Genomic DNA, 57,671 nt, shown 5'->3' with positions numbered 1-57,671 from the left:
GGATCCCCGTACTGTCCCAGCGCTGCTGGTCGGTGAAGACGACGATGACGTTCGGTCGTGTGGCCCGGTTGCGGGACATGCCTCTCCTCTACTTGTCCTCTTACTTGAGTCCGCTCAACGTGATGCCCCGCACGAAGTATCGCTGCGTCAACAGGAACAGCACCGCCGTCGGCAGGAACAGCAACACCGAGCCGGCCGCCGTCAGGTGCCACAGCGTGAAGTACTCCTGGTTGAACAGCGTCAGCCCCACCGGGATGGTCCGCATGTCTTCGGTCGTCGTGGCGACCAGCGGCCAGAGGAACTCGTTCCACTGGAAGACGAACGTGAACAGCCCCAGAACCGCCAGCGCGGGTTTCACCTGCGGCAGGATGACTTTCCAGTAGATCCGCAGCTCGGAGGCGCCGTCGATGCGAGCCGCCTGGATGAGGTCGTCCGGGATCGGTTGGATGAACTGCCGCATGAGGAAGATGCCGAACGCATCCATCAGGAACGGTGCGATCAAGCCCTGGTGCGTATTGATCCAGCCCAGGTTCGACATCATCGTGTACAGCGGGATCATCCGCACGAACAGCGGCACCATCAGCGTCGCCAGCAACAGCAGGAACAGCGTGTTCCGCAGCGGGAACTGGAACTTCGCGAACACGTAGCCGACGAGCGGATCGAAGACCAGGTGCGCCACCGTGATCCCGCCCGCGACGATCAAGCTGTTCAGGATGAAGCTGCCGAACGGCGCCCGTTCGAACAACTCCTGGAAGTTGCCGAACTGCATGGACTCCGGCCACAGCACAGGATCGGCGGACAACGTCTCGGCCTCGGTCTGCAACGCCAGCGAGAGCATGTACAGCAGCGGAAGCACCGTGACGGCGCCGACGACGGTGAGCAACAGGTAGCTGACGACGCGGTTCGCCGGGGACATCCGGTTGAGCATCAGTACTGCACCTCCCCGCGGCGCCCGATCCGCAGCTGCACCACGGTGAACGCGATGATCACGAGGAGCAGCAGGAAGGACAGTGCGGACGCATAGCCGAAGTCGCGTGCGGTGAACGCGACGTTGAAGACGTGGAAGATATACAGGTCGGTCCTGTCCGCCGGTCCGCCACCGGTGATGATGTAGGCCTGTGCGAACGCCTGGAAACCGCTGATCACCATCATCACCGACACGAACAGCGTGGTGGGCGCCAGCAGCGGCAGCGTGATCCGCCAGAACCGCTGCCACGCGTTCGCGCCGTCGATGGTGGCGGCCTCGCGGTAGGTCTCCGGGATGCCCTGCAGCCCGGCCAGGAACAACACCATCGTGTAGCCGACGTTCATCCACAGCGTGACGCCGATGATGGTGGCCAGCGGATTCGTGTTGAGCCACGCCTGGGTCGGCAGGCCGGCGCTGTCCAGCACCCGGTTCAGGATGCCGAGCTGCGGGTCGAGGATGTTGCGCCAGAGCAGCCCGACGATCGCGATCGACGTCAGATACGGCACCAGCAGCGCCGCCCGGAAGACGACGCGCCCGCGCAGCGGCTTGTCCACCAGCAACGCCAGCGCCAACCCGATGACGATGGCCCCGATCGTCGTGCCGGCCCCGAAGATCAGCGTGACCACGAACGAGTTGTGCACCGCCTGATCGGAGACGACGCGGGTGAAGTTGTCGAACCCGGTGAATGTGTCAGCGCGCGGCCCGGTGCGGAAGGAGTTGGTGATGATGTTGACGATCGGCGTGTAGTACATCACGCCGAAGAAGGCGAACGCGGGCAGCAGGAACAGATACGCCGTCAGCGCGTACCTTTTCGACATCGACATCCGCCGACGACGAGCGGCGCCCGGCGACGCTCCCTGGCCGGAGCCGTTCGGCGCCGCGACTCCGAGTCCACCGCCGGCGGCACCGCCGCGAGTTGTGAGTCGGCCCATCGCTCAGCCCGCCAGCACCCTTTCGCCTTCGGAGATGAACGACTCCATCGCCTTCTCCGCCGGGGTGTTGTTCATGACCACGTCTTGGTAGAGGGTCGTGAACAGCTCACCGATCTCGCCGCTCTTGCCGGTCAGGCGCAACTGCTCGACGTAGTCGACCGCATACGGGAAGGCATCCGCGAACACCGCGAAATGTTCGTTCTCCTGCACCGAGGGAAGCTCCGCCCACGACTGCCGCGGCATGAGCATGCCGGCCTCCTCGGTGGCCTTCTGCTCGACCTCCAGCGCGGTGAGCCGCTTGATGAGGTCCCACGCCAGATCCGGATGCGCAGAGGCGGCGGGGATGAACATGCTGGTGCCCGCCTGTACGGACGCCTGTTCGCGGTTGCGCAGCGCGGGTGCGATCCCCAGCTGGAGGTCCGGGCTGGTCTCCTGGATCGGCAGCAGGTCCCACGGACCGCTCAGGATCATGGCCGCCCGCTCGGCCGACAGCAGCTTCTGCGGTCCGGAGTAGTCGGTACCGGGCGTCGGCACCGGGGCGACCTTGTGTTTGTGCACCAGGTCGGCCTGAAACTGCAGCGCCTCGATCGCCGCGTCGCGCGGCGTCATGAGCTCCTCGGTCTCCGGGTCGTAGTACTGTACGCCGTTCTGCAGCAGCCATGACCATGCGTAGCTCGCGTCCTGGTTCAGCGCGATGCCGTGCACGCCGTCGCCGGTCAGTTCCTGCGCCGCCGCCAGCAGGTCGTCCCAGGTCTCCGGCGGCCGCAACCCGGCCGCATCGAACATGGCCTTGTTGTAGAACGGCAGGACACAGGTCAGATGGAGTTGGATGCCGTAGGTCTCTCCCTGGTAGGAGACCCGGTCCAGGGTGGTCGGCTGCCAGTCGTCCGGATACCCCATCTCGGCGCCGTCGGAATCGATGTAGCTCTGCAGCGACATCGCCTCGCCGCTGATCGCGAACTCCTGCGCCCAGCCGGCGTCCTCGACCAGGTCCGGCGCGTTCCCGGAGGCGAAGTCCGACAGCAGCCGGGTGCGCAGGTCGTCCCACTGGTACTTCTGAAAGTTCACGGTGACGCCGTGGGCCTGCTCGAACTCGGCGAGAACGTCCTCATAGGCCTGGTAGGCATGGCCGGCGTTCCAGTAGACCGTGAACGTGTCGGTCGATCCGTCACCGCCGGCGTCCGATTCACCGCCGGATCCGGACGTCTCGTCTTCAGGTGCGCCGGCACCGCATCCAGCGGCGAACGAGCCGCTCAGGCCGGCGATGGCGCCGGCACCGGTCCAACGGAGAAGCTGGCGGCGACTGGGTCGTCGGGTGGCCATGGTGGTTCTCCTCTCGCGACGTTGCGACGTCGCGCGGATCAGGCCGATCCGCGCGGAACAAACACCCACGGGTTGGTGATCTCGCGCTCCGGCGGGCGCTCGTCCGCCAGGACGCGTTGGAAGAGCAGCTCGGCGACATCGGTGAAGTCTTCGGTCGTGGGCGGACCGACCGTGCTCAACGTCGGGCTGGTGATCTCGGCCTCGGGGAGGTTGCCGCAGCCCACCACCGCGACGTCGTCGGGGACGGTGAGCCCGGCGTCTCGCACCGCCCAGATGGCGGAGATCGCCGACCGTCCGGACGCCGCGAAGATGGCATCCGGACGATCCGGACGCTGGAGCAGGCGAGCGACAGCCTGGTAACCGGCGACGCGGTCATCGGCACCGTCGACGATGAGCTCGTCGTCGACGGCGACGCCGTGCTGGTCGAGCGCGGCCGTGTAGGCGCCCAGCCGCTCCGAACCCGCACGGGCCTCGGCGTCCGTGACCTCCTCATGGTGCCCGAGGAAGGCGACCCGGCTGCGGCCGGAGGCGAGGAGGTGGCTCATCGCGTCGACGCAGGCGTCCCGCTCGGGAGCCCGCACGACGTCGAACCCGATCGGGCGCACGGTGTTGCTCATCGCGACCATCGGCAGACCCCCACGGGCCAGCTCCACCAGGGTCTCTTCACGGAATCGGGGCACCGTCGCCGGTGCGATGACCGCCGCGTCCGCGACCCGCTGGTGCAGCAGAGCGGCCGTCTTCGCCGCACGTTCGGCGGAGCCGGCCACCATGGTGATCAGGCCGTATCCGACCTTCTCGGCTTTGGCGTACAGATCACGTGCGAGCTGGTCGACCGTGGGCACGCCGATCGAGTCGACCACGAGGCAGATCTGTTCCGTCTTCTGCCGGCGCAGGCTCTGCGCCGAACGGTTGGGCGAGTAGTCCAGTTGACGCGCGGCGGACAGGACCTTCTCCCGCGTGGCGGCCGGTATCCGGTCGCTCATGCGGCCGTTCATCACGTAGGAGACCGTCGCCACCGACACACCGGCGAGGGCGGCCACATCCCGTGAGGTCCAACGACGACCAGACATGCTTAAACGTTTATACAGATGGATTCCCTTGTCAAGAGATGCCAGGAAGTTCGCAGGCTAGAACGTCAAACGCTCGTATCTACAGATTGCTTAAACGACGACGATCCTTTGACCCGCCCGCCGGGTGGGGGAACGCAACCAGGAGGTCTCACGCAGCCAGGCCGGCGTGCCGGCGTCAGCCCTCGCTGGAACGCGTCCGCCGACTGTTCACAGCCGCGTTCACTGCACTTCACCCGCACGATGAGGGACGAATACAAGATCAAACAACGCTCGCATCAAGGCGATGCGCACCATGGTGATTCCCCGGAGAGGGTCCCCGGCAGATGTGCGATGAAGATATGGTGACCAACCCGCGCTACACGGCGCTGGCGGCCTTGCTTGAACTCGCGGAGGAGAAGCGCGACAGCATTGCCGAAGCACTGGACGAGGTGCATCGGCTGATGTCTGACCGGGGAGTGTGGACCGGCCCCACCACCGCGACCCAATTCGGCGAGGATGTCGAGTACCGCAAGAACGACCTGCCCGGCCTGGCCGACAACCTCATCGAGGAGATCCGGGACGCGCTCTCCTCGACGCCCGAGGAGGTCCGCCGTGACGAGCTGGGTCACACGGGGCCGCTATGAGCGGCGACTACTCCTCCATCAGTGTCGACGGATTGAACGACCTGATCGCCGCCATGATGAGCGGGAACCGCAAGCTCAGCTCCGGGCTTGCCACACTGCGGTCCCGCATGCAAGACGAGAGCGTGTCGACACAGGTGTTCACCGGCATCGACACGATCGCCGAGTGGATCGACCTACAGATACCGGGCCTGGAGCGACGCCGGAACATGGTCATCGCGCTACTCGGCGACGAGCCTACGTCTACCCAGATACGTATCGACGAGCCGATCCCCTTCGACAGCCCCGAGGAGGCCGAGCAGCACGGGCGGGACATGGCAGCCCCGTTCCTCGAGAGCGGCGTGTTCGACGAGGAGTACTTCGACTCGCTGATGGCGGATTTCGAGCCGTACATGAACGACCCTGACGTCATGGCAGGTTTCTACCTCGCGCTCGGCCCCGAGCTCGCGGAGAGGCTCCCGGACATGTTGTACCAGAGCGGCACCGACGACGGCGCTCGCTACGTGGAACAATTCAGCGTCGGGCTGGCGGCGGCGATGAACGCGGACAACGTGCTCGGCCACTCCTCCGACTACAGGGACGAATTCAAGGGCTTCCGCGAACATTTCATGGAACCGACCGAGCATCCATCCATGGCATGGGGACGCCTCGCGCTGCTTCAATTCGGGGATTTCGACGGCTGGTGGGTCGCACACGTCGCCCGCAACAACGTCCTGGAGACCTTCGAAGGCGAGGAGGGGGAGTTCACCGATTTCCGGCACAGCATCATTCCCGAGATGCTCGGGCTGCCTACCGACACGGCCGCGCTGGCGTTCAATGTGCTGGGCAACAACCCGCAGGCGGCCCGGTTCGCCCTCGACAGCTGGTCCGACCTGTCGCTGGAGGAGTACGCCGACAGGGTGTACGGGATGCAGCAGTCGCTCGGCACCGGCGATGACATCGCGGAGGGGTTCGGCCAGGCCCTGGTGGCCGGCTCCGGAGCGTCGGAGGACCCGCCGGACAAGGGAATGTTCGCCTCCGAGTTCGCATTCACCACGATCCTCGCCCTGGGCCGGTTCGACGACACCCCGTGGCCGATGCGGGAACCGATGAGCCAGATCGCCACCGCCTACGCGGAGGAGCTGCTGGTCGGCTCATTCACTCTGGACGCACGGGCACGCGAATCGTCGATGGACGCGCCGGACAATTTCGACCTCCCGCCCGGCCTGGATCCGGCGTTCTACCTCAGTCCGGAAGCCACCTACCGGTTCCTCCACGGCTTCGCCCACGAGGACCGGTACTTCGAGGGTTTCGACGCAGCGGTCGAAGAGCTATACGAGTCTGTCACCAGCGATGCGCTGGCAGCGGACCTCCAGGCCACCGAGAACGACGAGCGCGACCCGGGATACTTCGAACGCGCGATGAACATGTTCGGCACGCTCGCCGGGCTGCAGTACCAGGCCGCTCACGACGTCCGTGGGAATATGGACGCCCAGGAGGAACAGAGGCGAGCCTTTCTCCAGCGAACCCTCAGCGAACTGCTCACCCTGTCCCCGACTCCCCCGATCCCGGGAAAGAAGGTACTCGTCGACTACGGCTGGAAGCTCACCAAGATCACCGTCGGCCGGTTGACGAAATCCTGGGCGAACGAATCGGGCGGCCGCGTCGACGAGCTGGAGATGGAGATGTACCAGGGACGCCTGCTTTATGACTACATGATCGCCGACACGTTGCTCCAGAACGGCTATCCGCACACCGAGCCGATACCGCCGAACCTGGTCAACGACTCCGGCGACGGCCTGCGCGACCCCGCCGAGATCGCCGACGATCCGGACCTGTGGACCGAGTTCTACGAGTGGGTGGACAGCAACCAGGAGGGTTGGGACGAGCGTCCCCATCGGCCGCCGTTCGACGAGAAGTTCGAAGACGCAATGGCGCACCTCGACTCCGGGGACGGAAACAGGGCGGACGGGATCGCCGGCGAGACGGACTGGGACAGTTCTGTCCGATGAGCGGCGACCCGGGAAGGCTCCGTGGCCCCGCGGCGCTCGCGCTGTCGTGGCACGTGCCACCGAAATCGTTGACAGCCCTGTGTGCGTCAGCCGTGCTCGTCGCCGTCCTGGCCTCCTGCGCTGCCGAGGATGACGAGGCCACAGCCGATCTCGACCGCTCGGCGGCCCGGCTCGTCGACGACGGCGCCGCCGTCGTCGAAATCCTCAGTGACTCCAGCGTGGACGAGGTGAGCGACGTCCGGACCGTGTACGACGGCTCGGTCGACGAGGCATGCGGCGACGGAGGCGCTCGCCGGGTGTGGCGGACCGACCTGAAGCTCGTCGCGCTCGCCGGCGATCCGGAGGATCCCGCAGCTGTCAACCGGGAGTTCGACGATCTCTACACGCACATCGACGCGGAGCTGGCGCGCCGGGGCTACGAGAATCCGGTCTGGGCGGACAGCGACACGGACGCGCCGGGATGGGCCGTGTTCGCGGCGCAGCCGGCCGACGACGGCGAGACGTCCCGGGAGATCCGGGCGACCTTCCAGCTGGCGCCGGAACAGCCAGACGATGCGATGGCCATCGACATCGACCTCATCGGCTCGACGCCCTGCGTGGAAACGTCAGCGTGACACTCGCGCCCACGCCCGGCCGGCCGTCGATCTCCATCGCTCCCTCGTGCGCCTGGACGACCTCCTCGACCAGGGCGAGTCCCAGGCCGAGCCGATGCCCGTCCGGCGACGAGTCCGGGCCGCGGCCGAACCGTCGCCGGAGCTCCGCCGCCAGCTGCGGATCGAAACCCTCTCCGTCGTCCTGCACACTGAGCCGGACCGCGTCCGCGGTCCCGTTCAACCGGATTGTGACGGTTCCGTCCTGGTCGGCATGGCGCAGCGAGTTGTCCACCAGCGCGGAGACCGCACGCCGCAACGCACTCGGCGCACCGGTGACGATGTGTTCGGCCGCCATATCCACGTCCAGGACGAGGTCGACACCCGCCTCATCGGCGGTGTCCCCGAACGAACCCTTGATCTCCGCCGCGACCTGTGCCAGGTCGACCGGCTGCCCGGCGTCCGGACGGTGCTGCATCTCGGCCGAGAGCAACAGGTCGTTGACGATGTCGCTGAGCACCCTCGCGTCGTCGACCAGCTGGTCCAGCTCGCGTCGCTGGTCGTCGTCGGTGGCCGGTCCGCGTTGCAGCAGCTGCGCCCGAGTGTGCAGGATCGCCAGCGGAGTACGCAGCTCGTGGCTGGCGTCGGCGACGAAGCGCCGCTGCGAGGACAGCGCCCGCCCCAGCGGACGCACCGCTTTACGCCCGACGAGCCAGCCGAGCGCAGCGGCGCCGAGTACGCCGATCCCGCCGGCCAGCATCGACAGCCGGGCCAGCCGTTCGGTCTCCTCCCGCTGTTCGACGAGGCTGAAAGCGGCGACCGAGCGCAGCCCGTCGGCCTCGGCCACGTAGGCGAGGAACGGCTGGTCGCACAGCTCGATCTCAGACGAGCCGGCCGGTAGATCGTCGGCCCAGCTCTCCGTCCCGCCGTCGGACGCCCGCTGCGGGCAGTCGTCGTCCGCCGCAAGGCCGTTGACGTCGGTGTACGACGTTCCCATGCTCGTGCGGTTGTCCGGATCGCGCATCTTGCCCAGCAGCTCCGCCGCCTCGCGCTCCGCCTTGTGCTCGACGGACTCGCGGCGCTCCTGCTGGCTGATGGAGTACACGAGCACGATCACGACGGCCACCACCAACGCCGCGGCCACGCCCGTCTGCACCGCAACGACGGCCGACGCACGACGCAGCAACCGTCGATCGGCGCGGGTCGGTTCCGGCTCGCCCAGCGAGGCGCCGTTTCCGCTCACGCGTGTCCCATCCGGTAGCCCAGCCCGTGCACGGTACGTATCACGTCACGGCCAAGCTTACGGCGCAGGTAATAGACGTAGGTCTCCACCACACCCGTGCTGTCGGCGGCATCGAAGATCCGTCCGCGCAGCTCGTCGCGGGTGAACACGCGGCCGGGGTTCGCCGCCAGAATGGCCAGCAGCTCGCACTCCCGGCCGGACAGCTCGATCGGTGGCTCGGCCACGCTGAACACGCGCCGATTCGCGACGTCGAGCTGCCGATCCCCGAGGTCGAGCCGCTCGGAGTGGTCGGTGTGCCGGCGTCGCAGGGCACGCAGCCGGGCCAGGAACTCGTCGATCTCGAACGGCTTGACGACGTAGTCCTCCGCACCCGCGTCCAGCCCTTCCACCCGATCGGCGGTGGTACCGCGGGCGGTCAACACCAGGATGGGCGTGGTCCGGCCCTGGGCACGCAACCGGCGCACCAGGTCCACACCTTCCACCGCCGGCAGCCCGCGGTCGATCACCATCACCTCGTACTCGCTGGTCAGCGCCCGGTGCAGACCCGTATGGCCGTCTCGTGCCAGGTCGACGCGGTATCCCTCGGTTCCGAGCAGCCGGACCAACAGCTCGGACAGCTTGGCGTCGTCCTCCACGAGCAGCAGCGGAACCTCCGCCGTCCCCGCCGCCGTCCCATCGGATCTGGTCATGCACTGATACTCGCACGCGCGCTCTGAGCTTCCTCTGAGTTTCCACGCGAACGATGGCTGCATCAGCCGGTGCCGCACACGCACCGGACGCGCAGCAGACGCAAGGAGAACCACGGATGGATCGTGAATCCCCGATCGAGGTGGCGCATGCACACGAGGACGAGCTGCACAGGACCGCGTTCCTGCACGTGACCGAACTCCCCCACGGCCTGTTTCCGCGTCTCGGAACGGGCTTCGTGCGCCGGTGGCACCGCGCCCACCTGCGTTCGGCGCACGGCACGGTGCTCGTCGCGCGTCAGGAGGGCAGCGTGGTCGGGTTCCTGGTCGGCACCACCGATCGCCGGGCGAACGTCGCCTGGATCATCCGGCAGCATCGGAGCGAGCTCGTCTCCGCTGGCCTGCGCGCTCTGGCCATCCGGCCGTTAGTGGCGTTGTCGTTCCTGCGCACGCGGGGGTTCCGGTACGCACGCCGGCTGCTGGGGCCCGGCTCGACGTCGCACCGCCACGCGGATGTCGACGAGCGGAGCGGCCCCGCACAGCCATCCGGCAGCCGGACCGTCGAGGCGTCCGCCCCGGTGGCCGTGCTGGAAGCCGTCGTCGTCGACTTCCCGTACCGTGGCCAGGGCATCGGTTCGGCCCTGGCCGACCGGTTTCTCAGCGAGGCCGCCCGCTCCGATGCCGACCGCGTCGAGTTGGTGACGAAAGCGGACGCCAGGGGTGCCGCCGGCTTCTACGAACGTGCTGGGTGGACCTTGGTGGACAACCATGTCGACCGCGACGGTGATCGGGTGTACACCTTCCGGATCGATCCGCATGTCGTCCACGTCCGGTGACAGGCGCGCGGCATCCTCTCCGCCCTGGGCATCCCATCGGACGTCGAGCGTTTCTGGCCGCGGCCGGCGCGCTGCTGGTCGGCGCGTGCAGCGGTGACCACGATCCTGGTACGGCCCGCGGTGCAGACACCGGTTCGGCCGCCCCGTCGGCGCCGTCCCGGCCGGGCGAGCCCGCCGCCGGTGATGGCGTGGACGCGGGCGTGGTCGATGTCACCGTCCATCCGCCGCGGTCTGCGGTCTTGCCCGCGGTCCGGACGTGGCAGCCGACGACGAACGAGGTCGAACCGGCGGCCAAACGCACAGCCGCCCGGGTGATCGAGGCACTGGGGACGGACATGACAGGCACGGACCCGGCGCAGCGGCTGCGCGAGGCCGGCGCCGACGCCGCGCTGGCCGGACATGCGGGCGCGCTCATCCCGCCCGGCTCCCCCGCCGTCGTCGAACTCGTCTATCCGCAGTACGGAGGACTCACAGCCGACCGTGCCAGCGTGATGGCCGTGGCCCGGCAGATCTGGGCCGACGGGGCCGGTTCGCACAGGCGCACCGTCACCGCCGACGTCCGGATGCGCCGGTCCGGCGCCGGCACCTGGTCGGTGACCGAGCTACGCGTGCCGGATCGCCTGGGCACGGGCGGTCGCACACTGCGCGGTGCTGCGCGCGAACTGGCGGATCGGCCGGGGGTCGACCTGCCGGACGCGGCCCGGGCCGATCTGGCCCGCGACGTCGTCGACGCGGTGGTGGTGCATACGTTGAACGAACTCGCGCGCGACTTCGGGTTCTCGGTGTCGGTGTTCCGTGCCGGGCATCCGGATGAGGTCTTCGGCACCGACCGCATCAGCAACCACACTCGCGGACGTGCGGTGGATATCTGGGCGATCGACGGCCGACCCGTCGTCGAGATGGCCCGGGACGACTCGCTGCTGCTGAGCTTTCTGGCCGCCGCCCGAGAGCGGGGCAGCGACGAGATCGGAGCGCCGATCGACCCGGATGGTGCCGGCGGCGTGCACTTCACCGACGATCTGCATCGCGACCACGTGCACATCGGGTTCGAACCGTGATCGCGGCCTCGTGCCGCTGCCGACACCGCTGCCGGCGCCGCTGCCGGCACCGTTACCGGCGCTCCGCTTCCGGCGAGTCCGCGGCCGGGGGTGCGCCTCGTTCGGCCATCATGCCGTGCGGGCTGAGCCGGCGGTGGATGCTGCGGCCGATGTCGCGCAACTGCCGCACCTGGTCCTCACTGAGTCCGTCGAAGACGAGGCGCCGCACGGCGTCGACATGTCCGGGAGCGCTTGCCCGGACCGTGTCCATGCCGGCGTCGGTGAGGATGGCGTCGGTGTAGCGGCCGTCCTCGGGACGCGACTCACGGCGAACCCAGCCGCGGCGCTCCAACCGCTTGACCACGTGCGAGAGCCGGGACAGCGAACCGTTCGCCAACTCCGCCAGCTCACTCATACACCGTCGTCGGCCGGGTGTCTCAGACAGCGCGGCCATGACGGCGTACTCGAAATGGCTGAGGCCGGCGTCCCGCTGCAGCTGCGCATCGAGGGCGGCCGGAAGCAAGATCACCACGCCCACGAGCGCTCGCCACGCGTCCTGCTCGTCTGCGGTGAGCCATCGTGGTTCCGCACGGTCGTCGTCCGAGGACGTGGCCCCGGCGGAGCCGACCGCCGACGGCATGCTGTGGTCGCCGCTCATCATCGGTCGATTCTAATGAGCTTGAAACGTCAAGCCCGCCAGGGAACCGTTCTGGTACACATGATTACGCACGGTAGACTGCGCCACGGCGAACTCGCCGCTCGTCGTGGAAGATCTGGCGGGCGCGGGATCTCGCCGCGGGATCGGCGCGCATCACGGCCACGAACACGCCCGGTGCCGGGCCCGCGAGCTCGCGGAGTGCGGGGGACTCCGCGAGCAAACCGCTGAGCAGCTGCGGTTGCGGGCGGACCGGCAGCGGCGAGCCGGACGGATCGACCAGGTGTCCGTGCCGGGTCGCATAGACCTCGAACGGGCAGGTCACGGCCGCTCCGACCTCGGCGGCCACCGGCTCGCATGCCGCGGTCGGGAGCGGGACGCGATCATAATTCGGCTCCGTCGCATCCATCACCGGCAGCTGCTGCGCGTCCAGCCAGATCGCCGGGAACGTCGACCGTCGCCCCGGTGCCACCACCGGCGTCGCCGGCAGATAACCAGGGCGGCTGACATGGGCCGATACGCCGGCGACCACACCGACCACCTCGACGAGCGTGATCGGCAGCACAAGCCGGCCGCCGGCCTTTCCCCGCAGCTTCCGCCAGAGCTGCCCGGGCGACGCGTTCGACCCGACCGCGATCACGGGACGCCGCTCGCCCAGCCCGGCCACACGGAACCGGCGCAACGCCGGCTCCAGTTCCGCCGGTTCGACCTCGGTGAAACGCCCGTCGACCAGGAGTCCGTCGGCGCGCGCCGGCGTCCCCGGATACGCCAGCGGCTCGGCATACAGATCCGGCTCGACGCAGAGGTCACGCCCACCGTCTGATACATGCATGGACGCCATCGTAGGCACCGGATTCTTCGGCTACCGCGCCTCCGCCGCGGCATCGGCCGCAGCATCATCCACGGTATCGGCCGCGACCAGTTCGTCCGCCACCGTCCGCAGGTCGGCGACCACCCGAGTGGCGTCGACGTGCGTGAGAGCACCGCCACGTTTGACCACTCGACCGGCCACCAGCACCGTGTCCACCGCGGAGGTGTCCGCGCAGTGCACCACCGCCGCGATCGGATCGTGCGCCGCCGCCATCGCCGGCCGGTCCGTCCGCAGCAGGACGATATCGGCCTGCTTACCCGGCCGGAGCGACCCGACGGTATCCCCGAGCCCGGAAGCAACCGCGCCGTCGAGGGTCGCCATCCGGAGGATGTCCGCCGTGGAGACGCGGCCCGATCCGGCCACCCGCGCGAACGCGTACGCCGTGCGCATCAGGCTGAACATGTCTCCCGGGCCGTTCGTCACCGCGTCCGCGCCCAAGCCGGTCGGCGCGCCGGCCGTGAGCGCCCGCTCGGTCACCGGGAAACCCTGCGCCATTCCGCCTTCGATGGTGGGGCAGACGGATACCGCACCTCCGGTCTCGGCGATCCGCGTGAATCCGTCGTCCGGCAGCCCGATCGCGTGCACGTACAGCGTGCCCGGCGCGAGCAGTCCCAGCCGCTCGAAGCCCTCGAGCGACGAACCCAGGTGAACCATGACGCGCAGCCCCAGCTCCCTCGCGACGTCCCAGTCCCGGCGGGCTCGCTCGTCGCCGCCATGATCCGGCGCGAGACTGGCCAGAGCGATGGTGAGCAGGTCCGACTCGTACGCGTCGCGGATCTCGCGCAACCGTTCCGCCTGCTCGTGGTCGCCCCTGCCGTCGACGCCGAAGACGGCTCTGATACCGGCTAGGCGCAGCCCGTCCACAGCGGCGTGGGCGCGTTCGGACGTCAGGCCCGGCTGAGAGAAGTCGACCACGGTCGTGATGCCGGAGTCGAGGCATTCGAACGCTCCGGCGAGCTCCGCGGTGCGCATGTGCCGCGAGGTGTAACGAGGGCCAAGCTCACCCAGCACGCGGGCGAAGTACTCGCCCATGAAGCCGTCGGCCAGCACCACCCGCAGCGCGGACTGCCAGACGTGCCGGTGTGTGTCGACGAAGCCCGGAAGGACGATCCGGTTGACGGCGTCGATGACGTCCGCGTGAGCAGGGGCGTCCAGCGCGGGTCCGACGGCGGCGATGGTGCCGTCGTCGGCGATGAGGATATCGGTGTCCGGGCGGGCATGCGGTTCGGGTTCGGTGTCGATGACGTGACCGTTGCGAATGAGAAGCATGCGGATAGCTTAGTTAAAAGCTTTTCAAAAAGCTATAGGTTGAGCGATATACACTTCCGGCATGCAGGAAGACGAGGTCGACAGGCTCATCGCGACCATTCCCGACGACCTCACCGACACCGAGCTCCTGACGGTCGAACTCGCCAAACGGATCGGCCTCATCGGACGGCTCTTCCAGGATGCGGTGCAAGGCATACTCGACGAGCTGAACCTGACCCATGCCGAATTCGAGGTCTTGGCGGCACTGCGCCGAGCCGGCGAACCGTACCGCCGCAAGCCCCGCGATCTCGCCCGCGACCTCGTGCTGACCAGCGGCGGTATCAGCAACGTCCTGCTGCGCCTGGAGACAGCAGGACTCATCCGTCGCACGCCCGACCCGGACGATGCCCGCGGCAGACACGTCGAACTGACCGCCGCCGGCCTGGAGAAGGCACGCGATGCGGTACGAGGCGCCACCCAGGCCCAGGTCGACGCGATGACGACGGTCCCGCCGGCGACGGCCCGCGCCGCGGCTGACGCTCTGCGCGACGTCTCACTGTCGCTGCGCGCGCCTCGCCGCCTCTGACGCCCGCTGTCATGTACCGGTTTTGGCCCTCATCGGGGCTAAAACCGGTACATGATCAAGCGTGCCGCGTGTTCCGCGCGACGCCCGCGAGGTACGCCGCCTCGATTTCAGCGAGCACTCGGTCCGGCTCCCTGCGGATCCTCGACGGCGCAACCGGGAACACGGTCCAGCCCAACTCCGCATAGCGAGCCCGTCGCCGTTCGGTACGCGCCGGCGCATCACCGAAACCATGGAACGCCCGCGAATCCACCTCGACGACGAGGCGCGCCTCCGGCCAGCAGGCGTCGGGATAGATGCCACGGGCACCGGGAAGCACCCGGTTCCAGCGTGGCTGCGGGAGGATCGCGCTGGTCGCGACCAGATCCCGGAGCTCGCATTCGGGAGCGGACCGGCACCCAGCGGCCAGATCGCCCAGCACCGAACGCACGATGGCTGTGTCAATGCGTCGGGTCGTGCTCAGTTCCGCAGCTAACTCGTCGACGGTGCACTTGTTACGCTGCACCGCTTCGCACATCAGCGCGCGCGTGTTCCGCACTGCGCTGGCCCGATGCGTTACACCGCGCCAACACTGCGGGCAACCTTCGTCGTGCCTGCAATCCATCTGCCAATCGACCGGCAGCCAGCGCACCTTGGTCAGCGTGTCTATCACCGCACGGGCGACCGGCACCATGCGGATGACACCAGGGCGCGCCGCACCCGCCAGAGCGTCGGAAGGCTCGTACGACATGCCGATCAGACGCCCGACGTCGCGGGCCATGGCCGGGTCGACCCACTCGTCGTACTGGGTGGCGTCGTAGCTCCGATGCGTCAACTCGACGAAGCCGGTCGGCCGAGCCCGCGACGTGCGCGGAATCTGGAGGACGATGACGTCGGCTCGCTGCGGCCCGTAACTCAACCCGGCCATCCAGCAGGCCCACGCGTGCGTGACGCGCGAGTCAGCACCCGCATGCAACGTTGCGGCGCGTAATCGATGCAGGTCACCGAGCGGTCCGGTGAACGTCGCATAGACGCCGCGAAGCACCACCTGCCACGGGCCGCCGTCGCGCAACGCGTACCGGATCGCTTTGGCGGACATACCGACAGCAAGTGCCTGCTTCCGGGTAATGAGACCGTCCTGCAGCCACAGGATGCGAGCGAGTTGATCATGATCGACCATGACCCCGCATCTTCGCCGTACCCGTCGCCCGGTTCAGGCGACTTCACCATGGGCGAACCCGGCACGCTCGGGCTCACCGCGCCGACCGGTGCAGAGCGAGCACCGTCGCGGCCGGTCATGTACCGCTTTTGGCCCCCAGTAGGACTAAAAGCGGCACATGATCACGCACGCCGCGCGGTGCGGGCGACCACAGCGAGACACGCCGCCTCGATTTCAGCGAGTACCCGGCCCGGCTCCCTGCGGATCCTCGACGGCGCGACCGGAAAGACCTTCCAGCCCAGCTCCGCGTGACGAGCGCGTCACCGTTCGGTACGCGCCGGAGCGCCCGGAGAAATCAAGGAAAGCACGCGAGTCCACTTGGACGACGAGGCAGACGTTGCGCAGCGCAACGAGCGGATCTATTATTTAGTTGAAGCTTCAAGTGAAGCCTTCCACCGACGGCCGTCGGCGCCAGACCGCAGCACCAGGGCGTCGGTGCCGGACGCCGGCCCTGGACGCTCGACGCCGGCCCTGGACGTCGGCAGGGGCAGAGCGAGCAGAGAAGGAGACGGGCCATGGAGTCGCCGCTCACCCCCACGATCCCCGGCGGGGCGTTCGACGAGTTCGTCGTCGACGCCGCGCCCGTCAGTCGCGCACAGCGCGGGTGGACGCCGGACGACGGCGCGCTCCCCGCGCTGTACATCAGTCACGGCGCACCACCGCTGTTCGACGACGCCCCGTGGATCAAGGAGCTGTTCGCCTGGTCGCAGACGCTGCCGAAGCCGCGCGGCATTCTGATCGTGAGCGCACACTGGGAGTCCGCACCGCTGTCGCTCTCCGCCGCCGCGGCCCGCACACCGCTGGTCTACGACTTCGGTGGCTTCCACCAGCGCTATTACGAGATGACCTATCCCACGCCCGACGCCACCGCACTGGCTCGGCGGGTGGCCGCACTCATGCCGGACAAGGAGCCGGTTCACGAACACGGCAGCCGCGGGCTCGATCACGGCGCCTGGGTGCCGCTGAAGGTCATGTACCCGCTGGCGGACGTGCCGGTGCTGCAGCTGAGCATGCCGACGCACGAGCCCGACACTCTGATGGATCTCGGTCGGAGGCTGCGGCCGCTGCGCGAGGAAGGCGTGCTGGTCATCGGCTCCGGCTTCATGACGCACGGCCTGCCGTTCATCACCCGCGAGATGGCGCTGTACAACACCGCACCGGCGTGGTCCGCGGACTTCGACGCATGGGCCGCGGACGCGCTCGCCCGCGGCGACGTCGAGACACTCGCCTCGTACCGGCACCGGGCACCCGGCATGCCGCACGCGCATCCCACGGTCGACCACTACGTGCCGCTGTTCATCACGCTCGGCGCCGCCACCGAACCGGAGCGGCCGGTACAGACCACCATCGAGGGATACATGATGGGCCTGTCGAAGCGCTCATTCCAGGTGACTTGACGTCCTTTTAGTACCAACTAACCTCCAGTTTCGCCGGCCGGAACCGATCTGGAGGAGAGACGTGACCCCCGCATCCCCGCATACGCCACTGATGTTCGGCATCTTCCCGTCGGGCGCGTCCGCCACCGACCCGGTCTCCCCGGATGATCCGGATCGGACGGAGCACGCGCTGACGATGCTGACCAGCGGCACTCGATGCCCGTTCCGCATCCGGGTCTACGCCGAGTACCACGGCGCGCCGTGCGATCAGACCGCCGATCACCTCACGCCGCCCGCCTTCGCCCGTCACGTGCACGGCCGGCGACGCCTCGATCTCGTCGTCCAGTTCCAGTCCGAGCAGGGCGACGTCGACGGATTCGCCGAGCACATCCGCCGGCTGGTGAACAGTCACGGGCACCTGTTGGACACCCTGCAGGTGACGGAGGAGGCCAACGTGACCGGCGGGTACGGGCTGGACGGGGACTTCCCGCGGGTCCGGGAGGCGCTGGTGGCCGGGGTGCTCGCCGCCCACGACGCGGCAGAGGGCCTCAGCGATGCCGAGATACGCGTCGGGTTCAACGTCACCCCGCCGGCGCACGGCGACGATTTCTTCGCCCGCGTCGGCGAGCTGGGCGGCCGGAGGTGGACGGCCGCGGTCGACTTCGTGGGGCTGGACTGCTTTCCGGACGTCTGGGACCACCCGGTCGCCGACGACGGTAGCCCCGGTGACGCCGGAGACGCGATGGTCGAGGCGGTCCGCTGGCTCCGCGATGTCGAGATGCCGGCCGCCGGGCTCGGCGCCGGCGTGCCGATCATCGTCACCGAGCACGGCTGGCCGACCGGCCCTGGACGCTCGCCGCGACGTCAGGCCTCCGTGCTGGAGCGCGTCGTCCGGGCCCTGCATGCGCATCGCGTCGAGTTGAACGTCACCGGATACACACACTTCGCACTGCGGGATGCGGACAGCGCCGGCGACGATCTCTTCGACCAGTTCGGACTCATGTGGGACGACTACACGCCGAAGCCGGCTTTCGAGACCTACCGGCGGCTCATCGCCGAGCTGGGGGACCCGGAATCACACCACCGCTAGGCGGCGGCGACCGCCGGCGCGCCGCGCGCGTGCCCGCTCCGGATCCGACGACGGCTGCGGCTGCGGCACCGTCGCCGTCGTCGCCGTCGTCGGCATCGGCCTCGGCGCAGCCGTATTCAGCAGGTCCATGATCTCCAGCGCGGCGGCGCGCCCGGCTCGGTTGGCCCCGACGGTGCTGGCGGACGGACCGTAGCCGACCAGGTGGACCCTCGGCTCGGCGACGACGCGGGTGCCGTCCATCCGGATGCCGCCGCCCGGCTCGCGCAGCTGCAGTGGGGCGAGATGGTCCAGCGCGGCACGGAAACCGGTCGCCCAGACGATCACGTCAAGGGTCGCGGCGGAGCCGTCGTCCCAGACCACGCCGTCACGTGTGATCCTGCTGAACATCGGGGATCGCTCGAGCGCGCCCTTGGCCAGTGCTGCCTCGACCACCGGCGTGCGTCCCAGCCCGGTGATGCTGACCACGCTCTTCGGTGGCAGCCCGGCGCGCACCCGCTGGTCCACCATGGACACCACCTGTCGCCCGTAGTCCTCGGTGAACTCGACGGGTTGGAAATCGGGCGGGCGCCTGGTCACCCACGTCGTCGAGGCCGCGACGTCGGCGATCTCGGACAGGATGTGAGTGGCCGAATGCCCGCCACCGACCACCGCCACCCGCAGTCCGGCGAACTCCTCCGGGCCCCGATAGTCGGCCGAGTGCAGCTGTCGGCCGGAGAACTCGCCGACGCCGGGATAGTACGGCCAATGCGGACGCGTCCACGTCCCGGTCGCGTTGACGACGGCGCGCGCCGCCCAGCTTCCGGCGTCGCTGTCGACCACCAGCCGACGGTCCGCGCCCGTCCGCACGGCACGGACCTGGACCGGGCGGATCACCTGCAGGCCGAACCGGCGCTCGTACTCCGCGTAATAGTCGGCCACGACGTCCGCCACCGGGCGGTGCACGTCGGCGGTGCGCATCGGACGCCGGGCGCCCGGCAGATCGAAGATCCCGTGCACCTTCTCCATCGTCAGGCTGCGCGCCCGCTCTCGCCATGCTCCGCCGGGGCCGCCTCCGCCGTCGACCACGACCAGGTCATGGCCGGGCGTCAAGCCCAGCCGGCGGAGATGATACGCGCTGGACAGCCCGGCCTGCCCGGCGCCGATGACGACGACGTCGACGTGGGCCTCGCGGAACGGCACGTGATCGGTCATATGTGGATCAACGACGCCACACCGTCGCCGCTTCCCGCGCGCGGCGCGACCTTGCTCACGTCGCGGTGAGAACGGGACGGCGTTCGCGGTGGGCGATCTTGAACGTGGATCGTGCCATTCCGATTGCCGCCGCACATCCGAGCTGTTTGCATGTCGCGCAGCGCGCCCAGCCAGGGCGTGCCTGATCCAACCCGATGGGATGACTATGCCTCTTACCTCGAGCCCCGGCGGCAATCGCCGCCGAATGATCAGCCATGCACCCGGACGTCGCGGCGCCTCCACCGGCGCCGTCGGAACGGCGGCGATCGCGGGTGCGGCACTGATCACGGCAGGCCTCGTCACGTCCGCGTCCGCCGCGGCGGACGCGGATCATCCACGCGCCGGTCATCGAGCGGTGGTGACCGCCGCAGCCGGGGCGACGACACCGGGCGTGTCGCCGGACGCCGCCTGTCCCGACCCGTACCCCGCCGACGAGCTCACCGACGGCGCGCTCCTCAGCGGCCTCACCGTCGAGTCCGGAACGGATCCCGAACCGTTCGAGGCGACGGTGATCGGCATCCTGGACGACGGCATCGCGCCCGATGTCGACATGATCCTGGTCGAGGCGGAGTCCCCCGCGATCGAGCGTGCCGGCGGCATCTGGTCCGGCATGTCCGGCTCACCGGTGTACGCCGATGACGGGCGCCTGGTGGGCGCGATCGCCTACGGGCTCACCCAGTCGCCGTCCAACGTCGCCGGAATCACGCCCGCCGCTCACCTGCACGAGCTCCTCGACCGTCCGGACGCCGCCACCGCCGAGAAGGAGCCGGCTGCCACCGGTACCGTCGATCTTCCAGCCGCGCTGCAGGAGACGCTGGTGACCAGCGGCGCCGCCACCGAGGACCAGGCTGGGGCGGGCATGCGCGCGCTGCCGCTTCCGTTGGCCGTCTCCGGCGTCGGGCCGGAGCGGCTCCCGGAGATCGCCGAGCGGATGGAGGAACACCTACCGCGGACACGCGTCTATCCGGCCGGGTCCACCGATGCCGACGCGGAAGGATCCGTGGAGGACATCGTCGCCGGCGGTAACCTGGCGGCGGCCGCGTCATTCGGCGACGTGACATCGGCCGCCGTCGGCACGGCCACTATGGTCTGCGGAGATCGCACGGTCGCGTTCGGCCACCCGTACATGCAGACCGGCGCGTCGTCGATGAGTGTCCATCCCGCCATCGCACTCCTGGTGCAGCAGGACAACGCCTTCGGCCCGTTCAAGGTGGCCAATCCGCACGGCGCCGTCGGCGTGCTGGACCAGGATCGGCTCGCCGGGGTTCGCGCCCGGCTCGGCGAGCAACCGCAGGCCACCCCGATCACGTCGACCGTGACGTCGCTGGACGACGACGGGTCCCGGGACGGCAGCACGCAGGTGACCATGGATCGCGCGCTGCCGGATCTCGCCCTGTCCCACCTGCTGGCCAACCTCGACCGCGTGTTCGACGCTATCGGCGCGGGCACCGCCGAGCTGCACTGGGTGATCCAGGGTACGCGTGCGTCCGGTGAGCCGTTCACAGTGGACGTCGCGAACACCTACGCCAGCCAGCACGACATCGCCTATGAGACCACCTTCGACGCCTACGACCAGCTGTGGTCGATCCAGGAGAACGAGTTCGAAGACGTCGAGATCACCGGCGTCGATTACACCGCCACCGTGTCCAGCGCATTCAAGCGGTACTCCGTCACCGCCGTGGAGGTACGGGGCCCGGATGGCGGTTACCGTGAGCCCTCGGAGCAGGACCCGACCCGGATCCAGGCCGGATCCACGCTCGACATCCGGGTGACGCTGGCGCCGTACCGGAACCACGGCGACACCGTCACGGTCGACCTCTCCGCGGACGTGCCCGAGGACGCGGCCGGAAGCTTCGGATGGCTGGACATCAACGGCGGTTCCGGCGGCGACGGCGACGAGATGGGCGACGACACCGACGACGAGTCCGACGGGCCAGACGACGAGCCGGACGACGAGAAGGCCGCGTCCTCGCCGGTGGACGCCATCGGCCGGGCCACCGACACGGCGGCGGACTTCGAAGGGCTCCTGGACAAGTTGGCCGGGCTGACTCCGAACAACTCGGTCAGCGCCATCCTGACCGTCGAGTCGGAGAGCGACACGGGGTTCGAGACCAGCCGGTCCACGGCGCGGGAGGAGGTCGACCAGGTGGTGACCGGGTCGTTCAGCTTCCCGATCGAGATCGTGCGGTAACCCGGATCCACTGATCGTCGACGGGTGGCCACATCATGGTGTGGCCACCCGTCGATGATCACAAGGAGAGAGATGACCGCGGACGAACCCCGTACCGTCCTGTATCGCAATCCGCTCGCCGGCCCGGATGACCTGGAAGGTTTCCGCCTTGAAGGCGACGGCGCGCTGAGCTTTCCGATGGGTCGTCTGCGCCTGGAGAGCGCCCGGCCACCGGCCGACGGCCAGGACGCCAACGTCGTCCTCTGGTGCCCCGTGGACTTCCCGGCTGACGTCTCGTTCTCCTGGGATTTCTGGCCGCTGCGCGAGCCCGGGCTGTGCATCCTCTTCTTCCATGCGCGCGGACACGGCGGCCGCGACCTGTTCGATCCGTCGCTGGCCAGGCGGACCGGCCCGTACGATCAGTACCACCACGGCGACCTCGACACGTACCACGTCTCCTATTTCCGTCGTCGCTGGGACGCAGAGCGCCGGTTCCATACCTGCAACCTGCGCAAGAGCCACGGTTTCCACCTCGTCGCCCAGGGCGCGGATCCCCTTCCGGGCGTGCCCGACGCCGACGGGCCCTATCGGGTGCGCGTCGACGTTCGTGACGGCTGGGTGAGTTTCCGCATCGACGACCTCGAGGTCTTCCGCTGGTACGACGACGGGTCGGTGGGCGGCCCGGCATTGACCGGCGGCAAGATCGGATTCCGGCAGATGGCCCCGATGATCGGCGAGTACGCCGATCTCACTGTGATGGCCTGGTAGGAATCCGGTCCTGAGGTCGACGACGATCGACTGAGCTACACCGGCCACAGCCGCCGGGCGTCACTCCCGGAAATGTGAGCGTTGACATTGAGTCGTTTCAAGGCTAAGTTCAGCAGCCACCACCTTCGACGGCGAGGGAAAGGAGCAGCATGGAGAGAAACCGCTTTCCGCACGTCGTGTGCGGCGTGAGCCTGGGGCATCGGCGTACGGCGCGTCCCTCCGCGCGAGTCTCCCAGCACCTGACCTGCCCGCCGGCACACACCGGATCTCGGCGGCGAGGTGACCGACATGTATGAGCACTGGACCGGCCGCTTCCACGGAGCCTGTTCAACGATCGGCTGGTGTGCCGCGCTCAACGTCCTGGTGCTGGCGTTCACCCTGTTCGGCGGCGTCGTCCTGGGCGTCGGGCCGGCCCTCGCCGCCGCCTATGCCCTCAGCCGGCGGCACCACCGCGGCGAGGCAGTCCGGCCGCTGCGGGACTTCGCAGAGACGTGGCGCCGGGAGTTCTGGCGCGGCAACGCCGTGATATTGCCCGTCGTCGCGGCCGGCACCATACTCTGGCTCAACTACTCGGCCCTCAGCGCACTCGGCCCGGACGCCGCTCCGGCGCGCCTGGCCAGTCTGCTGGGTTTGATCGTCATGATCGGGATCGCCGCGCACATCGGACCGATGTACGCGCATTTCGACCTCCCGTCGCGCCAGTACATCCTCACCGCAAGCCGGTTCGCCCTGGCACAACCCGCATCGACGATCATCCTCCTGTTCGTCTTCGCGGCAGCCGCCTTCACCTCGGCCGTGTTCCCGGTGCTCGTGCTCAGCGTCTCCATCGGTGCCTGGATCCACACCAGCACCTGGCTGTGCCAGCGCTTCTACGCCGAGAACGAGCGGCGGCTCGCCGCCGGCACCGAAGATCTTCCCGAGCACACCACCGTCGGCGCCTTGCCGGCCGAACCACTGCGGATGCGCTGAACCCGCCGCCCCGCAACCGCCCACGCCACCACCGAGTGAATCGCACCGCCCGAGAAAGGACCCGATCGACCCGTCAAGCAACCGCTTTCCAGTCCTCCCGCTCAGCCGACCGGCAGCACGACACATCAGAAAGGCGACAACGATGACGTTGCACAGACTCCGCCCGCGCACGGTGCTGGCCGCCACCGCTGCACTCGCTCTGGGACTCGCAGCATGCGGCTCGGACGACGGTGGCGGGGGTGACACCGACGGCGGAACCGACACGATCAGCCTGATGATCCCCCTGCTGGAGAGTCAGGCTCCGGCCGAGGACGGCGAGCTGCAGCAAGCCATCGAGGAGTACACCGGCAAGAACCTCGACATCACCTGGGTGCCGAACTCGAACTACGAGGACCGCACCAGCGTCGCCATGGCGTCCGACGACGTACCGCAGGTGATGGTGATCCAGGGAAAAACCCCGGCCTTCGTCCAGTCCGCCGAGGCGGGCGCCTTCTGGGATCTGACCGAGATCATCCACGACTACCCGAACCTTGCGCCGGCGAACGAGCAGATCCACCTCAACTCGTCCATCAACGGCACCAACTACGGCATCTTCCGCGCCCGGGACGAGATGCGCGCGGCCGTGGTCATCCGCAAGGACTGGATGGAGAACCTCGGCTACGACCTGCCGGAGACGGTGGACGATCTGTACGAACTGGCCCGCGCGTTCACCGAGGACGACCCGGACGGCAACGGCGAGGACGACACCTACGGCATCGTCATCCCGCAATGGCCCGGCGGCTACGCCACGGCCAGCCCGTACGACCTGATCGAGACGTGGTTCGGCGCGCCGAACGGCTGGGGCGAGCGGGACGGCCGGCTGGTCCCAGGGTTCTCCACGCCGGAGTTCCTGGAGGCCAACCGGTTCGTCAAGGACATGATCGACAACGGGTTCGTCAACCAGGACTTCGCCACCATGGACAGTGCGAACTGGAACGATCCGTTCTTCAACGGCCAGGGCGGCATCATCGTCGACGTCAGCTCGCGCGCCGGATCCATCATGACCCTGTTCAAGGACGCCGACCCCGACGACTACGACAAAGTGACCATGGCGGGCAATCTGATCGGCCCGGACGGCGAGCGGCACTCGTACCCCACGGTCGGCTTCAACGGATTCCTGGCCATCTCCAAGCAGAGCGTGCGCACCGAGGAAGAGCTGGACGAGATCCTCTCCTTCCTGGACACGTTGAACGCCAAGGAGGGGCAGGTCCTGCTGAACAACGGGATCGAGGGGAAGAACTTCGAGGTCACGGACGACTTCGCGATCCCGATCGAGGACACTCCGGATGCCGAGGTCATCACGAACGATTCGAAGGCGTTCGCGCAGCTCGGCACGGCGACGAACGGCGAACTCTTCTACCAGATCCTGCCCGAGGACGAGCCGGAGCGCGAGCTGTGGGACCACCGATGGGCGATCCACGAGCGCGACATGGAGACCGCCGTGCACAACCCCGCGCTGGCCCTGATCTCCGAGACCTACACCCAGCGCGGCGCGCAGCTCGATCAGATCATCGCCGACGCCCGGATCAAGTACCTCGCCGGACAGATCGACGAAGACGAGCTGCAGGCGGAGATCGACCGCTGGTACGCCGAAGGCGGCCAGCAGGTGGTCGATGAGATGAACGAGCTCTACGCGGATCTCGAGTAGGCGGCCGTCCCCGCGAGGGCACGCCCACGCGTCACGATCTCGGTGATCTTCGAGGAGATCACGCCGTGGCTCCGGACGGCCGGCGGACTTGGTGCCGTGCACCCACCATTCCCCCGCCGGCCGTCCGGGCTCCATCACCTCACCTGTCGCCCAGCACGAAGGAGACCGCAGTGGCACGTCGGCCGCCCACCGAGCCCGCGTCGCCTGACCCGACGCCGGCCACGTCCGGGTCGTCGCCGGCCGTGGCCACCGCGTCGACCGCGACCGCACCCGCACCCGCACCGGCCGACTCGCCCGACGGCGGCGGCACCGGACGGGCAGGCGGATCGTCGGGACGGCGCATCGGCACGGCGAAGGCCCCGCTTCGTATCCGCCTGATCCGGCACACATGGCTGTACGTCATGCTGCTACCCGGCGTGGTGTACTTCCTGCTCTTCAAGTACGCCCCGATGTACGGGATCAGCATCGCTTTCCAGGACTACCTGCCGTTTCTGGGGTTCGGCGACAGCCCTTGGGTGGGCTTCAAGCATTTCGAGACGTTGTTCTCCAGCCCGGACTTCTCCCGGGTGCTGACCAACACGCTGATCCTCGCCGGGTTGCACGTCGTCTTGGTCTTCCCGGCGCCGATCATCGTTGCGCTGCTGCTGAACGAGCTGCGGATCACCGTCGTCAAGCGGTTCATCCAGTCCTCGATCTACATCCCGCACTTCCTGTCCTGGACGATCGTCGCGTCGCTGACCTACTTGCTGTTCGCCGTCGACGTCGGCCCCGCCACCCAGCTGTTGAACTCGATCACCGGCGACCGGCTGGACGTGCTGGCCGATCCGGACTGGTTCCGGCCGCTGATCATCATGCAGACGCTGTGGAAAGCGACCGGGTGGGGCACCATCATCTACCTCGCCGCGCTGACCTCCGTCGATCCCAACCTCTATGAGGCCGCCCGGATCGACGGCGCAAACCGCTGGCAGCAGATGTGGCACATCACGCTGCCGGCCATCCGCAGCACGATCGTCGTCATGGCGATCCTGATGTCGGGGAACCTGCTGGACACCGGGTTCGAGCAGATCTATCTGATGACCAACTCGCTGAACCGCGAGGTCGCCGAGGTATTCGACACCTATGTCTACTTCATGGGCATCACGCAGGGGCAGTACAGCTACTCGACGGCCGTGGGGCTGTTCAAGGCCGTCGTCGGCATCATCCTGATCTTCGGCGCGAACTGGCTGGCCCGCCGGTTCAAGCAGACCGGACTCTTCTAGGGGTACGCGATGAGTGACACGACGACCCACACGGCGCAACCGACGACGGCGGGAGCCGGGACGACGCCGCCGCGCAAGCCCCGGTCCGGGACAGCGGTGAGGAACACCACCGGCGGCCGTGTCTTCGACGCGCTCAACCTGGTCCTGCTGATCGCGCTCGCCTTCGTGACCGTGCTGCCGTTCCTCTACGTCATCGCCGGCTCGTTCGCGAGCGAGTCAGAGATCAGCGCGCGGTCCTTCTTCCTCTGGCCGCACGATGTCGTCACCGACTCGTACGACTACATCTTCGCCACGAACACGTTCGTGCGGAGCCTGATCGTCACGATCGGCGTCACCGCAGTGGGCACCATCATCCAGGTGGCGCTGACCTTGAGCATGGCCTACCCGCTGGCCAAACGGTACCTTCCCGGCCGGAATCTGCTGCTCAATCTGGTGATCTTCACCATGGTGTTCAGCGGCGGGATGATCCCGACCTACCTGATCGTGCGCGAGCTTGGCCTGCTGAACACCTATTGGGCGCTGATCCTGCCGCTGGCGATCAACCCGTTCTACCTGATCATCGTGAAGAACTTCTTCCAGGAGTTGCCCGAGGAACTGCAGGAAGCGGCCCGGATCGACGGATGCAGCGAGATCGGCGTCTTCGCCCGGGTCGTGCTGCCGCTGTCCAAACCGATCATCGCCACGTTCTCACTGTTCTACGCGGTGGCGATCTGGAACGATTTCATGTCCCCGCTGCTGTACATCGACGACGCCTCGAAGTGGACGCTGCAGATGTTCGTCCGGCAGGTGACCATCTCCGCGGATATGGCGAACACCATGGGGCAGCTCGACCCGAACTACGTCCCGCCCGAGCAGGGCCTGAAGTTCGCGGTGATCGTCGTCGCCACCATCCCGATCATGCTGTTCTACCCGTTCCTGCAGAAACACTTCGCCAAGGGCATCCTCATCGGCTCGGTGAAGGGCTGACCACCATGGCGAGAGAAACGAATGACATCGCGGTCACGATAGCGACCACAACGCATGCTCGCTTCCCCGAATCTCCGACGACTCTGCGCTGGCTCACCGGTCCACGGCCGACCGGAACCACGTGGGGTGTGCCGTGGCCACGGGGCAAGGTGCCCGCGGGCGCGTCGTACGCGCTACGCCACGAGGGCCGCGACCTTCCGGTGCAGAGCTGGACCACGGCCACCTGGCCGGACGGTTCGGTGAAATGGTCCGCGCATGCGGTCCCGGCGCTGGCCGACGCATCGGTCGCCGCGCTGGCCGACGCATCGGTCGCCGCGCTGGCCGACGCATCGGCCACCGTCTCATTGATACCCGGCGAGCAGACCGTCGCGCCTGATACACCGGTCACCGTGGCCGAGACGGACGACACCATCACCGTGCATACCGGCGTGGTGCATTGGGAGCTTCCACGCACCGGTCCGGTGTTGGTGCGCACAGCCCGGCGAGGCGGCCGGGTGGTGATGGAGAACGCGCGGCTGACCAGCCTCTGGCAGCCGTCGCCGACACCCGACAACGGCGACGGCATCAGCCGGACCACCCTGCACGGGCACGTCGAACGCACCGTCGTCGAGCAGGCCGGGCCGGTCCGAGCCGTCGTCCGCATCGACGGGCGGCACACGGCCGACGGCGGCGCCGATCACACCCGCGACGGACGCGGACCGTGGCTGCCGTTCACCGTGCGGCTGTACTTCTACGCCGGGGCCGACGACGTGCGGATCGTGCACTCGGTGATCTGGGACGGCGACGCGGACCGCGACTTCCTCGCCGGGCTGGCGCTGCGGGCGGACGTGCCGATGCCCGACGAGCTACACGACCGGCATATCCGGATCGCCGGACCCGCGGACGACGCGCACCGACCCGGGTTTCTCACCGAAGCGGTACGCGGCATCACCGGCCTGCGCCGAGATCCTGGTCAACGGTTCCGCGCGGCGCAGCTGGCCGGCCGGCCGTGCGGTCCGGTCGAAGAGTGGGACGGCGCGGTGTCGAAGCGGCTCCACCTCATCCCGGCGTGGAACGACTGGACACTCGACCAGGCGTCCGCCGACGGTTTCACCCTGCGCAAGCGCACATCGGACGGCTCGGCGTGGGTGACGATCCCGTCCGGCACGCGCGCCGCCGGATACGCGTACGTCGGCGGCGTCAGCGGCGGGCTGGGCTTCGGCCTCCGCGACTTCTGGAAGATGCACCCCACACGGCTGGACGTCCGCGGTGCGGCCACCGCCTGCGCCACCGCCACCATCTGGATGTGGTCCCCGTCGGCGGAGACGATGGATCTGCGCTTCTACCACGATGGCCTGGGCCAGGACACCTTCGCGGAGCAGCTGGAAGGGCTGGAGATCACCTACGAGGACTACGAGCCGGGTTTCGGCGACCCGCATGGCATCGGCCGCACGCACGAGCTGACGCTGCGCGCCGTCGCCGGGACGCCCTCCAACGACGAGCTCGCTGACCATGCCGCCGCGGTGAACGACCCGCCGCTGCTGGTCGCCGAGCCGGCACGGCTGCACGCGGCTGGAGTCTTCGGTGACTGGGCGCCGGCAGATCGCAGCGCGCCGGAACGGGCCGAGATCGAGGACCGGCTGGACTTCCTGTTCGACTTCTACCTCCGCCAGCGTCAACAACGTCGCTGGTACGGCTTCTGGGATTACGGCGACGTCATGCATACCTACGACGCCGACCGGCACCAGTGGCGCTACGACGTCGGCGGCTACGCCTGGGACAATTCGGAGCTCTCGCCGGACCTGTGGCTGTGGTATCAGTTCCTCCGGACCGGCCGGGCCGACGTGTTCCGGTTCGCCGAGGCGATGACCCGGCACACCGGTGAGGTCGACGTGTATCACGCGGGCCGCTGGGCGGGCCTCGGTTCACGACACAACGTACAGCACTGGGGATGCAGCGCCAAGCAGCTGCGGATCTCCAATGCCGGCTACCGGCGCTTCTACTACTACCTCACCGCGGACGAGCGCACCGGCGACCTGCTGGACGAACTGGCGGATGCCGAACGCGCCCTGCTGGGTGTCGACGCGACCCGCAAGGTGCGCCCGGACACCTACACACCGGATCCCTCGGCGCTGGCCATCGGATTGGGCACGGACTGGGGCGCGCTCGCGGCGGCCTGGCTGACCCGGTGGGAACGGTACGGGGACGATCCCATCGGCGTGACAGCCCGGGACAAACTCCTGCGCAGCATGACCGGTATCGGGGGATTACCGCAGGGCTTCCTCACCGGCGAGGCGCTGCTCGACCTGAGCACCGGACGGTTCGACGTCAGCCGCGATCGGATCGCGGTCTCGCATCTGTCCGCCGTGTTCGGGCTGGCGGAGATGTGCGCCGAACTGATAGCCCTGACCAAGGGAACGGAGCTGGAGGCCCCCGGGTTCGAGCGGGCGTGGCTCGACTATTGCCGGTTGTACCTGGCGACGCCGGAGGAGCAGGCGGCCCGGCTAGGAGCCCCGCTGCGCGGAATCTCGTTGATACAGGCACACAGCCGGCTCACCGCGTATGCGGCCGCCGCCACCGGCGACGACGATCTGGCGCGCCGCGCGTGGAAGGCGTTCCGGCACGACGTCGGCGATCAGATCAACACCAACGCGCTGCAGCGCAGGCACACCTGGACCCTCGACCGGATCGATGGACCGTCGGTTCTGGCGCCCGTGGATGAGGCGCCCTTCGTCTCGACCAACGACGCCGCCCAGTACGGCCTCGCCGCCATCCAACTCCTAGCCCTCCTCCCCGATGATCATGAACACTAGCCGTGCCATATGAACGGCTACTGTTCATGATCATGCGGGGGTTTAAGGTGGTCCGGATGACTCATGGAGAATCGACACCCACGAATGGGCCGGCCGCCGGGTCTGACGCCGGTGCGCAGCGCGGGACTTCGCCGATCGTCGTCGCCGCGGTTGCGCTGGCGGCCGTCGCTGGTGGTCTCGTCGCGGGTTACCTGATCTTCGATAGCCCCGCAACCTCGGACGCGACGGCGGCCTCCCATGTCGATCATGCGTGCGCGATCGCCGATCAATACGACGGCGCACCGCTATCGGACGACAGCCTCGGTGGGCTCGAAGACGATCCATGGTTCTGGGAAGGACCGGCGATGGGCTACCTGCTGAGTGCGGCGGCGGTCGAGGATTCGGCTTACGAGAGCCTGTCCGAACATGGCCGCGGCGCCGTCCGGGCGGTCGGCCGCATAGACGTGGACGGATGGAACGAGGCGATCGAGGGCGTTCTGGCGGAATGTGCCGACCGCTAGCCGGGCATGGCCACGTCGAGTACCTCCAGAAGGTTCGTCACGCCGTAGAAGGCTGCGGCTCCGATCACCACCAGGAAAGTGAACAGCCAGAATCCGCCCGGCAGCATCCGCAGCCGCCGGTTCATCAGGTACGCATCCGAGCGGGTGACGCCGCGACGTGTGACATGGCTGCGTGTCACCGCCCACCAGGCGCGCAGGGAACCGACGAGCATCAACCAGCCGAGCGCGAACACCACGACGTTCAACATCCACGGCTCGCCGAACCACGCGACCAGTCCGAGCAGCGCACCGGTGGCCAGCACCACCCCGACGGTGTGCCAACTGCGGGAGAACAGGAAGGTCAGCGCCAGCCCACCGACCAGGGCCCAGAGCGCGACCCGCGACCATCCCTCGGTCACCGCCCACATCAGTGCCGCACCGAGCGCCGCCGGCGCCGGATACCCCCACCACAGAGTCCACAGCACGCGGAACGTGCCTCTGCCGGCGAAGTTCGTCGCGCCGGACATATCGCTGTTCACGGTGATGCCGTGCAGCCGGTAGCCGGCTACGACGGCGGCCAACGCGTGTCCGATCTCATGCACGATCGTCACCGGATAGCCGATGATGTTCCACGTCCGACGGTGTATAGCCAGGCCCACGGCGAGGACGGCGACGACGAGGACGTGAGACGCCTCCATGGATGCGAGCGTCTCGTCCAGCCGGTGATCGTCTAGCCCAAACACTCCGCAGACGTTACCTGTGCCACCTGCGCGTACCGCGGCCACCATGCTGCGCCACCGATACGCCGGACGCTACAGGGCCCATCACCTGGGCCCGGTCATGATGTGGCGCGCCTAGGGGAACGCATCACAGCCGAGTCTCCAGACGATGGGCCCTGGATGAGCATTGAGGTCCGACTACTTCCGGACCGGCGCCATACGTCCCGCCGCACGGGCGGCAGCACACCCAGCGAAGGCGAGCACGAGCCCGAACGCGACGATCAGCGCTGGGCTTGCACCAGTGCCCGGGAGCATGTCGTCGCCCGGTTCCTGGCTGCCGTCATCGACACCCGCCTCCGCGTCGGCATCAGCGTCCGCATCGGCACCCGCATCAGCATCCGCGTCAGCATCCGCGCGAACCGCCCCTCGGTCCCGGCCCATCATTCGACCGGCCGGACGCCGGTCATCGGATTCACTACGCGATAGCGAGCAGCGCCTGCGCCGTACTCAGTTCGAACGGGGCGATAATGTCTGTCATGGATGCCAACGGCGAGCGCAAGGTGACTATCAGCGCCATAGCCAAGGAAGCGGGCGTATCCGTGCCCACCGTCTCCCGCGTGGTCAACGGCCGGTCCGATGTAGCGCCGAGTACCCGCCGCCGGGTCGAGGAACTGCTCCGGCAGCATGACTACCGCCGACGCGCCACGCGCAGCCGTAACAAGGCTCGTCTCGTCGACCTCGTCTTCAATGACCTGGACAGCCCATGGTCGGTGGAGATCATCCGAGGTGTCGAGGAGGTGGCACACACCGCCGGTGTCGGCACCGTGGTATCCGCGATCCACCGCAAGTCCGAGCCCATCCGTCAATGGCAGCAGAACCTACGCACTCGCGCCTCCGACGGCGTCATTCTGGTGAACTCCACCCTCGATTCGTCCGCGCAGGAGGAGCTACGTCGGCTCAACGTCCCTCTCGTCGTCGTCGACCCGGCAGGCGGCCTCAGCTTCGACGTGCCGGCGATCGGTGCGACGAACTGGGCGGGCGGGCTCTCCGCCATGGAGCACCTTCTCGGGCTCGGCCACCGCCGCATCGGTATCGTCTCCGGTCCGCGTGCGATGATGTGCAGCCGCGCCCGGCTCGACGGATATCGGGCAGGGCTGGAGTCGACCGGTCTGACGATCGACGACGAGCTCCTGTGGGAGGGCGACTTCTACCATGCGTCCGGATTCGCCGGGGCGCAGGCATTCCTGCGACTCCCCGAACGTCCGACCGCCATCCTGGCGTCGAGCGATCAGATGGCGATCGGTGCGTACGAGGCGGTCCGGCAGGCGGGGCTGCGGGTGCCGGACGACGTCAGCATCGTCGGCTTCGACGATCTACCCGAGGTCAGATGGGCGTCGCCGCCGCTGACGACCGTACGGCAGCCGCTCGCTGAAATGGGCGCCGTCGCGGTCAGGACGGTATTGCGGCTGGCCGCCGGCGAACCCTTGGACAGTCCACGTCTCGAGCTCGCGACCACGCTGATCCCGCGAGAGAGCACGGCGCCGCCCCGACAGAACTGAGGTGTCGTCGCTCCTACCGATCCTCCGGCACCCACCGCCCATGCCCGAGAATTGTCGGAACTTTTTCCGGAAGCAATCGCGATCCATTTAGCGCTTCTTCGGTTTGATCACCGAAGACTTCGCCATGCCCGTTGCAGTGGCGCCGAGTTGACCGGGCCATAAGCCTCGCATTAACGTACCGGAAACTACCGGTTTGTTCTCAGATGAGCCTTCCAAATGCGCTGTCGAATCCGACCGCGCTGACGGGCGGTTCGTCGTCCAGAAGTGCTTGCGCCTTCGCCAGGGAGAACGAAAATGACACCATCGACGCACGGTTCAGGCACGAGCATCGGTCGCCGTACGTTCCTCACGGCGCTCGGTGTAGGCGGCCTGGCGCTCACGACATCGGCGTGCGGCACCGACGGCGACTCCGACGACGGCGACGCCGCCTACCTGGACTCCGCCGGTGACCCGGCCGACGCCAGCGGGAGCATCGACGTGTGGGTCCTCGACGAGGACGCGCTTCACCCGGTCAGCCAGGAATCCCTTGACCGCTTCTTCTACACGCCCGAATCGAACGTCACGGCCAGGCTCACCGACGAGCCGAACGACGCCTACCGGGACTTGCTGGAGTCCAGCATCGATACCGAAGAGCGGCCGGACATCTTCTTCAACTGGGGAGGCGGAAGCATCCGTCCGTACGTGCGTGCCGGCCTGGTCGAGGACCTGACGCCGTACTTCGACGAGGACCCTGACTTCCGCGACACCTTCCTGCCGTCGGTACTGGAAGCCGGCCAGATCGACGGTCGGTACTACGGCATCCCGATGCGGACCATGCAGCCGAAGTTGATGTTCTACAACACGGCCGTCTTCAACGAGGTCGGCGTCGACATCCCGGCCACCTGGCAAGAACTCCTGGATGCCGTGGATACCTTCGTCGACGCCGGTGTCACACCTGTCGCCGTCGGCGGTGCGGATGCGTGGACGCTGCTGATGTGGGTCGAGTACATCACCGACCGGCTCGGTGGCGAGCAGGTCTTCCTCGACATCGCGGAGGGAACCGGCGAGGGCTGGCGGCACCCCGTCATCACCGAGATGGTGCAGTCGATTCGGGACCTCGTCGATCGCGGCGCGTTCGGTCACGCGTTCACCTCTGTCGCCTACGACGACTCCGGACCACTGCTGGAGACCGGCCAGGCGGCGATGATGCTCTCCGGCAGCTGGGAGTACACCAAGTTCCTCAACGCCGACCGCGAGTTCGTCCACGACCGCCTCGCCTGGGGACCGTTCCCGGTGATCGACGGGGGTGCGGGCAACCCGGACAACGTCGCCGGCAATCCCACCAACTACTTCTCCGTTCACGCCCGTTCCCCGCTCAAAGAGGTGGCGATCAACTACCTGCGGCAGGAAATGGGCTCGGACGAGTACGTGCAGGATCTGCTCGATATCGGGGACATCCCGGCCGTGGCAGACATCGAGCCGCTGATCGAGGGCCACGAGCACGAGGCGTACTTCACGTTCGTCTACAACATGGCCGCGAACGCACCGAGCTTCCAGCTCTCCTGGGACCAGGCCATCGAGCAGCCCCAGGCCCGGCCGATGCTGGAGGCGATCAGGAGCGTCTTCCTCGGCGACATGGACGCCGACGGATTCGTCCAAGCCAACGAAGATGCAGCTCCCTGATCGGCAGGCACCAGCTCACCACCCGGCCATAGCACCGAAGCCCCTAAATGATCATGTGAAGCAGGGTTTCTCGTGCCTCAACAGGTCTGCAGACATGGTAGGGCGCGAGAAAACCTACTTCACATGATCATTTAGGGCCGTTGGGGGGTTACGGGGTGAGGCGCTCGATAATGAGTTCGCGGACGCGTTTGGCATCGGCCTGGCCGCGGGTGGATTTCATGACGGCGCCGATCAGCGCACCGACCGCACCCATGTTGCCGCCGCGGATCTTCTCGGCCACGTCCGGCTGCGCGGCGATCGCCTCGTCGACGGCGGCGCCGAGCGCCGACTCATCGGAGACGACGGCGAGGCCGCGCGCCTCGACCACCTGGTCCGGCGAACCCTCACCGGCCAGCACACCCTCGACGACCTGCCGGGCCAGCTTATCGTTGAGCGTGCCCTCCTTGACGAGGGTCTCGACCCGCGCGACGTCCGCGGGCGTGATGCCGGCAGCGTCCAGTGCGACGCCGCGGTCGTTCGCGGTGCGGGAGATCTCGCCGAGCCACCACTTCTTCGCCCCGGCGGCGTCGGCGCCGGCCTCGATGGTCTGCTCGACCAGGTCCATCGCCCCGGCGTTGACGACGTCGCGCATCTCCAGGTCGGTGAAGTCCCACTCCTTCTGCAGGCGGGCACGACGCTCGGCGGGCGGCTCCGGCAGTGTGGTCCGCAGCTGGTCCACCCACTCCCGGGCGGGAGCGACGGGGACCAGGTCCGGTTCCGGGAAGTAGCGGTAGTCCTCCGCTTCCTCCTTGACCCGGCCGGCCGTGGTCTCCCCGGTGTCCTCGTGCCAGTGCCGCGTCTCCTGGACGATCGTCTCCCCCGTGTCCAGGACCGCGGCCTGGCGACGGATCTCATAGGTGACGGCGCGCTCCACCGAACGCAGCGAGTTGACGTTCTTCGTCTCCGTACGGGTGCCGAAGGCGGCGGTGCCCTTCGGCTTCAGGGACACGTTGGCGTCACACCGCATCTGGCCGAGCTCCATGCGGGCGTCCGAGACGCCCAGCGCGCGGATCAGATCACGCAGGCTGGACACGTAGGCGCGGGCGACGGCCGGGGCCAGCTCAGCATCGACCTCGATCGGCTTCGTGACGATCTCGATCAGCGGGATACCGGCACGGTTGTAGTCCAGCAGCGAATGGCTGGCACCGTGGATACGACCGGTGGCGCCGCCGACATGCAACGACTTCCCGGTGTCCTCCTCCATATGCGCGCGCTCGATGCCGATGCGCACGGTCCGGGCACCCTGGTCGGTGTCGACGGTCACCTCGGTCCACCCGTCGTACGCGATCGGCTCGTCGTACTGGGAGATCTGGAAGTTCTTCGGCATGTCCGGATAGAAGTAGTTCTTCCGGGCGAACCTGCAGTGCTCAGCGATCTGGCAGTTCAGCGCCAGGCCGATGCGGATCGCCGACTCGACCGCTGTCTCGTTGACGACCGGCAACGAGCCGGGCAGGCCGAGACACGTCGGGCAGACCTGGGTGTTCGGATCGGCACCGAACTCGGTCGAGCAACCGCAGAACATCTTCGTGATGGTGCCGAGCTCGACATGCACCTCCATGCCCATCACCGGGTCGAACCGGGCGATGGCCTCGGAGAAACTCGGCAGCGCGGCAGCGGTCGCCGGCATCAGCCCTCCCGGTCCTCGAGCTCGACGATCCGCGAGTGGTCGTCGCCCTCCCGGATCTCCCGGACGATGATCGCGACGGTGACCGCCACCGACGCGACGCTGAGGCCCGCGTCCAGCATCTTGAGCCTGTCGCCCTCATGACGCGCCTTCGAGAACGCCCGCAACGCCGAGAAGGCGCCGAACGCGCTGCCCACAACCTTGATGACCTGCTTGCCGTTCATACCACTCACCTCAGAATGTCCTCGTCACCCGGTTCCCTACCCGTTGCTGCGTACGCGATGCGGATCACGCCGTCTCCAGCTCCGGGACCTTGTCCAGCAATGGGCCACCCCACTCGGAGACCAGCGCCTGCTCCAGCGCCGCACCGATCCGGTAGAGCCGGTCGTCGGCGAGCACCGGCGCCATCACATGCAGGCCGACCGGCATGCCGTCCTCCTCGGCCAGGCCGCACGGGAACGACGCCGACGCGTTGCCGGCAAGATTACTGGGGATGGTGCACAGGTCGTTCTTGTACATGGCCAGTGGGTCGTCCACCTTCTCCCCGATCGGGAACGCCGTGGTCGGCGTCGTGGGCGAGACCAGCACGTCGACCTGTTCGAAGGCGGCCTCGAAGTCCCGGGTGACGAGCGTACGCACCTTCTGCGCCTGGCCGTAGTAGGCGTCGTAGTAGCCGGAGGACAGCGCATAGGTTCCGAGAATGATCCGCCGCTTCGCCTCGGCGCCGAATCCGGCACCGCGGGTGGCGTTCATGACCTCCTCGGCACTGCGCGAGCCGTCGTCGCCCACCCGCAGCCCGTAGCGCATCGCGTCGAAGCGGGCCAGGTTGGAGGAGACCTCACTCGGCAGGATCAGGTAATACGCCGGCAGCGCGTAGTCGAAGTGCGGGCAGGACACCTCGACCACCTCGGCGCCGAGCTTGCCGAGCACCTCGACCGCCTCACCGAATCGCCGTTCGACGCCAGCCTGGTAGCCCTCGCCACCGAGCTCCTTCACGACGCCGATCCGCATGCCGGACAGGTCACCGTCGGCCCCCCGGCGAGCCGCCGCCACCACGTCCGGCACCGGCTGCTGGATGCTGGTCGCGTCCAGCGGGTCGTACCCGCCGATGACACTGTGCAGCAGCGCGGCGTCGAGCACGGTGCGGGCGCACGGACCCGCCTGGTCCAGGCTGGACGCACAGGCGATCAGGCCGTACCGGCTCACTCCGCCATACGTGGGCTTGACGCCGACGGTACCGGTCACCGCGGCCGGCTGCCGGATCGAACCGCCGGTGTCGGTGCCGATGGCCAGCGGCGCCTGGAACGACGCGAGCGCGGCGGACGAGCCACCCCCGGATCCGCCCGGGATGCGGTCGAGGTCCCACGGGTTGCGGGTCGGGCCGAACGCCGAGTTCTCGGTGGACGAGCCCATCGCGAACTCGTCCATGTTGGTCTTACCCAGGATGATGATGCCGGCCTCGCGCATCCGGCGGGTGATGGTCGCGTCGTACGGAGGCTGCCATCCCTCGAGGATCTTCGACCCTGCCGTGGTCGGCATGTCCGCGGTGGTGATGACGTCCTTCAGCGCCAGCGGCACGCCGGCCAGCGGCCCGAGCTGCTCGCCAGCGGCGCGTTTCGCGTCCACCTCGCCGGCGGCGGCCAGGGCTTGTTCGCGGTTGACATGCAGGAACGCGTGGACCCCGGTCTCCGCGTCGTCGACCGCCGCGATCCGGTCCAGATGCGCCCCGGTCACCTCGACCGCGCTCACCTCGCCGGCCGCGACGGCCTCGGCGAGTTCGGCAGCGGTCCGTTTGAACAGGCTCGACTCCGTCACTGTTCCTCTCCCAAGATCTGCGGCACCCGGAACCGGCCGTCTTCCGCCTCCGGCGCCTGCGCCAGTGCGGCCTCCGCGGACAGGCTCGGCCGGGGCTCGTCGGCGCGGAACGCGTTGGTCATCGGCAGCGCGTGCGACGTGGGTGGAATATCGTCGGCCGCGACCTCGGAGACCTGCGCAACGGCGCTGATGATCTGGTCGAGCTGACCGGCCAGGTGGTCGAGCTCGGCAGGCTCGAGGTCGAGGCGAGCGAGCCGCGCCAGATGGGCGACCTCGTCGCGGCTGATCGAGGGCATGAACGCGCTACTCCTCCGTCGTCGTGGCTGACTCCGGCGCTCTGGTGAGGTGAAACGCCCGGGGAAAGGGTCGCTGCCGATCCTACGCCACCGCCGTCATGCTTTCACCGCCCGATCCCACTGCCGTCGCGTCACCGCGGGTGCCCGCTGCCGTCGGGTCACCGCGGGTGCGCGCTGCCGTCCTCTCAGCGGCGATCCCCGCTACCGCCGCGCCTACGACGCGCGCCGCAGCGACGCAGCGGCGTGTTCCGGCCGGCCCATCCGGGTGAGCACGTCGCTGAGCTCCGCATGCAGGGTCTCGGTGGCGGTGGAGGCAGTCGGACGCTCGCGCGGATCATCCGGTTCGGCCAGGGCCTGCTCGAAGTAGCCGGCCGCGCGGGCCAGCCGGCCGGCGTCGCGGCATGCGCGGGCGAGCACCGCCAGCAACGGACGACGCCCCAGGGTGTAGCCGACCTCGTCGGCGAGCCGCATGGACGTCTCGCACCATTCGATCGCCTCCTCGAGCCGGCCCAGCTCCGCACAGGCGAAGCCGAGATTCTTGTACGAATCCGCGCCAAGGTACGCGTCCGCGCCGCCCAGTTCGCGCCACACCTCGATCGCCGTCTCCGCCTGCCTGGCCGCCTCCTGGTACGGGCCCATGCGCTGGTACAGCTCCGCGAGATGCCCGCACGTGGTGGCGTAACTCCGGCGGTTGCCGCCGCGGCGATGGGCATTCAGCGCCTGGCGTAGGCAACGGAAGGCCTCGTCGTAGTCGTCCACGGCCAGGTGTGCCAGCGCCAGCATGGTCAATCCGCGCCCCAGCCTGGTGTGCTCGGCGTGCGCCCGGCAGTGATCGGTGAACCGGCCGAGATGATCGATCGCCACCTTCGGGTCGCCATGGCGCAGCGCGGAACCGCCCGCACACATCCGCACCAGCATCTCGGCTCGGATGTCGCCCGCCGCGACGGCGCGTTCCAACAGTTGCGAACTCAGCTCCTGCCAACCGGACCAGTATGCGCCGGTCTCGGCGTAATTGCCCAGGTAGTTCGTCAATTGGGCGAGGGCGTAGAGCGGCGGATCCGGTTGCCGAAGGATGTGCAGACTCACTGCCGTGACGTTGGTGTGTTCCCGGCTGAGCCAGTCCGTGGCGGATCCCGCATCGGCGAACTCCAGCGTCCGCGCAGGACGTTCCAGATCCAGGTCGGCTCCTCCGAGAGCCGGCATCATCGCCCGCACCGCCGTCACCGCGGTCGTGGCCAGATGCACGAACAGAGCGTGTACGGCCTTCTCCCGCTCCGTGCGCGGATCGGCCTCCTCGGAAAGCTCGCGGGCCAGCACCCGCAGCAGGTCGTGGAGCCGGAACCGGCCCGCGACCGGCTCCGCCAGCAGATGCAGGTCGACGAGCGCACCGGCCAGGCCGCGGGCATGCTCGTCGTCGGCGCCGAGCATGCAGGCGAGCGCGGGCACCGAGAGCGCCGACACCTCCGCGGCCGCCAGCAACCTGAACGTCCGTGCTTCGGCCTCGTCCAGCTGCTGATAACTGAGCATCAGGCTGTTACGCACCCCGACGTCGCCCAGGTTGAGCTCATCCAGGACGCGAGCCGATGCCAACCGATCGGCGTACTCGGCCAGGCTGCGATCGGTCCGCGTGGCGAGCCGGCTGCCGGCGATCCGCAATGCGAGCGGCAGCCGTCCGCAGGCGTCCACGATCGCGTCCGCGGCCGCGGGTTCGGCCGCCACCCGCTCCGGTCCCACGGTCGACGCCAGCAGCTCACTCGCCTCGGCGCCGGAGAGCTCCTCCAACGCGACGACCGTGGATCCGGCCAGGAACAGCCGGGAGCGTGCGGTCACCACCACCGCGCACCCCGCCTCGCCGGGAAGCAGCGGCTGGACCTGGAGCGCCCCCGATGCGTCATCGAGAACCAGCAGCACCCGGCGCCCGGCGAGCAGCGTACGGAACATACCGGAGCGGTCGCCGACGTCCGCCGGCAGCTGGTCCGGCTCGACGCCCAGAGCGCGCAGGAAGGCGGCGAGCACGTCGCCCGGTTCGGCCGGCGTGTCTCGGGAACCGCGAAGATCAGCGAACAACTGGCCGTCCGGGAAGTGCGCGCGTGCCTGATGTGCCGCCCGCACGGCCAGGGCTGTCTTGCCCGCCCCGCCCGGTCCGGTCAACCCGATCACGGCGAGCTCGGAGCGCGTCCGGGTCAGCACCGTCACCATCCGCTCGATCTCGCCCGCGCGACCGGCGAAGTCGGGTACGTCCGGCGGCAACTGGGCGGGGACGGCTACCGGGCGCGGGCCGGGCACACGTGGCGCCGTCGCGACGCCGTCCGGTCCGCCCGCACGCCCGGAGGCCTCCGCGTCCTCGGCCTCGAGGAGCACCTGATGGAGCCGCGCCACCTGTTGCCCCGGTTCCACGCCGAGTTCGTCGACCAGCCGTCGCCGGAGGTCGCGGAAGACACCCAGTGCTTCGCTGCGCCGCCCCGACTGGTCCAGCGCTCGCATCAACAACCCGTGCGCGGTCTCCCGGAGCGGGTTGTCACCGACCAGGACGAGCAGCTCGGAGACGAGGTCCGCGCCCGCACCCGCCGCCAGATCGGCCGCGGCACGCTGCTCGAGGGTCCGCAGGCATTCTTCGTGAAGCGCCGGTGCGTAGCGGTCGCGGAGCGGGCACTCGCCGATCCCGGACAGAATCTCGCCGCGCCAGAGCCGGGTCGCCTTGTGCAGCAGTTCGCGCGTCTCGGCCGGTCGCAGCGCCGACGACGCCCTCGTGACCAGCTCACGGAACAGGTGCACATCCACGTTCGCGGGGCCGGTGTCGAGACGGTAGCCGTCGGGATGGCTGGTGATCGCGACGTCCGGGATGGGTTGAAGGGCGCGGCGCAGATTGGAGACGTAGACCTGCAGCGCTTTCCGCGCCGCGGCCGGCGGTTCGCTTCCCCAGACGGCTTCGCACAACCGGTCCACCGATACGACGTGGCCCACATCGAGCACCAGCGCCGCGAGCACGCACCGCTGTTTCGGCGCCCCGAGCGATAGCGACGATCCATCGTGGACGGCCTCGACCGGGCCGAGCACGCGAAAGATCACGCGCCCGAGCCTATGTGAGCGGCACGAGCTGCGAACCAACCGGGTCTTTACCGGGTGCACCTAGCGTGACCAGCATCAGGACACCTGTCTACGGGGAGGATCATGAACGCGAACATCGGCACCTGGCGCAATCGCCGGCTGGTTGGGCTTGTCGCAGCCGCGGTGCTGACTCTGGTGGTGGCGGCCGGCGCCGCGTGGGGGCTCGGCGCTCTCCCGCTCGCATCCGACGAGGCGGGCGCACGGGACCCGGTCCCGGAGGACGACCCGCGCCCGCCGAGCAATCCGCAAGACCCCACCCCGGAGGACGACCCACGGCCACCCGCCGGCACGGAGCCGGAAGTCGACGAGCCGGAGGACGACGACGGCGACGAGGACGACGGCTCACCCGACCACGATCCGGAGCAGCTCCCGCAGCCGGACGACGAGCTCGCCGCCCTGTCCGGCCTGTGGACCGGAAGCTCCTTCACCACGATGCAGCGTGGCGACAACGACGTCCGCATCGGCTACACCACGCGCGCCGACTTCTGGTTCACCATCGACGAGGAAGGCGCCGTGTCCGGACATGCACACGCGGTGTACCAGCCCACGTTCGATGCCGCCGGGCTCAACGCGCGGATCAACGTGGCGAAGGACTTCACCAAAGGGGTGGTGGACATCCTCCCCGGGGGATCGCTCGGACTCGCCAAGGCCGCGATCGACGCCGCCAAAGCCGGCGGCAACACGAGCATCAGCGGCATCGTCGGCGTCAACGGCAAATATGAGGACGACCAGCCCATCCGCTCCGGCGAGATCGCCGGCCACGTGGACGAGGCCACCGGACAGATTCACATCGACTGGGTGGACGAGGACCAGGGCGCCGGCATCCCGATCACCGTCTCGCTCGCCTACATCAATGAGAACGTCCACGTCACCGACGAGACGCTCGAGGTGTGGTCGCCGTGGAACGAGCCCGGGCAGATCAGCGCGGGCTCACGAGGTTGGCTGATGAGCTCCGACTCCGAGGTGAAGTCCGACCGGGACGAGGAGTCGGAAGACGCCGTCGAGGGCTCGGTGACGCAGCACTGGAGTGCGCAGCGTGTCGGAGCAATGGAGACCGAGTAGCCACCACCGCGTGAGCTGCGCTTTTCCGGCCTAGGTAGGGCCAGCCCTACGTCCGTGCCGCGAGCTACCTCCACGCCGAAGACGCCAGCTGACCACGATGTCTACGACGCCGCTGGTCACGAAGCTAGAGGCATGCTCACCGCACCGGATATACCTGCCCGGCCGCAGACGGTCAGTTCCGCGCGGCCCGCCGCGGGCGGGACCCGCACCTCGGTCGCCACCGCGGGCCTGGCCCGCACGTCGGCCGCCGCCCAGAGCGCCGGAACCGCCCGCAGCCGCGATCGATTCGTCGACGTGCTGCGGGTGTCCGCGATCGTGCTCGTCGTCGTGCAGCACTGGTTGATGCCCGCTCTCTCGTACGACGACGGTGTCCTCGTCGCCGGCAACGCGCTGGCGACGCCGGGAGCATGGGTCGTCACCTGGGTCAGCCAGGTGATGCCGCTGGTGTTCTTCGCCGGGGGCGCCGCGGCCCTGTACAGCCTGGGCAGACGCCGTCGGCACCCGCACTCGGCGGGCGGCCGCGAGGACGGCACCGAACGTCAACCACACTGGCTCGCCGATCGGCTACGCCGGCTGGCACTGCCGGTGATCCCGCTCATCGCCGTCTGGCTGCCGCTGCCGCACCTCCTGCTCGCCCTCGGGATGCCCGCCCAACCCGTGGATCTGGCGTCCCGGCTGGCCGGTCGGCTGCTGTGGTTTCTCGCGCTCTACGTCCTCGTCACGGCGCTGACGCCGGTGCTGGCCCGGCTTCACCGCCGCTTCGGCGGGGCGGAGCTGCTACCGATGGCGACCACCGCCGTCGTGGTGGACACGCTCCGGTTCGGGGCTTTCGACGGCGCGGAACCGATCGGCTACCTGAACATCCTGGCCGTGTGGGCCACCGTCTACCAGCTGGGCATCGCCTATGCGGCCGGCTCGCTCGGCCGACTCCGCGGACGGCGCGCGCTGACCGTGTCCGCCGTCGGGCTCGCCGTCGCGGCGATCGCCGTCGCCCTCGGGCCGTATCCGGCCAGCATGATCGGCATGCCCGGCGAGCCGGTCTCCAACATGAACCCGCCCACTGCAGTGCTGCTCGCCATCACCGCCTTCCAGCTGGGACTCGCGTTGGCCTGCCGACCGGTGATCGAGGCGTGGGCGGCGAACCGACCCGTCGCCCGAGGCATCGACTACCTCTCCGGCCGGCTGATGACCATCTACGTCTGGCACATGCCTGCGCTGGTCCTGGTCGCCGGTGTCGCCGTCGTCGGTCGCGGCTGGGCCACGCCGGAGCTGCTCAGCGAGGACTGGCGCTCCGCGATGCCGATCTGGCTGGCCACCCTGACCGTTGTCCTGTCCGTGTTCGTCCGGGTCTTCGGCCGCATCGAGAGTCGTCCCGGCAGAGCCACGGGCGCCGGCAGCTGGCGGGTCCGCGCGTCGAGCGTATCGATCGGGCTGGGACTGCTGGCGCTCACGATCAACGGGTTCGCGCCCTCCATGGCCACCCATCCGGCCGGACCGGTCGGGGCGGCGCTGGCGATCGCCCTCGGCGTCGCGCTCCTGCGGACCTCGCGCCGGGTACTGGGGATAACCCCACCTCCACGAAGCCAGCTGACCGGCTCGCCGGACGGCGCCGAAGAAGGAAAGGTAGAAGCGTGAACACCACGTACCAATCGACCGCCGATCACGGTGACTCCACTGCCGGATACGCCGGATCGCATCAGCCCGATCCGGGGCGGCCCCGCTCCGGTTGGAGGCAGGTCGGCCGGGATCTCGGCTACCTGCTGCCCGGGCTGCCGATCGGGGTCGCCTCCTTCGTATCGCTGATGGTCGGCTTCTGGCTCGGCGTCGGCACCATCGTCCTCGCGTTCCTCGGATTCGTCGTTCTGCTGGCCACGTTGATGATCGCCCGCGGATTCGCCGCCGCCGAGCGCGCGCGGGTCGGCCTGATGGAAGGCCGGCGGGTGGGGCCGACGTACTACCGCACGCCTACCGGCAGCGGATTCGGTCGCATCTTCGGATACCTGCGGGACCCCCAGCTGTGGCGCGACTTCGGACACGGGCTGCTGATGCTTCCGATTCGGGTGTTCACCTGGTCGTTCACCATGGTCTGGACCGCCTTGTCGCTGGGGGCGACCTACCCGCTGTGGGCGTGGTCGATCCCGCGCAGCGACGAGGACACCGGGTTGTTGGAGCTCATCACCGGCTGGGACTCGTTCACCGCCGACGTCGCCTTCAACACCGCCATCGCCCTCGTGTTCCTGGTGACTCTGCCGTACGCGACCCGCACGCTCGCCACCATCGAGTCGTCGATCGCCTGGACGATGCTGACCAACGAGAACGCCGCCTTGCGCGCCCGCGCCGACGAGCTCAGCCGCAGCCGGAGTGCGTTCGTCCAGGCCGAGGCGGACACGTTGCGGCGGGTCGAACGCGACATCCACGACGGCCCCCAACAACGCCTCGTCCGCCTCACCATGGACCTGCAATCCGCCCAACGACGCCTCAACGACGACCCCGACGCCGCCGCACCCCTCGTCGAAGGCGCCCTGAAACAAACCGAAGAAGCCCTCGCCGAACTACGCGCCCTCTCCCGCGGCATCGCCCCACCCATCCTCACCGACCGCGGACTCAAAGCCGCCCTCACCGCAGCCGCCGCCCGCTGCCCCATCCCCACCACCCTCAACATCCACCTCGACCACGACCAACGACTCCCACCCTCAGTCGAGAACGCCGCCTACTTCGTCGTCACCGAATCCCTCACCAACGCCGCCAAACACAGCGACGCCACCCAATGCGACGTCACAGTGGCGGTCGAGCCGTCGACGTCGTGGTTGTGGGGTGACAGCGACGGCGACCCGGGCGAGCATCTCACCCACGACGTGCTCACCCTCTGGATCAGCGACGACGGCCGCGGCGGCGCCCACCTCGGCAAGGGCCACGGCCTCGCCGGACTCGCCGACCGCCTCTCCGGCGTCGACGGCCACCTCACCATCGACAGCCCACCCGGAACCGGCACCACCATCACCGCCACCATCCCGCTGACACCATGATCATCGAGGATCCGGTGGGCTATCACACCCCACATCCTCGATGATCATGGAGACTGACGGCCGCAGCCGTGCGGGACACCTTCCGGACACGAGAGACTGAGACCGTGAACTCGACAGACGCCCCGAGACCCCCCGCCGGGTGGAGCCAGGTCTGGCGCGACCTTGGCTTCCTGCTTCCCGGACTCCCGATCGCCGTGGTCGCCTTCGTCCCGGCGATAGTGGGGTTCTTCCTGGGCATCGGTCTGGTGATCCTCGCGTTCGCCGGCCTGGTGGTCCTGGTCAGCGCGCTGGCAGTGGCTCGCCGGGTCGCCGCCGTCGAACGTCGCCGGGTGGCGGCCATGGAACGGCGCCCAGTCGGCCCGGTCTACTACACGCCCGCCACCGGCCGCGGATTCCCCTGGCTGCTCGGTCGCCTCCGCGATCCGCAGCGCTGGTGGGACTGGGGATACTGCGTGGCGATCTTGCCGGTGCGGGTCCTCACCTGGTCGCTGACGATGGTGTGGCTCGGGCTGTCGATCGGGCTGGCGCCGCTGATCGTCCTGGCATGGGCGATCAGCGGGGGTGGGGGGTTCCGCGGACTGCCACGCGTACTCGGCGTCGTCCTGCGCAGCCTGGCGACGATCGAGTCGTCGATCGTCTGGGCGATGCTGACCAACGAGAACGCGGCCCTGCGCGCCCGCGCCGACGAGCTCAGCCGCAGCCGGCAGGCCGTGGTGGACGCGGGTGCGGACACGTTGCGGCGGGTCGAACGCGACATCCACGACGGCCCCCAACAACGCCTCGTCCGCCTCACCATGGACCTGCAATCCGCCCAACGACGCCTCGGCGACGACCCCGACGCCGCCGCACCCCTCGTCGAAGGCGCCCTGAAACAAACCGAAGAAGCCCTCGCCGAACTACGCGCCCTCTCCCGCGGCATCGCCCCACCCATCCTCACCGACCGCGGACTCAAAGCCGCCCTCACCGCAGCCGCCGCCCGCTGCCCCATCCCCACCACCCTCAACATCCACCTCGACCACGACCAACGACTCCCACCCTCAGTCGAGAACGCCGCCTACTTCGTCGTCACCGAATCCCTCACCAACGCCGCCAAACACAGCGACGCCACCCAATGCGACGTCACAGTGGCGGTCGAGCCGTCGACGTCGTGGTTGTGGGGTGACAGCGACGGCGACCCGGGCGAGCATCTCACCCACGACGTGCTCACCCTCTGGATCAGCGACGACGGCCGCGGCGGCGCCCACCTCGGCAAGGGCCACGGCCTCGCCGGACTCGCCGACCGCCTCTCCGGCGTCGACGGCCACCTCACCATCGACAGCCCACCCGGAACCGGCACCACCATCACCGCCACCATCCCGCTGACACCATGATCATCGAGGATCCGGTGGGCTATCACACCCCACATCCTCGATGATCATGGGGACGGCGGGGCGGGTGAACCCGTCGCCGCGTGCCGGACACTTACTGGGCATGAGGGAAGAATGCCCGGAACCCAGCGACGTCGAGCTGTGGGACCGCGCGGCCGGCGGCGACGCCGACGCGTTCGGCCTGCTGTTCGACCGGCACGCCACCGCCGTCTACAACTTCTGCTTCCGCCGCATCGGGTCCTGGATCGCGGCGGAGGACCTCACCTCCGTCGTCTTCATGCAGGCGTGGCGCCGGCGGAAAGACGTGAAGCCACATGGCGACGACCTCTTACCCTGGTTGCTCGCCGTCGCCGACAAGGTAGTCGGAAACGCGTACCGCTCCCGCCGGCGACATCGGGCCCTGCTCGCGAAACTCGCCGAAGAGCCGCCCACCCACGACCACGCGGAAGACGTCGCGGCACGAGTGGATGACGAGCGCGCGATGCGTCGCATCCTCGAAGCGCTGGCACGGCTACCGAAGAAGGAGCGGGAGGTGGTGGAGCTCTGCGTCCTAGGTGAGCTGACCTATGCGGACGCGGCCACGGCGCTCGGCATCCCGATCGGAACCGTCCGCTCACGGCTGTCCCACGCCCGCAAGCGGCTTCGCGAGTTCCACGATCCTCAAAGCGGTATGGCCACCACGCCGGTCCCGAAAACCACGGAGGTTGAGTCATGAACAACCACATCGACACCATGCCCGAACGCCGCGAGCTCGGCGCGGGTCGGCAGGCCGCACTTAAGCGGAGCCTGCTGCGGCAGTTCTCGGACGAACAGCACCGTCCGCTGTTCAAGCGGCCGCAGTCCCTCGTCATCGGCACGACCGCTGCCGTGGCACTCGGAACTGCGGCCGCCGCGACGTACATAGAGTCCAAGTACGTGCCGCCGTCGGACACTGTGCTGTGCTACAGCAAGGCCGAGCCAGGCATTCAGAACGAACAGCCGCCGGTCACCATGGGGAGAGCTGAGGAGGCAGGCGCCGTGGAGCAGGCTGTGATCGACGACGCGATCGAAGCCTGTGCTCTGGCTTGGCGCGCCGGCCACCTCATCGAGGGTCAGGACGAGCCGGCGGGCCTCGTCGGCACCGATCCGAATCAGAACGACTTCCCGGTTCCGCCGCTCGTGGCGTGCGTCGTGAGGGACGACTCCATCGCTGTCTTCCCGGGGGACTCATCGACTTGCCAGACGCTCGGTCTTCCCTCGCCGGCCCCCACCCCGGACTGATACCGAGGCCCGACGGCGGTGTGCTGCGCCGGGACCATGAAAGACTTGGGGCGTGCGTGTCGTACTCGCTGAAGATTCCATGTTGCTGCGCGAAGGCCTGGTCCGCCTGCTGGAGGAAGCCGGCGCGAACGTCGTCGACGCCGTCGGCGACGGTGAGGCGTTGGTCCGGGCCGTTGTCGAGCACAAGCCCGATGTCGCGATCGTGGACGTCAGAATGCCACCGAGTTTCACCGACGAAGGACTGCGTGCAGCCATCGAGGCGCGAAAGCAGGTTCCGCACACGGCGGTGCTGGTCCTGTCCCAGTATGTCGAGGAGTCCTACGCCTCCGATCTGCTGGCCGACGGCAACGGCGGGGTCGGCTACCTCTTGAAGGATCGGGTGTCCGACCTCGATCAGCTCTCCGACGCGCTGGAGCGGGTGGTGTCGGGCGGGACGGTGCTGGACCCGGAGGTCGTGGCGCAGCTGTTCGCGCAGCGGCGCCGCGATCCGCTGGAGAAGCTCAGCCCGCGGGAGCGCGACGTGCTCAAGCTCATGGCCGAGGGCCGGACGAATTCCGCGATCGCGCGCACGCTTGTGGTCACCGAAGGTGCGGTCGAGAAGCACATCTCATCGATCCTCACCAAGCTCGACCTGTTCCCGTCCGAGGACGAACACCGCCGGGTCATGGCCGTTCTCGCGTGGCTTCAACACGGATGACACATATCCGTGGCACGATCATCGGATGTCCTATCTGCTGCGTGTGATCCTGCCGGACCGGCCAGGATCGCTGGGCGGGGTCGCCTCCGCGATCGGTGAGGCGGGCGGCGACATCGTCGGCGTCGACGTGGTCGAGCACCGAGCCGACGGGCGCGCGGTAGACGACATCCTCGTGGACCTGCTCCCCGGAAAGATGCCGGACGCGCTGGTCAGCGCGTGCCAGTCGATCGCCGACGTGACCGTCGAGTTCGTCGGCCACTACAGCCCCGGCGCCCACCTGCATCGGGATCTGGAAGCGGTAGAGGCGATGACCGGGGAACCCAGGCATGCGGCGGAGATCCTGGTTGAGCTGCTGCCCGGGGTCTTCCGCTCGGGCTGGGCCCTGCTGGCCACCCTCGTCGACGGGCGGGTCACCGTGCAGAAGACGGCCGGCGGAGCACCGGGGGCCGAGGTCCATTCCGCTCCCTGGCTACCGATGCCGCACCCGGTCCGCATCGTCGCCGATGACGCCTGGGCGCCGGAGTCGTGGCAAGACGTCGTAGCGGTCGGCGCACCGCTGGACACGCCTGAGCGCGCGGTGGTCTTCGGGCGCGACGGCGGGCCGCGCATCCTCGACTCGGAGCATGCCCGGCTGACCCACCTCGCCGCGCTCGCCGCCGTCATTCAGAACGGCACCGGCATCGCCCACGACCTGCCGGAAATGGAACCCGACGACGACGGCGCCGCTGAACATCCAGACCGACGGTCAGGCCGCGACGGCGAGCGCGAAAGGCAGCACCTGTCCGGCACCGGCCAGTCGTAACGCCCGTCCGGCGACGGTGGCCGTCCATCGTGAGTCGGCAAGGTCGTCGACCAACAGCACCACGGGCTCCGGCCCCAGTCCGGCGAGCGAGTCGCGCATCGCGTCGCCGACCCGCCAGCGTTCCCACACCGTCGCCAGCCTGAATGCGCTGTTGCCACCCGGTTCACCAGCCGGCGGCGCATCGGCCGCGAACTCCAGGGACCCCAGGTCCGGCAGCCTTCCCACCGAGGCGAGGTGCTCGGCGACCGAGCGGATCAGTTGCGGGCGGCGCGACGATGGAACCCACGCCACCGCCTGTGGGCGGTGTTCCCACGGCCACTCCCGCAGCACCTCGACGCAGGCGGCGAGCACGGCATCGGTTGCCGGGGCGTCGTCGCCGGTGAACAGGTCCCGCAACCGTTGCCCCCACCCGAGATCGGTGAGGCGGGCGATCGCCCGGCCCGGCTCGACCCGTTCGCCATGAGAAATCTTGCCGCGCACATCGATACCGAGCCGGGCCATTCCGGAGGGCCACTGGACCCGCGGCTCGAGCGGTACACCGGCCCGGCCGAGCATACTGCGGGCACTCGACCGGGCCTGTTCCGGCACGGTCGCGTCATACCACGGACCTGCGCAGACGTCGCAACGGCCACACGGCTCGGCCGTGGAATCGTCCAGCACTTGCTGCAGGAACGCCATCCGGCACTGCTCGCCGCGCTGGTAGGCGCGCATGAGGTCAGCCTCGGCCGTGCGGGTCTGCGCCACCCGCGCATACCGCTCGGCGTCGTAGACCCACGGCTGACCGGTGGCTTCCCAACCACCGCGGACCCGCCGCACCGCACCCTCCACGTCGAGCACCTTCAGGAGCAGTTCGAGCCGCGTGCGACGCACGTCGGCCACCGTCTCCAGCGCAGCCGTGGACATCGGCTGGCCGGCCTGACTCAGCGCGGCGATCACCGCCTCCGCCTGGTCCGGCTTCGGCATCGAGACGGTGGCGAAGTAGTGCCAGATGTCGATGTCCTCCGCCGCCGGGAGCAGCAGCACATCCGCCCGCTCGGTCGCTCGGCCGGCACGGCCGACCTGCTGGTAGTAGGCGACGGGCGACGACGGTGCTCCGAGATGGATCACAAAACCCAGGTCCGGCTTATCGAAGCCCATACCGAGCGCGCTGGTGGCGATCAGCGCCTTGACTTTGTTGTGCAGCAGCGCCTGCTCGGCGTCGACGCGGTCCGCCGGATCGGTACGGCCGGTGTAGGCACGCACGTCGTAGCCGGCGTCACGCAGGAGCTCCGCGGTGTCCTCGGCGCCGGAGACGGTCAGTGCATAGATGATCCCGCTCCCCGGCAACTCCCCGAGGTGCGCCGCCAGCCAGCCCAGGCGTTCCTCGGACGACTTGAGCCGCAACACGCCGAGGCGGAGGCTGTCTCGCGCCAGCGAACCCCGCTGGGTGCGCACGTCGGCTCCTCCGCTGCCCAACTGCTCTGCCACGTCCGCGACGACCCGCGCATTGGCCGTGGCCGTGGTCGCCAGCACCGGGGTGTCGGCGGGCAACGAGTCCAGCAGGTCACGGATGCGCCGGTAATCGGGGCGGAAGTCGTGCCCCCAGTCCGAGACGCAGTGCGCCTCGTCGACAACGATCAGTCCGGCGTTGGCGGCGAGCGTGGGCAGTTGCTCCTCCCGGAACCGCGGGTTGTTCAACCGTTCCGGGCTGACCAGCAGCACGTCCACAGCGTCATCTGCCAGCGCCTGCGCGATCTCACCCCACTTCTCAGCGTTGGCCGAGTTGATGGTGACCGCACGGATCCCGGCCCGTTCGGCCGCGGCCACCTGATCCCGCATCAGCGCGAGCAGCGGCGACACGATCACCGTGGCGCCCAGTCCGCGCGCCCTGAGTAACCCGGTCGCCACGAAATACACGGCCGACTTGCCCCATCCGGTGCGCTGCACAACCAGCACCCGGCGACGGTGCTCCACCAGGTCACGGACAGCGTCCCACTGTCCGTCCCGGAAGGCCGCCGCCTCGTCTCCGACCAGCCGGCGCAGGAGCGCCTCGGCCTCGTCCTTCAGCTCCATGGGGCTCCCTCCTCCGCCGGAACCGGTCCAGACGACCCTACCGCGCCAGACCGACATCCACGATGCCGATCACCATAATTTCGCCTTCGGCAAACATCGTTCACTCATATTTACCCTTCTTTGCATGTATTTTCGCTCGGTTCTGACCGACTGGGCCTCGACCGATCGGTTCGGACACTCACAGAACCGCGGCCAACGTGTGGACACGCTCTGGCCCCACCGCGGCGTCACGCTCGGTGATACGGACTCCGAACTCAGCACTGACCTCATCGAGAACCTCGGCCAGCCACGCCCGGTCCGAGGCCACCGCATGCTCCAACCGGAGTCTTCGCGCTCGAAGCGGCACCATCCGCAGCTCGGCCACGCTGCCGTCGGCCGCGTCGATCTCCGCGAAGTACATCAGCCGCAGGTCGTCGCGGTACTCCTCGTAACCGCCGATGCCCTCGTAATCGTTGATGAAGTCGCCGCAGCCGTACAGGATGAGCTTGCCCCGGTACACCTCGATCGGCCGTGGGTGGTGCGACGAGTGCCCGTGCACCACGTCCACTCCGGCGTCGATCAGCTCATGGGCGAAGTCCGCCTGTTCCTGCGCGACGCCGTAGCCCCAGTTCGATCCCCAGTGCACGGACACCACGACGACGTCTCCCGGCCGTCGCACGGCCTGGATCCGGCCCGCCAACTCCACGGCGTCTCGCCGCCGCAGATCGACCATCGCGACTCCCGGGCGGTCCGCTTCCGCACGCCACTCCGCGGGCACGCCGGCCGACGCGGTACCGACCGACGACACCAGGACCCGTCCTCCCCCGGTCTCGACGGTGACGGGACGCTCGGCCTCTCCCGCGTGCCGCCCCGCGCCGGCGGACCGAAGGCCGGCCGCCCGCAGCGTATCGAGCGTCTCGATCAGCCCCGGGTGGCCGAAGTCCATGGTGTGGTTGTTCGCCAGCACGCAGACATCGGGTTCGCCGGCCACCAGGGCGTCGACATTGCCGGGACTCATCCGATAGTGCACAGATTTACCCGGGGCGAACCCACCGCAGCGGGTCACACTCGTCTCCAGGTTCACGATCCGGACATCCGGAGCCCACGAGTCAAGCACGGCCAACGCATCCCCCCACGGCCAGGCGCCGCCGACCGGGCGCGGCACCGGGCCGTGCGCCTTCTCGGCGAGATCGACGTACGCGCGCGCATCCCGCATGAACGGCTCGTCCAACACCGGGTCCCCCGCGTTGGGCAGGACCTGGTCGACGCCGCGACCCAGCATCACGTCGCCGCACAGGAACAAGCACACCGTCCCGCTGCCCACGTCTCCACGGTATGCATGCCACGTCGGCACCGTCTGCCGCGCCCACTCCACCGCACACGATCGGCGCGCTAGCGTGAGGTATAGGCGAGGAGATTCCGGTGCCCGACGGCTCGACCACGGCGATCGTGGTCTATCACGGGGTGTCGGTCGATGAGGCCGAGGCCTTCCGGTTCGTGCTCTCGCACCTTCCGGGGTGTCGAACCGTCACCGCCGGCACCGTGCGAGGAACTCTGACCGGCGTCGGAGGCACCGAGACGGCGGAAGTGGCGCTGAGCGAGGTTTACGACCCCGAGATCGTCGCCGTACCCGGCGGCATCGCGTGTCATCGGCGAACCGAGATCGCAGACTGGCTTCGTGGGATATCGCCTCGTTGGATGCTTGCGAGCTCGACCGGGTCCACCCTGCTCGCGGCGGCAGACCTGCTCCGCGATGCCCCCGTGGCCGGCCACTGGCTCGCCGGTCCGATCCTGGAGCGTTATGGGGCACACGCGTCACGCGTGCCGGTGATCGTCGACGGTCCGATCATCACGTGCTCCGGACACGTCACAGCCTTCCGCGCCGCCCTCGTGGTCGCCGAGTTCTACGGAGGGAAGGAGCTCGTCACCAGAATCCGTGCCGACGCCGCCGCTGCACGCGCGGGTTCAGCCCCGTCGTCGACGCGTACGGTCTGGCAGCGGCTCCGCTACGCGTTCCTGCGGCGCGACAGACCGCCGTCACCGGTGCGGACACCGCCGCGAGAGCCACTGCAGGACGTCGAGATCCTCGACCTCGGCCGGGTCACCCCTCCTCAGCACCCGCGGAGCGCACATGAGCGGCCGCCGCATCGGGACCGCCCTCCAAAAGCGCCCTGAATCCGTCCTCACCGAGGATCGGCACGCCCAGCTGGACGGCCTTGTCGTACTTGGAGCCGGCGTTCTCACCGGCGACCACGTACGACGTCTTCTTCGACACCGAGCCCGACGCCTTGCCGCCGCGCGCCAAGATGGCCTCCTTGGCCTCGTCTCTGGAGAAGCTCTCCAGCGAACCGGTGACCACGACGGTCAGCCCTTCCAGGTTCCGCGGCATGGATGGATCTGCCTCGTCCCTCATCGTGACACCGGCATCGCGCCACTTGCGCACCACGTCGCGATGCCAGTCGACGCTGAACCACTCCTTGATCGACGCCGCGATGGTGGGGCCGACGCCGTCGACCGCGGCCAGCTCCTCTTCGGTCGCCTTCTCGATCCGATCCATCGAACCGAACGCCGTCGCCAGGGCACGTGCCGCCGTCGGGCCGACATGACGGATGGACAGCGACACGAGCACCCGCCACAGGGGCTGCTGCTTCGCCTTCTCCAGCTGCTCGAACAACCGTTCCGTGTTCTTGGTCGGCACCGACTCCTTGCCCTCGTCGGGTTTGGTGTAGAAGTACGGCACCAGTTCGGTCTCGCCGCTCGCGGCACCCTTCCGACGCGCCTGACGCCGGATCATCACCTCCCGCAGATCCTCGATCCGTAGCGAGAAAATGTCACCTTCGTCCTTAACCGGTGGCTCCTCCGGAGCGTCCGGCGCGGTCAGCGCCTGCGCACCCTCATAACCGAGGGCCTCGATGTCGAAGCCGCCCCGGCCGGCCAGGTAGAAGATGCGCTCCACCAGCTGCGCGGGGCAGGACCGGGTGTTGGGGCAGCGGATGTCGACGTCGCTCTCCTTCGCCGGCGCCAAGGCCGTCCCGCACGACGGGCATTCGGTGGGCATGACGAAGGCGCGCTCGCTGCCGTCGCGCAGGTCACGCACGGGCCCGAGGATCTCCGGGATGACGTCGCCCGCTTTGCGCAGGATCACCGTGTCCCCGATGAGCACACCCTTCCGTTCGACCTCGGAGGCGTTGTGCAGCGTCGCGTTCTCGACCGTCGACCCGGCCACCTTCACCGGTTCCATCACCCCGTACGGCGTGACGCGGCCGGTACGGCCCACGCTGACCTTGATGTCGAGCAGCTTGGTGGTGACCTCCTCCGGCGGATACTTGTACGCGATCGCCCAACGCGGGGCCCGCGACGTCGAACCCAGCCGCCGCTGCAGGGAGACTTGATCGACCTTGACCACCACGCCGTCGATCTCGTACTCGACGTCGTGCCGGTGCTCGCCGTAGTAGCCGATGTAATCGCGCACGGCGGGCAGGTCGGGGACGACACGCACCCGGTCGCTCACCGGCAGCCCCCAGGCTTTGAGCGCCTCATACGCCTCTGACTGGTACTGAACCTCGAATCCGTCGCGCTGGCCCAGCCCATGGCAGATCAGGATGAGCGAGGACAACATCCGCCGGGCGCGGCTGTACTCGGCCTCGAGCTTCTCCAAGGCCGACTGCGCCCGGCCCTCATGCCCGGCTGCCTCCGCCCGTTCCCGTGCCGCGTCGAGCTTCTCCTTCCGGCGGTCGAGCCGCTGTCGCAGCACGCCGGCGCCGGAATTGCGGGCGTTAGCGAACAGCGGCAGGCCGAGCTCACCCCGCTCGGCGTTGATCGCCTCGAACGCCTCGGAGGGGAAGACCATCTCGCCGCGGATCTCCACCACCTGCGGCACTGGATACTCGTCCGTGCCGGTGAGTTCCTTCGGGACGGCGTCGGCGTACTGAGCGTTATACGTGATGTTCTCCCCGGTACGCCCGTCGCCACGGGTCGCCAGGGTGTCCAACCGTCCGTCGCGGTAGACGAGGTCGACCGCGAGGCCGTCGACCTTAGGCTCGCACAGATACCGGGTGCCCTCGCCTACCTCGCGCTCGACCCGCGTCGCCCACTCGGTGAGCTCGTCGAAGTTGAACGCGTTGTCCAGGCTGAGCATCCGCTCGAGGTGGTCGATCGGCGGCCACGACCCCTCGACGATGCCCGGCTCGGCCGCCGGTGCCCCGACCTTCTGGGTGGGTGAGTCCGGCGTGCGCAGCACGGGGTACTCGTCCTCGATCCGCTCCAGCTCCCGCAGCAGCGCATCGAACTCGCTGTCGCTGACGGTCGGCGCGTCGAGAACGTAGTACCGGTGCCGGTGCGCCTCGATCTCCTCGGCGAGCGAGACATGCCGATCGCGGACGTCGGCAGGGACGTCGGCGAGGTCTACAGGTTCGGTCGTCACGTATAAGAAACTACTGCTTGATACCGACATGTGTCCGGCGGACGGTCGTGGCCTGGTGTCGCGTTCCACTCCGCCGACAGGGCGCAGACCGCAACGTGAGGCCACGACCCTGACTCTCACCCACTCGCACGCCGCCCTAGCCCAGCACCATCTCGCCGAATGCACGACCCGTCGCCGCCGCCAGCGCGTATGCCCGCCGCGCCCACGGCGCATCGGCTCCGGCCAGGCCACAGCTGGGCGTGATCACGGTCCGCTCGGCCACCTGCGCCGGGTCCTGGTCCAGTCGCCGCCAGAAGCCGACGACGCGCTGGGCCAGCTCACGCTCGGTCGGCGGCGTGTTCGGCACCGTCGACGGGACGACGCCCGGCCACACCCCGAGTCCGGCGTCGACCGCCTCGGCCAGGTCCGTGAGCGAATCCCCGTCGGCGAGCGCGACGTCCAGCGCTACAGCGACAGCACCGGCCCGGCGCAGCAACGTCGACGGGACGCCGGGCGCGCAGCAGTGCACCACCGTCGGCACACCCGCCGCGTCGATCACGTCCCGCAGCAGCGATTCGGCCTCTCCGCCGTCCACCGAGCGCAACCGTCCGAAGCCGCTGATGGTCGGGATCCTTCCGGCCAGCACCGCCGGCAGGCTCGGCTCGTCGAGCTGCACGACGACGGACGCCCCCGGGATACGTTCAGCGACATCGGCCACGTGCTCGCGCACCCCCTCCGCCAGCGACGCCGCCAGGTCGCGGCGCGCGCCGTAGTCCGCGATCGCCCGGTCACCGCGGGTACGCTCCAGCGTCGCCGCCAGCGTGAGCGGCCCGGCCACCTGGACCTTCAACGCCCCCGCATATCCGTACGCGGCGATCTCCAAGGCATCGAGGTCTGCACGCAGCGCGGAGCGTGCCGCACGTTCGTCCGCGCCCGGCCTCTCGATCAGGCGCCAGCCGGACGGCTGCAGATCGACGTGGAGGTCCACCAAGAAGGCGGCGGACCGTCCCACCATCTCCGACCCTGCGCCCCGCCCCGGAAGCTCAGGGACATGCGGAAAATCCGCCAGCTCCCCGATGACGACGCGCGCCGCCTCGTCCCGGTCCTCGTACGGCAACGACCCCACACCGGTCGCGACGGCCGGCTTCCACGGATACTCCACGTCAGCCGAGACTACGACCTTCGCTCAGGCTCCGGCACGCCGCCCGGTCACCAGGAACGCCGCTCCGGTCACCAGGTGCATTGTCGCCAGCAACACGCCGGTGGCCGTGTCATCCGCGGCCGACAGCGGACTGGTGGCCGACACCACGGCGACCACGCCCGCGACGATCAGCAGGATGCGTACCGACCGGTGCGACCGCCGCGCCGCCAGCGCAAGCAGGCCGACGGCGGCCGCGAACGTCAATACCGTGGTCGACACGATCAGTGCGATACCGACCTCGAACGCCGTATCGTTCAGCGGCGACGTCACCGAGAAGGAGACGTCCGCCGGCCCCCCCCCCCCCCCCCCCAGGGGCGGGGATAAACGCGCCGCCCCCCCCCCCCCCGCCCCGGCCGGGCGCGCAC

Annotated in this window: 51 protein-coding genes (1 of these 51 running past the window's edge); 28 read left to right on the top strand and 23 right to left on the bottom strand. The window is 68.8% G+C overall.

Annotated elements, in window-relative coordinates; genetic code table 11:
• The 5 genes in view from G1H10_RS22220 to G1H10_RS22200 are tightly spaced (at most 38 nt apart) and all read right to left on the bottom strand, a layout consistent with a single transcriptional unit that may run on beyond the window.
• On the bottom strand, positions 1-79 hold the start of the coding sequence (locus G1H10_RS22220) for a sulfatase family protein (protein WP_163741852.1). 1,373 nt of this gene lie to the left of the window's left edge; the window shows 79 of its 1,452 coding nt (coding positions 1-79); the start codon lies at positions 77-79; its stop codon lies beyond the left edge, outside the window.
• 21 nt (positions 80-100) lie between these two features.
• Positions 101-928, bottom strand: a complete 828-nt coding sequence (locus G1H10_RS22215; RefSeq protein ID WP_174264566.1) for a carbohydrate ABC transporter permease — start codon at positions 926-928, stop codon at positions 101-103.
• Positions 928-1,899, bottom strand: coding sequence for a carbohydrate ABC transporter permease (locus tag G1H10_RS22210; protein WP_216853547.1), 972 nt, complete (start codon positions 1,897-1,899; stop codon positions 928-930). The genes G1H10_RS22215 and G1H10_RS22210 overlap by 1 nt, the downstream gene beginning before the upstream one ends.
• 3 nt (positions 1,900-1,902) lie before the next feature.
• Positions 1,903-3,222: an ABC transporter substrate-binding protein gene (locus G1H10_RS22205; protein WP_163741850.1), complete on the bottom strand. Its 1,320-nt coding sequence runs from the start codon at positions 3,220-3,222 to the stop codon at positions 1,903-1,905.
• Between the two features lie 38 nt (positions 3,223-3,260).
• Complete coding sequence (locus G1H10_RS22200) at positions 3,261-4,292, bottom strand: LacI family DNA-binding transcriptional regulator (protein WP_163741848.1); 1,032 nt, start codon at positions 4,290-4,292, stop codon at positions 3,261-3,263.
• A 338-nt stretch (positions 4,293-4,630) separates the two neighbouring features.
• On the opposite strand from G1H10_RS22200, the gene G1H10_RS22195 reads away from it, so the two are divergent.
• The 3 genes from G1H10_RS22195 to G1H10_RS22185 are packed head-to-tail and all read left to right on the top strand — an operon-like array spanning position 4,631 to position 7,517.
• Complete coding sequence (locus G1H10_RS22195) at positions 4,631-4,915, top strand: hypothetical protein (protein ID WP_163741846.1); 285 nt, start codon at positions 4,631-4,633, stop codon at positions 4,913-4,915.
• Entirely contained in the window at positions 4,912-6,903 is a 1,992-nt protein-coding gene (locus G1H10_RS22190; protein WP_163741844.1) for a hypothetical protein, read from the top strand. The genes G1H10_RS22195 and G1H10_RS22190 overlap by 4 nt, the downstream gene beginning before the upstream one ends.
• Positions 6,900-7,517, top strand: coding sequence for a hypothetical protein (locus tag G1H10_RS22185; protein ID WP_163741842.1), 618 nt, complete (start codon positions 6,900-6,902; stop codon positions 7,515-7,517). The genes G1H10_RS22190 and G1H10_RS22185 overlap by 4 nt, the downstream gene beginning before the upstream one ends.
• Here the strand turns inward: G1H10_RS22185 and G1H10_RS34705 are convergent.
• Both G1H10_RS34705 and G1H10_RS22175 read right to left on the bottom strand, forming a co-directional pair.
• On the bottom strand, positions 7,480-8,736 hold the full coding sequence (locus G1H10_RS34705) for a sensor histidine kinase (RefSeq protein ID WP_163741840.1): 1,257 nt from the start codon (positions 8,734-8,736) through the stop codon (positions 7,480-7,482). The genes G1H10_RS22185 and G1H10_RS34705 overlap by 38 nt on opposite strands.
• Positions 8,733-9,425 carry a response regulator transcription factor gene (locus G1H10_RS22175; RefSeq protein ID WP_163741838.1) on the bottom strand — a complete coding sequence of 231 codons (693 nt, stop codon included), beginning with the start codon at positions 9,423-9,425 and terminating at the stop codon, positions 8,733-8,735. Before G1H10_RS22175 ends, G1H10_RS34705 begins: the two co-directional genes overlap by 4 nt.
• A gap of 116 nt (positions 9,426-9,541) precedes the next feature.
• On the opposite strand from G1H10_RS22175, the gene G1H10_RS22170 reads away from it, so the two are divergent.
• Both G1H10_RS22170 and G1H10_RS22165 read left to right on the top strand, forming a co-directional pair.
• A complete protein-coding gene (locus tag G1H10_RS22170) occupies positions 9,542-10,258 on the top strand; it encodes a GNAT family N-acetyltransferase (RefSeq protein ID WP_163741836.1) in 717 nt (238 codons plus the stop codon).
• Positions 10,255-11,316 carry a hypothetical protein gene (locus G1H10_RS22165; protein ID WP_163741834.1) on the top strand — a complete coding sequence of 354 codons (1,062 nt, stop codon included), beginning with the start codon at positions 10,255-10,257 and terminating at the stop codon, positions 11,314-11,316. The genes G1H10_RS22170 and G1H10_RS22165 overlap by 4 nt, the downstream gene beginning before the upstream one ends.
• Positions 11,317-11,368: 52 nt before the next feature.
• Here the strand turns inward: G1H10_RS22165 and G1H10_RS22160 are convergent, their stop codons facing one another.
• From G1H10_RS22160 to G1H10_RS22150, 3 genes are all read right to left on the bottom strand, one after another.
• On the bottom strand, positions 11,369-11,935 hold the full coding sequence (locus G1H10_RS22160; RefSeq protein ID WP_163741878.1) for a MarR family winged helix-turn-helix transcriptional regulator: 567 nt from the start codon (positions 11,933-11,935) through the stop codon (positions 11,369-11,371).
• 82 nt (positions 11,936-12,017) lie between these two features.
• Positions 12,018-12,782: a hypothetical protein gene (locus G1H10_RS22155; protein WP_163741832.1), complete on the bottom strand. Its 765-nt coding sequence runs from the start codon at positions 12,780-12,782 to the stop codon at positions 12,018-12,020.
• A 30-nt stretch (positions 12,783-12,812) separates the two neighbouring features.
• Positions 12,813-14,090 (bottom strand): amidohydrolase family protein, encoded by a 1,278-nt coding sequence (locus tag G1H10_RS22150; RefSeq protein ID WP_163741831.1) that lies wholly within the window; start codon positions 14,088-14,090, stop codon positions 12,813-12,815.
• Positions 14,091-14,151: 61 nt separating this feature from the next.
• On the opposite strand from G1H10_RS22150, the gene G1H10_RS22145 reads away from it, so the two are divergent.
• A complete protein-coding gene (locus tag G1H10_RS22145; protein WP_163741829.1) occupies positions 14,152-14,655 on the top strand; it encodes a MarR family winged helix-turn-helix transcriptional regulator in 504 nt (167 codons plus the stop codon).
• A gap of 55 nt (positions 14,656-14,710) precedes the next feature.
• Here the strand turns inward: G1H10_RS22145 and G1H10_RS22140 are convergent, their stop codons facing one another.
• Positions 14,711-15,811 (bottom strand): putative endonuclease domain-containing protein, encoded by a 1,101-nt coding sequence (locus G1H10_RS22140; RefSeq protein WP_163741828.1) that lies wholly within the window; start codon positions 15,809-15,811, stop codon positions 14,711-14,713.
• Positions 15,812-16,365: 554 nt separating this feature from the next.
• Here G1H10_RS22140 and G1H10_RS22135 point away from each other — a divergent pair.
• Both G1H10_RS22135 and G1H10_RS22130 read left to right on the top strand, forming a co-directional pair.
• Complete coding sequence (locus G1H10_RS22135) at positions 16,366-17,247, top strand: dioxygenase family protein (RefSeq protein WP_163741826.1); 882 nt, start codon at positions 16,366-16,368, stop codon at positions 17,245-17,247.
• Positions 17,248-17,308: 61 nt separating this feature from the next.
• Positions 17,309-18,316, top strand: a complete 1,008-nt coding sequence (locus tag G1H10_RS22130) for a glycoside hydrolase family protein (RefSeq protein WP_216853545.1) — start codon at positions 17,309-17,311, stop codon at positions 18,314-18,316.
• Here G1H10_RS22130 and G1H10_RS22125 read toward each other — a convergent pair.
• A complete protein-coding gene (locus tag G1H10_RS22125; RefSeq protein ID WP_163741824.1) occupies positions 18,302-19,507 on the bottom strand; it encodes an NAD(P)-binding domain-containing protein in 1,206 nt (401 codons plus the stop codon). The genes G1H10_RS22130 and G1H10_RS22125 overlap by 15 nt on opposite strands.
• A 244-nt stretch (positions 19,508-19,751) precedes the next feature.
• Here G1H10_RS22125 and G1H10_RS22120 point away from each other — a divergent pair, with 244 nt between their 5' ends.
• The 8 genes from G1H10_RS22120 (at position 19,752) to G1H10_RS22085 (ending at position 30,657) form a co-directional block, all read left to right on the top strand.
• Positions 19,752-21,737, top strand: coding sequence for a SpoIVB peptidase S55 domain-containing protein (locus tag G1H10_RS22120; RefSeq protein WP_163741822.1), 1,986 nt, complete (start codon positions 19,752-19,754; stop codon positions 21,735-21,737).
• A 72-nt stretch (positions 21,738-21,809) separates the two neighbouring features.
• The gene (locus tag G1H10_RS22115; RefSeq protein ID WP_163741820.1) at positions 21,810-22,484 is read left to right on the top strand and encodes a DUF1961 family protein; all 675 of its coding nucleotides are present in this window, start codon (positions 21,810-21,812) and stop codon (positions 22,482-22,484) included.
• Positions 22,485-22,772: 288 nt separating this feature from the next.
• Positions 22,773-23,453, top strand: coding sequence for a YesL family protein (locus G1H10_RS22110; RefSeq protein WP_216853544.1), 681 nt, complete (start codon positions 22,773-22,775; stop codon positions 23,451-23,453).
• 142 nt (positions 23,454-23,595) lie between these two features.
• On the top strand, positions 23,596-25,140 hold the full coding sequence (locus G1H10_RS22105) for an extracellular solute-binding protein (RefSeq protein ID WP_163741818.1): 1,545 nt from the start codon (positions 23,596-23,598) through the stop codon (positions 25,138-25,140).
• A 341-nt stretch (positions 25,141-25,481) separates the two neighbouring features.
• Positions 25,482-26,399: an ABC transporter permease gene (locus G1H10_RS22100; protein ID WP_376778649.1), complete on the top strand. Its 918-nt coding sequence runs from the start codon at positions 25,482-25,484 to the stop codon at positions 26,397-26,399.
• 9 nt (positions 26,400-26,408) lie between these two features.
• On the top strand, positions 26,409-27,365 hold the full coding sequence (locus G1H10_RS22095; protein WP_163741816.1) for a carbohydrate ABC transporter permease: 957 nt from the start codon (positions 26,409-26,411) through the stop codon (positions 27,363-27,365).
• A gap of 5 nt (positions 27,366-27,370) precedes the next feature.
• A complete protein-coding gene (locus G1H10_RS22090) occupies positions 27,371-30,157 on the top strand; it encodes an exo-rhamnogalacturonan lyase family protein (RefSeq protein WP_246219792.1) in 2,787 nt (928 codons plus the stop codon).
• A gap of 56 nt (positions 30,158-30,213) precedes the next feature.
• Entirely contained in the window at positions 30,214-30,657 is a 444-nt protein-coding gene (locus G1H10_RS22085; RefSeq protein WP_163741814.1) for a hypothetical protein, read from the top strand.
• Here G1H10_RS22085 and G1H10_RS22080 read toward each other — a convergent pair.
• Positions 30,654-31,379 carry a M50 family metallopeptidase gene (locus G1H10_RS22080; RefSeq protein ID WP_163741812.1) on the bottom strand — a complete coding sequence of 242 codons (726 nt, stop codon included), beginning with the start codon at positions 31,377-31,379 and terminating at the stop codon, positions 30,654-30,656. The genes G1H10_RS22085 and G1H10_RS22080 overlap by 4 nt on opposite strands.
• 156 nt (positions 31,380-31,535) lie before the next feature.
• Here G1H10_RS22080 and G1H10_RS22075 point away from each other — a divergent pair, with 156 nt between their 5' ends.
• From G1H10_RS22075 to G1H10_RS22065, 3 genes are all read left to right on the top strand, one after another.
• Complete coding sequence (locus G1H10_RS22075) at positions 31,536-31,841, top strand: hypothetical protein (protein WP_163741810.1); 306 nt, start codon at positions 31,536-31,538, stop codon at positions 31,839-31,841.
• Positions 31,842-31,891: 50 nt separating this feature from the next.
• Positions 31,892-32,914: a LacI family DNA-binding transcriptional regulator gene (locus tag G1H10_RS22070; protein ID WP_163741808.1), complete on the top strand. Its 1,023-nt coding sequence runs from the start codon at positions 31,892-31,894 to the stop codon at positions 32,912-32,914.
• 294 nt (positions 32,915-33,208) lie between these two features.
• Entirely contained in the window at positions 33,209-34,576 is a 1,368-nt protein-coding gene (locus G1H10_RS22065; protein ID WP_163741805.1) for an extracellular solute-binding protein, read from the top strand.
• Between the two features lie 148 nt (positions 34,577-34,724).
• Here G1H10_RS22065 and gatB read toward each other — a convergent pair whose 3' ends face one another.
• From gatB to G1H10_RS22040, 5 genes are all read right to left on the bottom strand, one after another.
• Positions 34,725-36,242 carry an Asp-tRNA(Asn)/Glu-tRNA(Gln) amidotransferase subunit GatB gene (gatB, locus tag G1H10_RS22060; RefSeq protein ID WP_163741803.1) on the bottom strand — a complete coding sequence of 506 codons (1,518 nt, stop codon included), beginning with the start codon at positions 36,240-36,242 and terminating at the stop codon, positions 34,725-34,727.
• Complete coding sequence (locus tag G1H10_RS22055; protein ID WP_163741801.1) at positions 36,242-36,463, bottom strand: hypothetical protein; 222 nt, start codon at positions 36,461-36,463, stop codon at positions 36,242-36,244. Before G1H10_RS22055 ends, gatB begins: the two co-directional genes overlap by 1 nt.
• A 64-nt stretch (positions 36,464-36,527) precedes the next feature.
• Positions 36,528-38,054: an Asp-tRNA(Asn)/Glu-tRNA(Gln) amidotransferase subunit GatA gene (gene gatA, locus G1H10_RS22050; protein ID WP_163741799.1), complete on the bottom strand. Its 1,527-nt coding sequence runs from the start codon at positions 38,052-38,054 to the stop codon at positions 36,528-36,530.
• Complete coding sequence (gene gatC, locus G1H10_RS22045) at positions 38,051-38,350, bottom strand: Asp-tRNA(Asn)/Glu-tRNA(Gln) amidotransferase subunit GatC (RefSeq protein WP_163741797.1); 300 nt, start codon at positions 38,348-38,350, stop codon at positions 38,051-38,053. The genes gatA and gatC overlap by 4 nt, the downstream gene beginning before the upstream one ends.
• Before the next feature lie 213 nt (positions 38,351-38,563).
• Entirely contained in the window at positions 38,564-41,419 is a 2,856-nt protein-coding gene (locus tag G1H10_RS22040; protein WP_163741795.1) for an AfsR/SARP family transcriptional regulator, read from the bottom strand.
• 102 nt (positions 41,420-41,521) lie between these two features.
• Between G1H10_RS22040 and G1H10_RS22035 the strand changes: the two genes are divergently transcribed.
• From G1H10_RS22035 to G1H10_RS22000, 8 genes are all read left to right on the top strand, one after another.
• On the top strand, positions 41,522-42,520 hold the full coding sequence (locus tag G1H10_RS22035; RefSeq protein ID WP_163741793.1) for a hypothetical protein: 999 nt from the start codon (positions 41,522-41,524) through the stop codon (positions 42,518-42,520).
• A gap of 132 nt (positions 42,521-42,652) precedes the next feature.
• Positions 42,653-44,155, top strand: coding sequence for an acyltransferase family protein (locus tag G1H10_RS32505; protein ID WP_163741791.1), 1,503 nt, complete (start codon positions 42,653-42,655; stop codon positions 44,153-44,155).
• A complete protein-coding gene (locus G1H10_RS22025; RefSeq protein WP_216853541.1) occupies positions 44,152-45,546 on the top strand; it encodes a sensor histidine kinase in 1,395 nt (464 codons plus the stop codon). The genes G1H10_RS32505 and G1H10_RS22025 overlap by 4 nt, the downstream gene beginning before the upstream one ends.
• A 104-nt stretch (positions 45,547-45,650) precedes the next feature.
• Positions 45,651-46,916, top strand: a complete 1,266-nt coding sequence (locus G1H10_RS22020) for a sensor histidine kinase (RefSeq protein ID WP_163741789.1) — start codon at positions 45,651-45,653, stop codon at positions 46,914-46,916.
• 100 nt (positions 46,917-47,016) lie between these two features.
• On the top strand, positions 47,017-47,628 hold the full coding sequence (locus G1H10_RS22015) for an RNA polymerase sigma factor (protein ID WP_163741787.1): 612 nt from the start codon (positions 47,017-47,019) through the stop codon (positions 47,626-47,628).
• Positions 47,625-48,173, top strand: coding sequence for a hypothetical protein (locus G1H10_RS22010; protein ID WP_163741786.1), 549 nt, complete (start codon positions 47,625-47,627; stop codon positions 48,171-48,173). Before G1H10_RS22015 ends, G1H10_RS22010 begins: the two co-directional genes overlap by 4 nt.
• A 52-nt stretch (positions 48,174-48,225) precedes the next feature.
• On the top strand, positions 48,226-48,870 hold the full coding sequence (locus G1H10_RS34700) for a response regulator transcription factor (RefSeq protein ID WP_163741783.1): 645 nt from the start codon (positions 48,226-48,228) through the stop codon (positions 48,868-48,870).
• 25 nt (positions 48,871-48,895) lie between these two features.
• Positions 48,896-49,672: an ACT domain-containing protein gene (locus G1H10_RS22000; RefSeq protein ID WP_216853540.1), complete on the top strand. Its 777-nt coding sequence runs from the start codon at positions 48,896-48,898 to the stop codon at positions 49,670-49,672.
• On the opposite strand, the gene G1H10_RS21995 is transcribed toward G1H10_RS22000, so the two are convergent.
• Both G1H10_RS21995 and G1H10_RS21990 read right to left on the bottom strand, forming a co-directional pair.
• The gene (locus G1H10_RS21995; RefSeq protein WP_163741782.1) at positions 49,616-51,724 is read right to left on the bottom strand and encodes a RecQ family ATP-dependent DNA helicase; all 2,109 of its coding nucleotides are present in this window, start codon (positions 51,722-51,724) and stop codon (positions 49,616-49,618) included. The genes G1H10_RS22000 and G1H10_RS21995 overlap by 57 nt on opposite strands.
• A 178-nt stretch (positions 51,725-51,902) precedes the next feature.
• The gene (locus G1H10_RS21990) at positions 51,903-53,027 is read right to left on the bottom strand and encodes a CapA family protein (RefSeq protein WP_163741780.1); all 1,125 of its coding nucleotides are present in this window, start codon (positions 53,025-53,027) and stop codon (positions 51,903-51,905) included.
• 98 nt (positions 53,028-53,125) lie between these two features.
• Here G1H10_RS21990 and G1H10_RS21985 point away from each other — a divergent pair, with 98 nt between their 5' ends.
• Entirely contained in the window at positions 53,126-53,878 is a 753-nt protein-coding gene (locus G1H10_RS21985) for a DJ-1/PfpI family protein (protein WP_163741778.1), read from the top strand.
• Here the strand turns inward: G1H10_RS21985 and ligA are convergent.
• From ligA to G1H10_RS32500, 3 genes are all read right to left on the bottom strand, one after another.
• Positions 53,805-56,126, bottom strand: a complete 2,322-nt coding sequence (ligA, locus tag G1H10_RS21980) for an NAD-dependent DNA ligase LigA (protein ID WP_312856621.1) — start codon at positions 56,124-56,126, stop codon at positions 53,805-53,807. The genes G1H10_RS21985 and ligA overlap by 74 nt on opposite strands.
• A gap of 136 nt (positions 56,127-56,262) precedes the next feature.
• Positions 56,263-57,267, bottom strand: a complete 1,005-nt coding sequence (locus G1H10_RS21975) for a uroporphyrinogen decarboxylase/cobalamine-independent methonine synthase family protein (RefSeq protein WP_163741774.1) — start codon at positions 57,265-57,267, stop codon at positions 56,263-56,265.
• Between the two features lie 24 nt (positions 57,268-57,291).
• Positions 57,292-57,618, bottom strand: coding sequence for a DUF6069 family protein (locus tag G1H10_RS32500; RefSeq protein WP_281354346.1), 327 nt, complete (start codon positions 57,616-57,618; stop codon positions 57,292-57,294).
• Positions 57,619-57,671 lie beyond the last annotated feature (53 nt).

The organism is Phytoactinopolyspora halotolerans, from assembly GCF_010550675.1.
Classification (GTDB): Bacteria; Actinomycetota; Actinomycetes; order Jiangellales; family Jiangellaceae; genus Phytoactinopolyspora; species Phytoactinopolyspora halotolerans.
This window is presented reverse-complemented; position numbering and strand designations above follow the sequence as displayed.

Coding starts and splice junctions, on each gene's coding strand:
- G1H10_RS32505 (WP_163741791.1), top strand. CDS start 42,653: ATGCTCACCGCACCGGATATACCTGCCCGGCCGCAGACGGTCAGTTCC.
- G1H10_RS22155 (WP_163741832.1), bottom strand. CDS start 12,782: ATGCATGTATCAGACGGTGGGCGTGACCTCTGCGTCGAGCCGGATCTG.
- G1H10_RS22085 (WP_163741814.1), top strand. CDS start 30,214: ATGACTCATGGAGAATCGACACCCACGAATGGGCCGGCCGCCGGGTCT.
- G1H10_RS22065 (WP_163741805.1), top strand. CDS start 33,209: ATGACACCATCGACGCACGGTTCAGGCACGAGCATCGGTCGCCGTACG.
- G1H10_RS22120 (WP_163741822.1), top strand. CDS start 19,752: ATGATCAGCCATGCACCCGGACGTCGCGGCGCCTCCACCGGCGCCGTC.
- G1H10_RS22090 (WP_246219792.1), top strand. CDS start 27,371: ATGGCGAGAGAAACGAATGACATCGCGGTCACGATAGCGACCACAACG.
- G1H10_RS22140 (WP_163741828.1), bottom strand. CDS start 15,811: ATGGTCGATCATGATCAACTCGCTCGCATCCTGTGGCTGCAGGACGGT.
- G1H10_RS22200 (WP_163741848.1), bottom strand. CDS start 4,292: ATGTCTGGTCGTCGTTGGACCTCACGGGATGTGGCCGCCCTCGCCGGT.
- G1H10_RS22075 (WP_163741810.1), top strand. CDS start 31,536: ATGAGCATTGAGGTCCGACTACTTCCGGACCGGCGCCATACGTCCCGC.
- G1H10_RS22150 (WP_163741831.1), bottom strand. CDS start 14,090: ATGCTTCTCATTCGCAACGGTCACGTCATCGACACCGAACCCGAACCG.
- G1H10_RS22110 (WP_216853544.1), top strand. CDS start 22,773: ATGTATGAGCACTGGACCGGCCGCTTCCACGGAGCCTGTTCAACGATC.
- G1H10_RS22160 (WP_163741878.1), bottom strand. CDS start 11,935: ATGCCGTCGGCGGTCGGCTCCGCCGGGGCCACGTCCTCGGACGACGAC.
- G1H10_RS22115 (WP_163741820.1), top strand. CDS start 21,810: ATGACCGCGGACGAACCCCGTACCGTCCTGTATCGCAATCCGCTCGCC.
- gatB (WP_163741803.1), bottom strand. CDS start 36,242: ATGCCGGCGACCGCTGCCGCGCTGCCGAGTTTCTCCGAGGCCATCGCC.
- G1H10_RS22205 (WP_163741850.1), bottom strand. CDS start 3,222: ATGGCCACCCGACGACCCAGTCGCCGCCAGCTTCTCCGTTGGACCGGT.
- G1H10_RS22000 (WP_216853540.1), top strand. CDS start 48,896: ATGTCCTATCTGCTGCGTGTGATCCTGCCGGACCGGCCAGGATCGCTG.
- G1H10_RS22055 (WP_163741801.1), bottom strand. CDS start 36,463: ATGAACGGCAAGCAGGTCATCAAGGTTGTGGGCAGCGCGTTCGGCGCC.
- G1H10_RS22190 (WP_163741844.1), top strand. CDS start 4,912: ATGAGCGGCGACTACTCCTCCATCAGTGTCGACGGATTGAACGACCTG.
- gatC (WP_163741797.1), bottom strand. CDS start 38,350: ATGCCCTCGATCAGCCGCGACGAGGTCGCCCATCTGGCGCGGCTCGCT.
- G1H10_RS22070 (WP_163741808.1), top strand. CDS start 31,892: ATGGATGCCAACGGCGAGCGCAAGGTGACTATCAGCGCCATAGCCAAG.
- G1H10_RS22215 (WP_174264566.1), bottom strand. CDS start 928: ATGCTCAACCGGATGTCCCCGGCGAACCGCGTCGTCAGCTACCTGTTG.
- G1H10_RS22135 (WP_163741826.1), top strand. CDS start 16,366: ATGGAGTCGCCGCTCACCCCCACGATCCCCGGCGGGGCGTTCGACGAG.
- G1H10_RS22125 (WP_163741824.1), bottom strand. CDS start 19,507: ATGACCGATCACGTGCCGTTCCGCGAGGCCCACGTCGACGTCGTCGTC.
- G1H10_RS22185 (WP_163741842.1), top strand. CDS start 6,900: ATGAGCGGCGACCCGGGAAGGCTCCGTGGCCCCGCGGCGCTCGCGCTG.
- G1H10_RS21995 (WP_163741782.1), bottom strand. CDS start 51,724: ATGGAGCTGAAGGACGAGGCCGAGGCGCTCCTGCGCCGGCTGGTCGGA.
- G1H10_RS22035 (WP_163741793.1), top strand. CDS start 41,522: ATGAACGCGAACATCGGCACCTGGCGCAATCGCCGGCTGGTTGGGCTT.
- G1H10_RS22210 (WP_216853547.1), bottom strand. CDS start 1,899: ATGGGCCGACTCACAACTCGCGGCGGTGCCGCCGGCGGTGGACTCGGA.
- G1H10_RS22170 (WP_163741836.1), top strand. CDS start 9,542: ATGGATCGTGAATCCCCGATCGAGGTGGCGCATGCACACGAGGACGAG.
- G1H10_RS22195 (WP_163741846.1), top strand. CDS start 4,631: ATGGTGACCAACCCGCGCTACACGGCGCTGGCGGCCTTGCTTGAACTC.
- G1H10_RS22095 (WP_163741816.1), top strand. CDS start 26,409: ATGAGTGACACGACGACCCACACGGCGCAACCGACGACGGCGGGAGCC.
- G1H10_RS22015 (WP_163741787.1), top strand. CDS start 47,017: ATGAGGGAAGAATGCCCGGAACCCAGCGACGTCGAGCTGTGGGACCGC.
- G1H10_RS22010 (WP_163741786.1), top strand. CDS start 47,625: ATGAACAACCACATCGACACCATGCCCGAACGCCGCGAGCTCGGCGCG.
- G1H10_RS22105 (WP_163741818.1), top strand. CDS start 23,596: ATGACGTTGCACAGACTCCGCCCGCGCACGGTGCTGGCCGCCACCGCT.
- G1H10_RS22175 (WP_163741838.1), bottom strand. CDS start 9,425: ATGACCAGATCCGATGGGACGGCGGCGGGGACGGCGGAGGTTCCGCTG.
- G1H10_RS22145 (WP_163741829.1), top strand. CDS start 14,152: ATGCAGGAAGACGAGGTCGACAGGCTCATCGCGACCATTCCCGACGAC.